Origin of the sequence: Maribacter ulvicola, assembly GCF_900155985.1 — a bacterium.
Classification (GTDB): Bacteria; Bacteroidota; Bacteroidia; order Flavobacteriales; family Flavobacteriaceae; genus Maribacter; species Maribacter ulvicola.
In genome coordinates, this window is sequence record NZ_FTMA01000005.1 from 230,686 (window position 1) to 273,758 (window position 43,073).

The 43,073-nt window shown below is 35.4% G+C and carries 44 protein-coding genes (1 of these 44 running past the window's edge); 17 read left to right on the plus strand and 27 right to left on the minus strand.

Features of this window, described 5'->3' with window-relative positions; translation table 11 throughout:
* Positions 1 to 567 carry the 5' end (the start) of a 30S ribosomal protein S12 methylthiotransferase RimO gene (rimO, locus tag BW936_RS14245; RefSeq protein ID WP_076549259.1) on the minus strand. Its footprint begins 735 nt before the window's first position, so 567 of the gene's 1,302 nt are visible here — the first part of the coding sequence; the start codon lies at positions 565 to 567; its stop codon lies beyond the left edge, outside the window.
* A gap of 116 nt (positions 568 to 683) precedes the next feature.
* On the opposite strand from rimO, the gene BW936_RS14250 reads away from it, so the two are divergent.
* Together BW936_RS14250 and BW936_RS14255 are read left to right on the plus strand one after the other, a co-directional pair.
* On the plus strand, positions 684 to 1,808 hold the full coding sequence (locus tag BW936_RS14250; protein WP_076549261.1) for a serine hydrolase domain-containing protein: 1,125 nt from the start codon (positions 684 to 686) through the stop codon (positions 1,806 to 1,808).
* An 82-nt stretch (positions 1,809 to 1,890) separates the two neighbouring features.
* A complete protein-coding gene (locus BW936_RS14255; RefSeq protein ID WP_076549263.1) occupies positions 1,891 to 2,493 on the plus strand; it encodes a nitroreductase family protein in 603 nt (200 codons plus the stop codon).
* 12 nt (positions 2,494 to 2,505) lie between these two features.
* Here the strand turns inward: BW936_RS14255 and BW936_RS14260 are convergent, their stop codons facing one another.
* From BW936_RS14260 to recR, 13 genes are all read right to left on the minus strand, one after another.
* Entirely contained in the window at positions 2,506 to 3,351 is an 846-nt protein-coding gene (locus BW936_RS14260) for a metallophosphoesterase (RefSeq protein WP_076549265.1), read from the minus strand.
* Positions 3,352 to 3,366: 15 nt separating this feature from the next.
* Positions 3,367 to 5,046, minus strand: a complete 1,680-nt coding sequence (locus BW936_RS14265) for an amidase family protein (protein ID WP_076549385.1) — start codon at positions 5,044 to 5,046, stop codon at positions 3,367 to 3,369.
* Between the two features lie 4 nt (positions 5,047 to 5,050).
* Positions 5,051 to 5,932: a DUF2911 domain-containing protein gene (locus BW936_RS14270; RefSeq protein ID WP_244156236.1), complete on the minus strand. Its 882-nt coding sequence runs from the start codon at positions 5,930 to 5,932 to the stop codon at positions 5,051 to 5,053.
* Between the two features lie 2 nt (positions 5,933 to 5,934).
* Positions 5,935 to 6,891: a signal recognition particle-docking protein FtsY gene (gene ftsY / locus BW936_RS14275; protein WP_076549267.1), complete on the minus strand. Its 957-nt coding sequence runs from the start codon at positions 6,889 to 6,891 to the stop codon at positions 5,935 to 5,937.
* Between the two features lie 87 nt (positions 6,892 to 6,978).
* Positions 6,979 to 7,131 (minus strand): DUF4295 domain-containing protein, encoded by a 153-nt coding sequence (locus BW936_RS14280; protein WP_071340023.1) that lies wholly within the window; start codon positions 7,129 to 7,131, stop codon positions 6,979 to 6,981.
* 35 nt (positions 7,132 to 7,166) lie between these two features.
* Positions 7,167 to 7,349 (minus strand): 50S ribosomal protein L33, encoded by a 183-nt coding sequence (gene rpmG, locus BW936_RS14285; protein WP_058105695.1) that lies wholly within the window; start codon positions 7,347 to 7,349, stop codon positions 7,167 to 7,169.
* Positions 7,350 to 7,370: 21 nt separating this feature from the next.
* Positions 7,371 to 7,610: a 50S ribosomal protein L28 gene (gene rpmB, locus BW936_RS14290; RefSeq protein ID WP_076549269.1), complete on the minus strand. Its 240-nt coding sequence runs from the start codon at positions 7,608 to 7,610 to the stop codon at positions 7,371 to 7,373.
* A gap of 69 nt (positions 7,611 to 7,679) precedes the next feature.
* The gene (locus tag BW936_RS14295; RefSeq protein ID WP_076549271.1) at positions 7,680 to 8,930 is read right to left on the minus strand and encodes a competence/damage-inducible protein A; all 1,251 of its coding nucleotides are present in this window, start codon (positions 8,928 to 8,930) and stop codon (positions 7,680 to 7,682) included.
* Complete coding sequence (locus BW936_RS14300; RefSeq protein ID WP_076549273.1) at positions 8,930 to 9,259, minus strand: Hpt domain-containing protein; 330 nt, start codon at positions 9,257 to 9,259, stop codon at positions 8,930 to 8,932. The genes BW936_RS14295 and BW936_RS14300 overlap by 1 nt, the downstream gene beginning before the upstream one ends.
* Positions 9,259 to 9,870 (minus strand): fumarylacetoacetate hydrolase family protein, encoded by a 612-nt coding sequence (locus BW936_RS14305; protein ID WP_076549275.1) that lies wholly within the window; start codon positions 9,868 to 9,870, stop codon positions 9,259 to 9,261. The genes BW936_RS14300 and BW936_RS14305 overlap by 1 nt, the downstream gene beginning before the upstream one ends.
* Positions 9,871 to 9,984: 114 nt before the next feature.
* Positions 9,985 to 10,761 (minus strand): 3'-5' exonuclease, encoded by a 777-nt coding sequence (locus tag BW936_RS14310; protein ID WP_076549277.1) that lies wholly within the window; start codon positions 10,759 to 10,761, stop codon positions 9,985 to 9,987.
* A gap of 237 nt (positions 10,762 to 10,998) precedes the next feature.
* On the minus strand, positions 10,999 to 12,402 hold the full coding sequence (locus BW936_RS14315; RefSeq protein WP_076549279.1) for a dihydrolipoamide acetyltransferase family protein: 1,404 nt from the start codon (positions 12,400 to 12,402) through the stop codon (positions 10,999 to 11,001).
* Positions 12,403 to 12,492: 90 nt separating this feature from the next.
* Positions 12,493 to 13,113: a recombination mediator RecR gene (recR, locus tag BW936_RS14320; protein WP_076549281.1), complete on the minus strand. Its 621-nt coding sequence runs from the start codon at positions 13,111 to 13,113 to the stop codon at positions 12,493 to 12,495.
* A gap of 200 nt (positions 13,114 to 13,313) precedes the next feature.
* Here recR and BW936_RS14325 point away from each other — a divergent pair, with 200 nt between their 5' ends.
* Entirely contained in the window at positions 13,314 to 14,801 is a 1,488-nt protein-coding gene (locus BW936_RS14325) for a sodium:solute symporter (RefSeq protein WP_076549282.1), read from the plus strand.
* Here BW936_RS14325 and BW936_RS14330 read toward each other — a convergent pair.
* The 4 genes from BW936_RS14330 to BW936_RS14345 form a co-directional block, all read right to left on the minus strand.
* Positions 14,798 to 15,157, minus strand: coding sequence for a CoA-binding protein (locus tag BW936_RS14330; RefSeq protein ID WP_076549284.1), 360 nt, complete (start codon positions 15,155 to 15,157; stop codon positions 14,798 to 14,800). The genes BW936_RS14325 and BW936_RS14330 overlap by 4 nt on opposite strands.
* A gap of 395 nt (positions 15,158 to 15,552) precedes the next feature.
* On the minus strand, positions 15,553 to 16,563 hold the full coding sequence (locus tag BW936_RS14335) for a 3-oxoacyl-ACP synthase III family protein (protein WP_076549286.1): 1,011 nt from the start codon (positions 16,561 to 16,563) through the stop codon (positions 15,553 to 15,555).
* 117 nt (positions 16,564 to 16,680) lie between these two features.
* Complete coding sequence (locus BW936_RS14340) at positions 16,681 to 17,991, minus strand: ABC1 kinase family protein (RefSeq protein WP_076549288.1); 1,311 nt, start codon at positions 17,989 to 17,991, stop codon at positions 16,681 to 16,683.
* Positions 17,992 to 18,006: 15 nt separating this feature from the next.
* Entirely contained in the window at positions 18,007 to 18,660 is a 654-nt protein-coding gene (locus tag BW936_RS14345) for a TetR family transcriptional regulator C-terminal domain-containing protein (protein WP_076549289.1), read from the minus strand.
* A 369-nt stretch (positions 18,661 to 19,029) separates the two neighbouring features.
* On the opposite strand from BW936_RS14345, the gene htpG reads away from it, so the two are divergent.
* From htpG to BW936_RS14365, 4 genes are all read left to right on the plus strand, one after another.
* On the plus strand, positions 19,030 to 20,919 hold the full coding sequence (gene htpG / locus BW936_RS14350; RefSeq protein ID WP_076549291.1) for a molecular chaperone HtpG: 1,890 nt from the start codon (positions 19,030 to 19,032) through the stop codon (positions 20,917 to 20,919).
* A 170-nt stretch (positions 20,920 to 21,089) separates the two neighbouring features.
* Positions 21,090 to 21,725: an MOSC domain-containing protein gene (locus BW936_RS14355; protein WP_076549293.1), complete on the plus strand. Its 636-nt coding sequence runs from the start codon at positions 21,090 to 21,092 to the stop codon at positions 21,723 to 21,725.
* 15 nt (positions 21,726 to 21,740) lie between these two features.
* The gene (locus BW936_RS14360) at positions 21,741 to 23,534 is read left to right on the plus strand and encodes a DUF885 domain-containing protein (RefSeq protein ID WP_076549296.1); all 1,794 of its coding nucleotides are present in this window, start codon (positions 21,741 to 21,743) and stop codon (positions 23,532 to 23,534) included.
* A gap of 22 nt (positions 23,535 to 23,556) precedes the next feature.
* Positions 23,557 to 23,916 carry a DoxX family protein gene (locus tag BW936_RS14365; protein WP_076549298.1) on the plus strand — a complete coding sequence of 120 codons (360 nt, stop codon included), beginning with the start codon at positions 23,557 to 23,559 and terminating at the stop codon, positions 23,914 to 23,916.
* A gap of 51 nt (positions 23,917 to 23,967) precedes the next feature.
* Here BW936_RS14365 and BW936_RS14370 read toward each other — a convergent pair whose 3' ends face one another.
* Positions 23,968 to 24,552 carry a T9SS type A sorting domain-containing protein gene (locus BW936_RS14370; RefSeq protein ID WP_076549300.1) on the minus strand — a complete coding sequence of 195 codons (585 nt, stop codon included), beginning with the start codon at positions 24,550 to 24,552 and terminating at the stop codon, positions 23,968 to 23,970.
* Positions 24,553 to 24,765: 213 nt separating this feature from the next.
* Between BW936_RS14370 and BW936_RS14375 the strand changes: the two genes are divergently transcribed.
* Both BW936_RS14375 and BW936_RS14380 read left to right on the plus strand, forming a co-directional pair.
* Positions 24,766 to 25,641 (plus strand): AraC family transcriptional regulator, encoded by an 876-nt coding sequence (locus tag BW936_RS14375; protein WP_076549301.1) that lies wholly within the window; start codon positions 24,766 to 24,768, stop codon positions 25,639 to 25,641.
* Between the two features lie 161 nt (positions 25,642 to 25,802).
* The gene (locus BW936_RS14380) at positions 25,803 to 26,081 is read left to right on the plus strand and encodes a TIGR03643 family protein (RefSeq protein ID WP_076549303.1); all 279 of its coding nucleotides are present in this window, start codon (positions 25,803 to 25,805) and stop codon (positions 26,079 to 26,081) included.
* A 12-nt stretch (positions 26,082 to 26,093) separates the two neighbouring features.
* On the opposite strand, the gene BW936_RS14385 is transcribed toward BW936_RS14380, so the two are convergent.
* Positions 26,094 to 26,867: a S1/P1 nuclease gene (locus BW936_RS14385; RefSeq protein WP_076549390.1), complete on the minus strand. Its 774-nt coding sequence runs from the start codon at positions 26,865 to 26,867 to the stop codon at positions 26,094 to 26,096.
* Between the two features lie 88 nt (positions 26,868 to 26,955).
* Between BW936_RS14385 and BW936_RS14390 the strand changes: the two genes are divergently transcribed.
* The 8 genes from BW936_RS14390 (at position 26,956) to BW936_RS14425 (ending at position 35,973) form a co-directional block, all read left to right on the plus strand.
* Positions 26,956 to 29,217 carry a transglycosylase domain-containing protein gene (locus BW936_RS14390; protein ID WP_076549392.1) on the plus strand — a complete coding sequence of 754 codons (2,262 nt, stop codon included), beginning with the start codon at positions 26,956 to 26,958 and terminating at the stop codon, positions 29,215 to 29,217.
* An 86-nt stretch (positions 29,218 to 29,303) separates the two neighbouring features.
* The gene (locus tag BW936_RS14395; RefSeq protein ID WP_076549305.1) at positions 29,304 to 30,155 is read left to right on the plus strand and encodes an SPFH domain-containing protein; all 852 of its coding nucleotides are present in this window, start codon (positions 29,304 to 29,306) and stop codon (positions 30,153 to 30,155) included.
* A gap of 1 nt (position 30,156) precedes the next feature.
* The gene (locus BW936_RS14400; RefSeq protein WP_076549308.1) at positions 30,157 to 30,663 is read left to right on the plus strand and encodes a hypothetical protein; all 507 of its coding nucleotides are present in this window, start codon (positions 30,157 to 30,159) and stop codon (positions 30,661 to 30,663) included.
* On the plus strand, positions 30,656 to 30,820 hold the full coding sequence (locus BW936_RS14405; protein WP_076549311.1) for a type II toxin-antitoxin system antitoxin: 165 nt from the start codon (positions 30,656 to 30,658) through the stop codon (positions 30,818 to 30,820). Before BW936_RS14400 ends, BW936_RS14405 begins: the two co-directional genes overlap by 8 nt.
* A 57-nt stretch (positions 30,821 to 30,877) precedes the next feature.
* Entirely contained in the window at positions 30,878 to 33,085 is a 2,208-nt protein-coding gene (locus tag BW936_RS14410; protein ID WP_244156237.1) for a DUF5916 domain-containing protein, read from the plus strand.
* A 1-nt stretch (position 33,086) separates the two neighbouring features.
* Positions 33,087 to 33,890, plus strand: a complete 804-nt coding sequence (locus BW936_RS14415) for a Cof-type HAD-IIB family hydrolase (RefSeq protein WP_076549314.1) — start codon at positions 33,087 to 33,089, stop codon at positions 33,888 to 33,890.
* Between the two features lie 34 nt (positions 33,891 to 33,924).
* Complete coding sequence (locus BW936_RS14420; RefSeq protein WP_076549316.1) at positions 33,925 to 35,199, plus strand: DUF819 family protein; 1,275 nt, start codon at positions 33,925 to 33,927, stop codon at positions 35,197 to 35,199.
* An 81-nt stretch (positions 35,200 to 35,280) separates the two neighbouring features.
* Positions 35,281 to 35,973, plus strand: a complete 693-nt coding sequence (locus BW936_RS14425; protein WP_076549319.1) for a DUF4369 domain-containing protein — start codon at positions 35,281 to 35,283, stop codon at positions 35,971 to 35,973.
* 80 nt (positions 35,974 to 36,053) lie between these two features.
* Here the strand turns inward: BW936_RS14425 and BW936_RS14430 are convergent, their stop codons facing one another.
* From BW936_RS14430 to BW936_RS19665, 7 genes are all read right to left on the minus strand, one after another.
* Positions 36,054 to 36,323 (minus strand): hypothetical protein, encoded by a 270-nt coding sequence (locus tag BW936_RS14430; protein ID WP_076549322.1) that lies wholly within the window; start codon positions 36,321 to 36,323, stop codon positions 36,054 to 36,056.
* Positions 36,324 to 36,380: 57 nt separating this feature from the next.
* Positions 36,381 to 37,343 carry a type I phosphomannose isomerase catalytic subunit gene (locus BW936_RS14435; RefSeq protein ID WP_076549396.1) on the minus strand — a complete coding sequence of 321 codons (963 nt, stop codon included), beginning with the start codon at positions 37,341 to 37,343 and terminating at the stop codon, positions 36,381 to 36,383.
* 82 nt (positions 37,344 to 37,425) lie between these two features.
* The gene (locus BW936_RS14440; protein ID WP_076549324.1) at positions 37,426 to 37,833 is read right to left on the minus strand and encodes a 6-pyruvoyl trahydropterin synthase family protein; all 408 of its coding nucleotides are present in this window, start codon (positions 37,831 to 37,833) and stop codon (positions 37,426 to 37,428) included.
* Positions 37,833 to 38,363: an isopentenyl-diphosphate Delta-isomerase gene (gene idi, locus BW936_RS14445; RefSeq protein WP_076549327.1), complete on the minus strand. Its 531-nt coding sequence runs from the start codon at positions 38,361 to 38,363 to the stop codon at positions 37,833 to 37,835. The genes BW936_RS14440 and idi overlap by 1 nt, the downstream gene beginning before the upstream one ends.
* Before the next feature lie 60 nt (positions 38,364 to 38,423).
* Positions 38,424 to 39,317 carry a PorP/SprF family type IX secretion system membrane protein gene (locus BW936_RS14450; protein ID WP_076549399.1) on the minus strand — a complete coding sequence of 298 codons (894 nt, stop codon included), beginning with the start codon at positions 39,315 to 39,317 and terminating at the stop codon, positions 38,424 to 38,426.
* 65 nt (positions 39,318 to 39,382) lie between these two features.
* Positions 39,383 to 41,353 (minus strand): T9SS type B sorting domain-containing protein, encoded by a 1,971-nt coding sequence (locus BW936_RS14455; protein ID WP_076549330.1) that lies wholly within the window; start codon positions 41,351 to 41,353, stop codon positions 39,383 to 39,385.
* Positions 41,354 to 41,432: 79 nt separating this feature from the next.
* A partial coding sequence (locus tag BW936_RS19665; protein WP_076549333.1) for a beta strand repeat-containing protein occupies positions 41,433 to 43,073 on the minus strand: 1,641 nt, incomplete at its 5' end.

Sequence of the window (43,073 nt, forward strand, 5' to 3'; positions counted from 1 at the left end):
TAAAATAAGCTCTTTTACACCTTTAGCCGCAAGTTTTTCCGCTTCGGTTACCATTTCTTCAATTGGCTTACTCTTGTGCTTTCCACGCATAATCGGAATTGCACAAAATGAGCAAGGTCTATCACACCCTTCAGCAATTTTTAAATAGGCATAATTCTTTGGAGTCGTCGTTAAACGCTCCCCTATTAACTCATGCTTATAATCTGCACCCAATGCTTTCAACAAACCTGGTAACTCACTGGTTCCAAAGTAATCATCTACATTAGGAATCTCTTTTTGTAAATCTGGCTTATAACGCTCACTTAAACAGCCGGTAACAAAGACTTTATCTACCGCACCATCTTCTTTCTTTTGAACATATTCTAAAATGGTATTAACACTTTCTTCTTTTGCGTTAGCAATAAAACCACAGGTGTTAATGACAACTATGTTTCCTTCTTCTTCATGTACAACTTCCTTATCATTGGCCTGCAGCTGACCCATAAGTACTTCAGAATCATAAACATTCTTTGAACAACCTAGCGTTACTACGTTGATTTTGTTCTTTTTAAGAGTTTTTGTCCTCATAATTTAAATTGGGGTGCAAAAATACGATTTGGGTATTTAAAAACGTTAGATATGTGCAAAATTACACGTAATCTTTAGTTGATCAACGTTAATCTATCCCTAAATTGAAGTAAACCATGAAATTCTCTCAATTTTTCAGTCTACTTGCCTTACTTTTCTTTCTTATTTCTTGTTCTAGTGATTCTGAAACTGATTTAAAACCTGAACAAAACGGTACGCCACCAGTGAGTACACAGATACCAACCGATACTTACTTTCCTCCAAACGCCAGAACTAATGAATGGGAGTCTATTTCATTAAAAACACTTGGTTGGAATGAAGGTAAATTAAATAATCTTTATACCTTTCTTGATACTAATAACACCGATGCCTTTATAGTATTAAAGGACGGCCGTATAGTTATTGAAAAATATTTTGGCAATTTTAAGTCAGGGGATAACCATACATGGAACTCAGCCGGAAAGAACATAACGGCTATGCTAGCAGGTATTGCCCAAGAAGAAGAACACCTTAATATTACAGATGCTACTTCTACCTATTTAGGAGAAGGCTGGTCCAATATGTCTTTAGAACAAGAATTAAACATCACCATAAAAGATCAATTGACCATGACTACGGGTCTAGATTATACTGTGGATGACACTTTCTGCACAGACCTGGAGTGTTTGTCATATTTAAATAATCCCAGCACTTTTTGGTATTATCATAATGCACCATACACCTTACTTGATGATGTCATTGCAAATGCTACCGAAACCGATTTTAATTCCTATTTTTCCAAAAAAATCAAAGAACCAATTGGCATGCAAGGCATGTTCATTAAAGTAGGCTATAATAATGTTTTCTTTAGCTCTGCCAGGAGTATGGCACGTTTTGGAATATTAAACCTAAATCAAGGTAATTGGAACGGAATTTCTATTCTTTCTGACCAGACTTACTTTAATGCCATGACAAACACATCCCAAAATATAAATCTATCCTATGGATACCTTTATTGGCTAAATGGAAAGAATAGCTTTAGATTACCTAACTCGGTTAATGAGTACAAGGGTAGTTTAATACCAAACGTCCCTGATGATTTATATGCCGGATTAGGATTAAACGACCAAAAATTATATATGGTTCCAAGTTTAGATTTAGTCGTTGTTCGCATGGGCGATGCCAGTAATGAAGAACTTTTAGGTCCTTCTAGTTTTGATAATGAAATTTGGGAGCTGCTAAATGCTATTATGAAAGAATAGATTTTCCTATTTTAAATAACATCTTGCGCACCTATTTGACACTTAGCAAATAAGTATTCTTATTTTTGTATAAAATTGTAAGATGGATTTTAAAAGCATTGCTGAGAAAAGATATACTACTAAAAAATTTGATGCGACAAAGAAAATTACAGATGCGCAGATTGAGGATTTAAAACATATTTTAAAACTAAGTCCGTCTTCCATTAACAGCCAACCTTGGTTATTCACCTTCGTTTCTAATGAACAAGTGAAAAATGACTTAGCCCATGCCTCATATTCCAACGCCTCTAAAATTAAAGATGCCAGCCATTTGGTAGTATTCAGTGTAATGGATAATCTTGAAGTATTTGAAAAGCGTGTTGAAGAAAACCTACTTGAAAACTCTATAAAATTTTACAAGCAATTTGTAAAAACTCAAACAGAAGAGAAAACTATAAATTGGTTGTCACAACAAGTCTATATTACTTTAGGGTTCTTTTTAGCCGCCTGCGCAACAATGGATATAGACTCCACGCCCATGGAAGGTATTGATCCTAAAAAGTATAAGGAAATATTACATATTAAGGACCATAAAGTGCTCTTTTCTGTTGCTCTAGGTCATAGACATTTAGATGATGACACACAACCAAATAAAATAGGAAAATCTAGATTGACTGCAGATACCGTGATTCAATCTATTGATTAGCACTAAGTTTATTTAAACTTCTTTGGTTAGTTCAAATACGGTAATTTCTGGCCTTACATTAAAGCGTACTTGTCGCAGACAACCCAAAGCACTATTGATATAGAGCGTTCTACCATCTTTTAAATCTTTGATACCGGCGTCGTAATTTTTATTTTTAACCGGTAAAATAAGTGGTGGTAAAAAAGGTGGTTTTACTTGTCCGCCATGGGTATGACCAGAAAGTATCCAACCTTTAAAATTATTCCAAACAGGCAGATCACATACATCCGGATTGTGACAAAGGGTAATATTTGCTATATCAGGATTATATTTTTCAGTAGTTTTTTCAGGATAAAAATTACTTCCCCAATAATCATCCATCCCCAAAAAATTGAGTCCGTTTATTTCTACAGCATCATTACGTAACATGGTTACCCCTACCGCCTCTAAACTCTTCGTAATTCTCTTAGCTACAGGTTCTTCAATAAAATCTATTCCGTAATCATGATTCCCTAAAACACCAATAGTACCCAAGGAACCTTTGACCACATGTTGCATCACTTCTTGTAATTGGGCTATTTGCCCATCATCTTCATAGCTTACATAATCTCCCGTATATACCACAAAATCTGGATGTAACTCTTGGGCTTCTTTAAACGAATCTATGATGTACTGATAATCAAAAGCATTGCCCACGTGAATATCACTGATTTGCATGATGGTTTTACCAACTAGCGCATCAGGTAAATTTTTTAAAGGCATTTTAACATATACAAATTGTAGCCAAAATGGTTCTATTTGCCAACTATATAATCCCGTCAACAAACCCAAACCAGTTACCCACTGAAAGGTCTTTTTCACAAAGCTTCTCCTTTTCATATTAAGTAATCAAATTTAGTTTTGGTAGCCTTTGGGCAGCGCTCGATTATGAAATTTATCTTCATATGATTTACCAATTCTCAACAAATTTGCCTCTGAGAACTGTTTTCCTATAAAAGTTAAACTTATTGGCTCACCTGATAATTTATAACCCATAGGAATAGTCAAGGCAGGATATTTAGCCACCGCAGCATAACCGGCATGATAATTATTAATAGAGAGTACAGCATCTAACTCGTATGTATCCATCGCCGAGTCGAAAAAAATACGTCCGTTAGTCTGAAGGTTCAATTTTATCTCTTCCAATTCAGCAGTAGTGGTAGAATCTGAAAGAATGCCCTGAAACAACGCTTGCCCGTACGGTATTCTAACCAGCGAATCTGCATTATTAAAAGAAATCGCATCTGCAATTGAATTGATTTTCACCAATTCAGGATCGGTCTCATTTTTTAGATATGATTTTAAATCATTTCGCATATCAATATTTAGAATGCTTAAAAAACCATTCATGGCCACTTCCAGTGGTGTAAACTCTATTATGGTTGCCCCTGCCTCTTTTAAATCTTGAATAGTTTGCTGGTAAATACTATCAGTTTCCATTAGCTCTTTAATAGCACCTAATCTCATTTCAGAAAACGGTATTGGATGTAAACCTGCAGATAATATGCCTGGAAAATTATCATCCACAGATGCAGTATCTAACGCATCAAAGCCTAACATGGCAGATAACAAAATAGCATTATCCTTAATATTCTTGGTCATTGGACCCGGAGTATCCAATGTACTTGAAATTGGAACAATACCTGATCTACTCAACAAGCCTATGGTAGGTTTTAAACCTACTACAGAATTCTGGCTACTTGGTGACAAAATGGAACCTGAGGTTTCCGTACCTACTGCCGCAACTGCATAATTAGCCGCAACTGCAGTGCCACTACCGGAACTTGACCCACCTGTCTCAAATATACTACGCCCATACGGATTAAGGGTTTGACCACCATAGGCACTATACCCAACCGGACAACCTGAGCATAAAAAATACGCCCATTCACTTAAATTAACCTTACCTAAAATTAAGGCTCCGTTCTTTTTTAATTGCCGAACTATAAATGAATCCTCTACTTCATTATCCATTAAGGCAATAGAACCGGCAGTGGTTTTCATTCCCTTTGTATTAATATTGTCTTTCAACAAAATTGGCATACCGTAAATTGGGTGCTGAATTTGGGTTGCTACATCCTTTCCACTTAAACGATCTAACTCCCTTGCTTGTTCTACTACATCTTTATTTAAAGCTATTACCGTATTTAAGGTAGTAGTATTGTCCAGTTCATACTTATAGATGCGATACAAATAAAACAACACCAGGTTTTCATAGGTAAGCCTACCTTCTTTAATGTGATTGCGAATTACAAAAATATCCTGCTCCAAAATCATTGGAAGCAACTTCTGATACTCCGCTTCCGTCAACTTAGAAACTTCTTTGTAAAGCGGTAGAAATACTTCATTTTTATCTAAAACCTTAGATTGTATCAATTTGTACTGCATGCGTCCATTTTCATGATCGGCATTTGCAGAAACTTCAATAGAATCATTATAAGGTGACCAAAGTACTACTTCTTCTTTTTTAGTTTCTTGCTCGCTTTTACAAGCACTTAACAAAATGATAATCAATAATAAAACATGGTTTTTCATATCCTTATTTATTGGTTGGTTGTAGTGCTTCCCATCGGCTAATATCATTTTTGTTCAAGCGAACAAATTCATCTTTCCCTTCCTTATTAGCTAACCTTATAGAAATTTTTGACGCTTTTATTGCAGCGTCATAACTTTTTAAATCTGCCAATACTAAAGATCTCACTCTGTGAAAATAATAGGTATCTCCACCCATTTCTATTGCCTTATTCACAAAACCAAGTGCTGCTTTAGACTTTATTCCCTGTTCTTGATAATACCTTGCAATTTCGTAATAGGTTTGCGCGTTAGGTGCTGCTGACAGATTTTTATCTATCTGTTCCTGCATTATAGATTTTGTATCAAAAGCAATAGGAATAGCTACTTGTATAGTGCCCCAATTTAAATGCATGGATGCTCCGTTATGATCAATATCATCTAATGAAATTAGAAAAGTCTCTTGAAAGTCTTGTTTGTGCACGGGAACTACATTAATACGTAATGCATCTTCTTCTTCATTGTATTTTGCCCTACCATCTCCCCAATGGGTAGTATTTTTATGAAAAACTATTTGCCATTTTTCTATTTCCGGAAAAGCATACAAGGCGTAAGTACCTTTTTTAAGTTCTTGACCGTTGATGGATACATCTGAAGTAAAAGTGATTTTGGTAGATTCATTGGCACCAACCCTCCAAATACGACCGTTAGGTACTAAACCAGGTTCACCGTTAGGTTGATTACCAAATAAAGTACGACCCCTGGCAGAAGGCCTGGAATATTCTATAGTGATTTTTGAAAGTCCGACTTCTTGTTCGATTTTAGCCAACGGACTAGCTTTTGGGTGGTTCATTTGCCCCCAGCTCAGATTACCTAATAAAAAAGGAAGTATGAACCAGCCGTATTTCAATTTTAAATTTTAAAGAATGAATCTACAAACTCGTGCTTATTAAATACCTGTAAATCTTCAATACCTTCACCTACCCCAATATATTTAACTGGAATTTTAAACTGATCGGAAATTCCGATGACCACACCACCTTTTGCCGTACCATCCAATTTGGTGATAGCTAAAGCTGTTACCTCTGTAGCCTTTGTAAATTGTTTTGCTTGCTCAAATGCATTTTGCCCCGTAGAACCGTCTAGCACTAACAATACTTCATGTGGTGTATCTTCAACTACTTTTTGCATTACACGCTTAACTTTAGTCAACTCATTCATTAAGTTCACCTTATTATGTAAACGCCCAGCTGTATCTATGATAACCACATCTGCATCTTGGGTAACGGCAGAACTTAAGGTATCAAAGGCAACAGATGCAGGGTCACTGCCCATTTGTTGTTTTACAATGGGCACATCTACACGATCAGCCCAAACTTGTAACTGATCAATTGCAGCTGCTCTAAATGTATCTGCAGCACCTAACACAACTTTTAAACCTTGACTTTTAAATCTATGCGCTAACTTACCAATAGTGGTTGTTTTACCTACACCATTTACACCAACAACCATAATTACATATGGTTTTTTGTCTTTTGGAATTTGTATTTCAGAAACATCTTTGTCATTGGTTTCAGATAAAAGTCCGGCAATTTCAGCTCTTAGAATGGTATTTAACTCATCTGTACCAACATACTTATCACGAGCAACCCTTGCTTCTATTCTTTCTATAATTTTTAAAGTAGTATCTACACCAACATCTGAAGAAACTAGCACTTCTTCTAGATTATCCAGAACATCGTCATCAACTTTAGATTTACCCGCAACCGCTTTTCCCAACTTAGAAAAGAAGCTGGTTTTCGTTTTTTCCAAACCTTTATCCAAGGTTTCCTTTTTCTGAGAAGAAAATATTTTTTTAAATAAGCTCATTGTTTATCCTATGGTTATTCAAATATAAAAAATTAAAAAGCCCCTTTCGTAGGAAAGGGGCTCAATAACTACTAAAAGTTATATTTCTTATTTCTTGGCAATCCAAGCATCTACCAATTCTGGTGGCATTACTTGTTCTACAAAAACATAAGCACCTGATTTAGGTGACTTAACCATTTTTATAGCTTTTGTCAATCTTTTAGAACTTGTCTGTAAACTTGCAACGGTCTTCTTAGCCATGACTAATATTTTTTATGATTCCCTAAAATGAAAATCTATTTAATTTCTTTATGAACGGTCATTCTCTTAAGAATAGGATTGAATTTTTTAATTTCCAATCTCTCAGGAGTGTTCTTCTTATTTTTGGTAGTAATATATCTTGAAGTACCTGGTTGACCAGATTCTTTATGCTCAGTGCATTCTAATATAACTTGTATTCTATTACCTTTCTTTGCCATCTTATCGCTCTATTTTCCAGATTACTTAATAACTAATCCTTTTGCTTTTGCTTCCTTTAAAACAGCAGATATACCTTTTTTATTGATACTTTTTAAAGCTCTTGCAGAAACTTTAAGTGTTATCCAACGGTCTTCTTCTGGAATGTAAAAACGTTTTTTAGATAGATTTACATCAAATCTTCTTCTAGTTTTATTAATGGAAAACGAAACATTGTTTCCAAACATCGCCTTCTTACCCGTAATTTCACAAACTTTTGACATCGTGCTGACTTTTTCTTTTAAACAGGGTGCAAATTTATATCTTTTTTATCGTTTCAACAACAATAAAGATCACATTTTTAAAATTTCTTTTTGAAGAAGCTCAAACGCCTTATTTACAGACTTTTCCACAACTCTCTCACGAGTGCTTCCCATTTGAAATTCTTCAACATATTTTAACTTTGGACCATGGATTGCAATAAACACCGTTCCCACCTCTGCATTTGAATCTCCTTTTGTAGGTCCTGCATTACCCGTAGTTGCAATTGCAAAGTCGGTTTTCATCAATTCCTTAGCTCCTTTTGCCATTGCCATAGCAACTTCTGCACTCACAACAGAATGTTTATCGACAATATCCTTAGGCACTTTTAATACATTAATTTTTGCCTCTGTAGCATAACTGACGACACTTCCTTTAAAATAATTGGAAGCACCCGGTATTGATGTAATCTTCTCTGCAATTTTACCACCGGTAAAACTTTCAGCGGTAGACAAGGTTAATTTTTTACGGGTCAATAATTTAGCAACGATCTCTTCTATACTTTCATCATCTTCTAGACTGAAAACAATATCGTTGATCAAGGGATGTAATTTATCGATTTCAGCGTTCATTGCAGATTCCAGCTCATGAAGGTCAGGGCCTTTACCAGACAATCGTAACCTCACCTTACCTAGATTAGGCAAATAAGCCAATTTTATATTAGCCGGCAAAGCATCTTCCCAAGCCTCTATGCGTTTGGCTATTGAGCTTTCCCCCATACCATAGGTAACTACTGTTCTATGGATAATATGTGGTCTTTTATAGTAAGCCATCAATTTTGGAATCACAGATTCCGTCAAAAGGTGCTTCATTTCAAAAGGCACACCGGGCATTGAAATAAATGTGACCTCATTCTCCCTAATCAACATACCAGGGGCTGTACCATTGGCATTATGCAAAACTTCAGCTTTACTAGGCACCAATGCCTGCATTCTATTAATATCAGATATTGAAGTGTTACTTATATGTTTCGCAAACAACTCTTCTACATGTGCCAATACCTCTGCATTCTCCACAAGTGTATCACCAAAAAACTCACATAAGGTATGTTTTGTGATATCATCTTTGGTAGGTCCTAGCCCACCAGTTATAATGACCATATCTACACGTTCCGATGCTTCTTTAAAGGCATTTAACAAATGTATTCGTTCATCCTGTACAGAAGTGATCTGATAAACTGAAACACCTATTTTATTTAGTTCTTTACCAATAAATGCGGAGTTGGTATCAATAACTTGGCCAATGAGAATTTCATCGCCAATGGTAATTATTTCAGCAAGCATTATAAATGGAAATCATTTTTTAATTCTGCCACCACCTGATTAATATCGGTCTTTAGCATTGGAAATCTTTTCTCAATCTCTGCCATATTGGCCTCTTGCTTACCCAAAGTTTCTAATTCTAAGGCAATGGCACGTGTTTGCTCCATTCCCAGCAAATCTACATTAGGCTTAATTTTATGTGCTAGCTTGTACACTTGGTCATGGTCTTTTTCCTGCAGGGCTTTTTCTAAATCTTCAGGCACTTCTTCCAAAAAAACAGCTATAACAGAATCTATAAAATCCTGATCTCCTTCCGCCATCTCGTTAATCTTATCCAGGTTATAAATCATTACTTAATTTTTAAGGTAAAAAGCTCCTTGTTCTCCAAACTACCCGTAAGATAGTCATTTGGACTTATTCTCCCAACACCCGCAGGTGTTCCGGTAAAAATAACATCTCCTTTTTTCAACATAAAGAACGTTGAAACATAAGCAATTATTTCATCTACTTTCCAAAGCATAAAACTCGTATTACCTTCTTGCACAACCTTGTCATTCTTAAACAACTTAAAATTAAGATTATTAATATCCTCAAAGTCAGTTTTGGGAAGCCATTTTCCAATTACCGCAGCACCATCAAATCCTTTCGCTTTTTCCCAAGGTAATCCTTTTTCCTTTAATTTAGACTGTAAATCTCTTGCCGTAAAATCAATTCCAAGTCCAACTTCATCATAATAAGTAGGTGCAAATTCTTTACTGATATGCTTACCAACTTTTTTAATTTTTACCAAAACCTCCACTTCATAATGCACATCTTTTGAAAATTCAGGAATGTAAAAATCTTGTTGTTTTGGCAAGACCGATGAATCTGGTTTTATAAAAACAACCGGTTCTTCCGGCCTTTCATTCTTAAGCTCATTAATATGTGCACTATAATTTCTGCCTATGCATATAATTTTCATACGACCGTAATTTTCATTGATAATCAAAAACTTACTCTACTCCTCTTCCTTTTATCCGCACTTTCATATCACAGCACAATTCAAAAAACTATGAAAAACAAAGAAATAATTTGATCAGCTTAATTTATTATTGAGCTTGCTCAACTTTATTTGAGTTAGAATTTTTTTAGTGTACAAAGGAAAATCAGCATTAAGCATCCAACCAAAATAACCTGGCTCCTTTTCTAAAACTGCATGTACTTTTTTTCCTTTATGCTTACCAAACGAGAAAACTTCCTCCCCTTCTTCGTCCATAGCTATAAATCCTGCAAAGTCTACAGATTGCTTTCTTCTTGAGAATTCTGATAGTTTTTTAATGTTGTTTTCTAAATCAGGATACCTATCTAATTGAGAAAGCAACACTTCATAGGTAGCATTCGTATCTGCCGCCGCACTATGGGCATCTGTAAGATCCTTATCACAATAAAATTTATACGCAGCCTCTAGCGTACGCTTTTCCATTTTATGAAAAATTGTCTGTACATCTACCGATACCGTATTTTTCATATCAAAGTCAATATCCGCCCGCAATAATTCTTCTGCCAATAAAGGGATATCAAATCGGTCAGAATTGAATCCGCCTAAATCACTATCTTTTATAATCTTATAAATTTCTTTTGAAAGTTCTTTGAAAGTTGGCTCGTTGGCAACCTTTTCATTGGTAATGCCATGAACGGCAATCACTTCTTCTGGTATTACCATCTCAGGATTGACCAACCATGTTTTGCTTTCTTTATTTCCGTTAGGATATACCTTTAAAATTGCTATTTCTACAATACGATCCTTTGCTACATTGATTCCTGTTGTCTCTAAATCAAAGAAGCAAATAGGCCTGGTAAGCTTTAATTCCATACAAGTTTTCCTTTTAACAAAAATACACTTTCGTTTATTAGGCACATAAAGTTACTTGTGATTAATTTTATTTCAAAATTAAAAATCTAAGGAAAACTTTGGTTAATCCTAAAAGTACTTCCTTTTTATTAAACTCACAGTGAACTACATAAGGACCTAAAAACCATTTTATTACAAAAAATACCCTGTTATACATGATGTATAACAGGGTACTATAATTATAATTTCTCTTTAGGTTTATACCTCTCTATTAACGTCCCAATCTTCTAAATAATCTGCTACAGCCTTTGCGAACATACTACCCAAAGCACCATTGACCACCCTATGGTCATAGCTATGAGATAAATACATTTTGCTACGTATTGCAATTGCATCACCTTCTGAAGTTTCAATCACCGAAGGGATTTTTCTAATAGCTCCCAATGCCATAATACCTACTTGAGGCTGATTAATTATTGGAGTTCCAAACACACTGCCAAACGTACCAACATTGGTTACCGTATAGGTACCGCCCTGAACTTCATCTGGCTTCAGTGCATTGTTTCTAGAACGATTTGCAAGGTCATTTACTACTTTAGCTATACCCAATAAATTTAACTGATCGGCATTTTTAATTACCGGAACTATTAAATTACCATCTGGCAGCGCTGCGGCCATCCCTATATTTATATGCTTCTTTTTTATGACAGTATCACCATCAACAGAAATATTCATCATAGGATATTTCTTTAACGCCATGGCAATGGCCTCCATAAAAATTGGAGTAAACGTGAACTTCTCACCTTCTCTTTTAAAGAAAGCGTCTTTAATTTTGTTACGCCATGTAACGATATTGGTTACATCTACTTCTATAAAACTCTGAACATGTGCAGATGTTGCTACACTATCTGCCATATGCTTGGCAATTAACTTGCCCATTCTCGTCATAGGTATCACCTCATCGCCATGCGGAACCTGTATTTTTGAATTATCCGAAGCAGAAGTACTTTCCGGAACGGTAGATTTCACTTTATCAGTAGCGACAGGGGCTGCATCTTTATCCGATGCGGGCGCATCTACATTTTCTTGAACGTCGACTCTTTCTTCTGGCGCAGCCTTTTCAACCGACTTATTTTTACCGTTTTTAACGTAATTTAAAATATCATCCTTAGTTACCCTTCCGTCCTTTCCTGTGCCTGAAATGGTCTCTAGCACATCAAAAGAAATACCTTCTTCTTTTGCTATGTTTTTAACCAATGGAGAGTAAAATCGCTCAGAGCTACTATTAAATTGAGTTGTCGATGTCTCTGCCCTAGCATGCATAACTGCAGATTCAGCAGATGCAACCATTTCTTGAAGAACTGGCTCCGGCTCTTCCATATCTTGCACAACCTCCGTAGCTTCATTTACATCAACATCGTCGCCTATTTGAATTATAGCTACGGTTTGTCCAACCTCTACCACATCATCAACATTAAAGCACTTCTCTATTAAAACACCATCAACTTCACTTGGCACTTCACTATCAACCTTATCTGTAGCAATTTCAAAAATGGCCTCGTCCATTTCAATCGTATCACCTACCTCTTTCAACCATGACGTCAATGTTGCTTCTGCAACACTCTCTCCCATACGTGGTAGTTTCAATTCAAATTTTGACATATCGATAATTTAAAGCTTGTTTTGTTTATATTTTTTGCAAAAATAATAAAATAAATACCTTTTTATTGATATTTAAACGAAAAATGAGTACTAATCTTGCCTAAGCGACCCTTCAAATGGCACTCTATTTAAGATACTTCTCCCTAAAGTGACCTCATCTGCATATTCTAATTCATCACCAACTGCTATTCCTCTTGCTATTGTAGATGTTTTAATATCTACCCCTTCTATTTGCCTAAAAATATAAAAATTGGTGGTATCACCCTCCATGGTAGAACTCAACGCAAAAATCAACTCCTTTATTACGCCCTTTTTCACTTTATCTACTAAGGAACCTATTTTTAAATTTTGAGGCCCTACACCTTCCATTGGCGAAATTTTACCACCTAATACATGATATTTCCCCCTGAATTGACCGGTATTCTCAATTGCCATTACGTCTCTAATATCTTCAACAACACATACCAATGCATTATCTCTTTTAGGGTTTGCACAAATTTCACACATGGTAGTGTCTGAGATATTATGGCAATTTTCACAAAACTGAATTTTACCCCTTAAAGCTACCAAGGACGTGGAAAGATTTTCTGTACGTTGCTCTGGTTGTTTTAATAAGTGTAATACCAAACGTAGTGCGGTTCGTTTACCAATACCCGGAAGCTGAGAAACTTCATACACTGCGTTTTCCAATAATTTCGACGAAAAATCCATAGGCTAATATGGCCATAAATTTACAATTAAACTTGAAAAACCTATCGTATAGTTTTCTTAAAATTTAACAAAAAGACCAACATCATTAACCCTAATATATTTTGCCTTACCTGAAAAATCTATTTTTCCTTTATTCAATAGCCATGATATCTTTAACAATCGTCATTTAACTTTTTGTACTTTGCCGCAAATTTTAAACCATGAACGCCTCGCATATCTTATTATTGATTACCGGTTACTTTGTACTGCTATTGATTATTTCATACTTCACCGGCAAAAATGATTCTAATGAAGATTTTTTTAAGGCAGGCAAACAATCACCCTGGTTTTTAGTAGCTTTTGGCATGGTAGGAGCGTCACTATCTGGAGTAACATTTATTTCTGTACCGGGTTGGGTAAATGCTTCTCAGTTTAGCTACATGCAAGTTGTCTTTGGTTACTTCCTAGGCTATATAGTAACAGCCTTTGTATTATTACCAATTTATTACAAGCAAAATGTAACCTCTATTTATGAGTATTTAGATGATAGGTTTGGTTTTGTCAGCTATAAAGTTGGTGCTATTTCATTCTTTATCTCTCGTGTTCTTGGCGCGGCGTTTCGTTTGTTCCTAGTCGCTATTGTTTTACAACAGTTTGTTTTCGATGCTTGGAACGTTCCGTTTGAAATTACCGTTATTCTTTCTATTCTACTTATTTGGATATATACTTTTAAAGGCGGAATAAAAACAATTGTCTGGACCGATACCCTACAAACTTTATTCATGTTAATTTCCGTAGGATTATCTATCTACTTTATTCTAGATAAAATGGACTGGACATTCATTGAATTTTTAAACTCGCCAGAATTAGGACAGTACAGCAAGACATTTTTTACCGACGATCTTTCCTCTAAAAATCATTTGGTAAAATCATTTTTAGGTGGAATGTTCATAACAATTTGCATGACGGGACTTGATCAAGATATGATGCAAAAAAACCTGACCTGTAGAAATTTGGGGGAAGCACAAAAAAACATGCTCAGTTTCAGCATAGTATTGGTTGTCGTTACTTTTATTTTTATGTTATTGGGCGCACTACTTTTCATCTATGCAGATGCACACCATATTGCAATACCAACGATGGATGGCTCACCCAAATCAGATCTATTATTTCCAGAAATTGCCCTGAACAGTGGATTAGGCATAACCGTAGCTGTAACTTTTATGCTAGGTTTAATTGCTGCAGCATACAGCAGTGCGGATAGTGCCCTTACCTCATTAACTACCTCCTTTTGCGTAGACTTTCTTGGCACAGAAAAAAAATCTAAACAGTTAGCTAAAAAGACCCGAAGAATTACGCATATTGGTATGAGCGTTTTGCTAATTCTAGTCGTTATTTCTTTTAAATATATTTTAGACAGAAATGTTATTGATGGCCTTCTTACCGTTGCCTCTTATACCTATGGTCCTTTGTTAGGATTATTCTCTTTTGGCATATTTACCAAACACCAAGTAAAAGACAAATATGTTTGGGTTGTAGCCCTTATTTGCGTGTCAATAATTTTAATATTAGCAAAGTTACCTAGTGACTATTTTGGCGGCTATGTCTTTGGTTATGAACTTTTACCCTTAAACGGTCTGCTAACATTTGTGGGATTATGGCTTATTCGTAAAAAAAACACATCTTATAAGTTCAACGATATCACTTAATATTGACCCGTACTTAAAAGCACCAAGGTACATGCCACATCTACCTCTATATTATTATTTTCCAATACTTTATAAAAATTTAAGTTTTCAGTCCCAGGATTAAAAATAACCCGTTTTGGCGCTAAAGAAACAATACTATCATAATATTCTTCTTGCCTTTTTGGATTTAAATACAGGGTTATTGTATGAATATCACTAATTTTGTCTAAATTATTATAGATATTGACACCGGAAACCTCACCTTCCCTTAATCCATAAGCTAAGGTTTCTACCCCCGAATCTACCAGTCTATGTATCGCTAAATTGCTATATCGATTTGGTTTTAAGGAGGCTCCGAATACTAGGGTCTTTTTCATGATAAAAAAATGTTAAAAGTTCACTATTATGTAACTAATAAGACAATATTTCGTCTCTTAGTAAATTAGATACTCTTATGAGTTAAAAAAATTGTTGGTAACGCTATATGTTTATAGTTAATGGTTAGTGTTTAGCATAGCCTATCAGCATTTGAAACCCGGCTTCCAATTTATTTTGGAATGTCCGGGTTTCTTCTTTTCGTACTTGGCAAAAAAACTTTCCACAATAACTGCATTCCATTTTTTAATTAAAAAACGAAGAATGAAGTAAAATTTAGAACATAATTACGTCTATTACTTTGTATAGGGATGGTTGATAAAGAAGATTGGTTGGTTTTTTTCTTATTAAGTAAAACTATATAACACCCATAGCCACAACTATGGGTGATTTTTTTTTACCACTTTATTATTACACTGCCCCAGGTAAAACCACTACCAAATGCAGCCAAAACTACTACGTCTCCGCTTTTCACCTTACCTTCTTCCCATGCTTCTGTAAGTGCAATAGGAATAGATGCAGCTGTAGTATTACCATATTTCATGATATTATTAAAAACTTGGTCATCACTTAACTGAAATTTCTTTTGAATGAATTGAGATATTCTCAAATTGGCTTGATGCGGTACCAACAAATCAATATCAGTTGCCTTCAATTTGTTTTTCTCCAAACCTTCTACAATAACTTCACTGAAACGAACAACTGCGTTTTTAAATACGAATTGACCGTTCATATGGGGAAAGTAAGATTCATCATTAGGATCATTATCTTCCATGATATCCGTAACCCATCTATTACCCATACCTGGTGCAATTAAGGAAAGTTCTTCTGCATGTTGCCCTTCTGAATGTAGATGTGTAGATAAAATACCTTTGGTGGTATCTTCCTCCCTGGTCAAAATTGCCGCACCGGCACCATCTCCAAAAATTACCGATACGCCCCTACCCCTGGTGGTCATGTCCAATCCGTGAGAATGTAGTTCTGAACCTATAACCAGTACATTCTTGTACATACCCGTTTTAATATACTGATCTGCAATAGATACTGCATACACAAACCCAGAACATTGATTACGTACATCTAACGCCCCTACAGATTTAATACCTAAATCTCGTTGTACCAATACACCTGGACCAGGGAAATAATAATCTGGACTCAAAGTAGCAAATACAATAAAATCAATATCATCTTTATCTATACCCGCTCTTTCTATAGCAATTTTAGCAGCTTTAACACCCATAGTTGTGGTAGTGTCACCATCACCTCTAACTACATGTCTTCTTTCCTTAATACCGGTTCTTTCTTGGATCCAAGCATCGTTGGTATCCATCACTTTTGACAAATCATCATTTGTCACTACGTTTTCAGGTACATAATGACCTAAGCCGATTATTTTTGAATTATACATAGTAATATTTTAATCCTGATCAAACTCAGGTAGAATTAGTATTGCAATATAAACAACTATTAACAAATCTTTTTGAAAATATAACAATCATCTACGGTAAGAAATACAAGATATTTATTAATTCAAATATTTCTTATAATCGTTTACTCTAATATTTGCCTTTAAGTCATGTAACAGATTATATAAGCCAAAAAATGTACGGTTCATATACAAGAAGTGTTTTGAACCTCTGTTACCATTCATTTTACGTAGTTGTTTATCTGAAGAAAACTGCTCTCCCAAGTCTGCTATTTTACCCCAAAATACTTCATCGCCAAAGTTAAAATCTTCATTATGAAAAGGTGATGTAAATAAGCTTAACAGTTGATGAAAAATAGATTTAAAAAATATTATTTCTTCTGCCGTATCTGTTGGCATCAAGATTTCAAGCTCATATAGTTTCTCGGTAAATTGTTTATCATCAGTTATAACTTCTGGCCTAGCAAGTTCAAAATAAGGAACATAGAACGAGTCCGGGACTTCTTTAATACAGCCAAAATCTATAGCAACGAGCTCATCTTTATCATTGACCAAAAAATTACCCGGGTGTGGATCTGCATGTACTTTTCTTAAGCCATGAATTTGAAACATATAAAAATCCCACAACGCCTGACCCAGGTTATCTCCCGTAGCTTGAGAAAAACCTGCTTTTGTAAATTCACTCAGATGCTTGCCTGTCATCCAGTCCATAGTAATGATACGCTGACTTGAAAGATCCGTGTAATATTCTGGAAAATTAATATTAGGTATTACGCTACACGCCTCTGTAATTTCTTTACTCTGGGCTACTTCTAATATATAATCTGTTTCTTCTACCAGCTTATTTTCTACTTCTTTGAAATATTTATCAGAATCCTTCCCTTGTAAATTAAACATGCGAATTGCAATAGGTTTCACTATAGCCAAATCGCTGCTTATACTTTGTGCTACACCGGGATATTGAATTTTAACAGCTAGATTTTTACCATTTTTGGTTGCCTTGTGCACCTGCCCAATACTGGCGGCATTTATAGAATTTTTATCAAAAGTGTCAAAAACCTCTTCAGGATATTTATCCAAATACTTTTTAAAGGTCTTACGAACCAAAGGGGCAGATAAAGGGGGAACTGAAAATTGTGATAGTGAAAACTTCTCTACATAGGCATTTGGCAGTAAGTTCTTTTCCATGCTCAGCATTTGGGCAACTTTAAGTGCACTACCCTTTAAGGATTTTAATCCGTCATATATATCTGTGGCATTATCTTGGTTCAACTCATCTTTTGTAGTATCTGGATTAATTATTTTCTTGCCCAAATACTTGGCATAATTACCACCAATTTTGGCTCCGGTTTTTACCAGCTTACTTGCACGTTCTATTTTTCCGGTAGGTATTTTATCTAAGGTTTTCATACGGTACGTGTTAGCTTAAGCAAAGGTTTCTTTATAAAGGAATTTCCCGAAATCTAGAATATTCTCTAAAGGTGTATTGTCAAATACATCAAAAATGGTGTTGACAGATTTTTCTATGGCAGCATCTGTTTTTTCAAATGAAGCGGAGTCATCAGATTTCCAAAAATTTAATAAGAACATCGTCTGTAACCATGCACCTTCTGAAAATAATTGCGGATTGTGTTTGGTAATTTTTAAATTCTTACCCGCGTTACCATCAGCAATTAAGCCTTTGGCAAATTCCTTTATACTTTTTCTTACACCTTTTAATTGTTCTAGATTCTTAACGGGACTAGCGGCACTATCCATAACAAACAAGACATAGCTTCTATTCAGAGTAAGCACCTCGAAAAAAGTATAAAAGAAAGTGAGCATTTTATCCCTATTGGTAAAATCTTTATACTCGGCATTTTTATGAATCACAGTAATTGTATTTTCAAAGAAGGTATTCCAAATACCCTTTTTAAGCGCATCAATTGAACCGTAGTACAAATAAAAATTAGATTCTTCTATGGCGTTTACTTTACAAAACTTATAGACTGTCTTTGGCAATTGCTCGTGCTCAAGCACGTAGTCCATAAACATTGTAATGATTGAATCTCTTGTTATCTTTTTAGCTTTAGCAGACATATCTAATTATTTGAATATAAGGTACAATGCAGATTTCACAGTTAGAAGTTTTATGAAACATTAGCTTATATTTAATAAAAACGTGCTATCAGGTGATAGCACGTTCCTAAACAACCTAACCAATAAATAATCAACATATGGTTATGATTAAAATTCTTTTTCATAGCACTTTTTCATAACCACATCACAAATATACATTATGTTTAACTTTTTTAAGTATAAATTAAACAAAAATATTTGTTAAACTTTCACATGCAACAAACTGTCAGTTTGTCACAATAACCTATTGTGGTATTTTTTTTGACCAATAGCAACGAACAATCATTATTAACAATGGCCGCACTGACTGTGGTATAAAAAATATAAGAAATGGCAACAGGTAAAATTAATGTGTCCGTAGACAACATTTTTCCACTGATCAAGAAGTTCTTGTACAGTGATCATGAAATTTTTCTAAGAGAATTAATTTCAAACGCAACAGATGCAACCTTAAAAATGAAGCACTTGACCACTATTGGCGAGGCAAAGGTTGAATATGGCAACCCTATTATTGAGGTTAAAGCAGACAAGGAAGGAAAGAAACTACATATCATTGACCAAGGTCTTGGTATGACAGAGGAAGAAGTTAAGAAATATATTAATGAAGTAGCTTTTTCTGGTGCTGAGGAGTTTTTAAACAAGTATGAAGATACAGCTAAAGATTCAGGAATTATTGGTCATTTTGGACTTGGGTTCTATTCTGCCTTTATGGTTGCCCATAAAGTAGAGATTATTACCAAGAGTTTTAAAGACGAACCGGCAGTACATTGGTCTTGTGACGGTTCTCCAGAATTTATAATGGAGCCAGCTGAAAAAGAAACTCGTGGTACAGAAATCATACTTCATATTGCAGATGATTCTACCGAATTTTTAGAAGATGGTAAAATCAACAGCCTACTAAGTAAGTATAACAAGTTTATGCCTATTCCGATCAAGTTTGGAATGAAGACAGAAACCTTACCAAAACCTGAAGGGGCAAAAGAAGAAGACCCTGCGCCAACACAAGAGGTTGACAATATTATTAACAACCCTAACCCGGCGTGGACAAAGCAACCAGCAGAATTAAAGCCAGAAGACTATAAGAGTTTTTACAGAGAGCTTTACCCAATGCAGTTTGAGGAGCCTTTGTTTCATATTCATTTAAATGTAGATTATCCTTTTAACCTTACCGGTATTCTATATTTCCCAAAACTTTCTAATGATTTAAATCAGCAGAAAGATAGAATTCAACTGTACCAAAATCAGGTATTTGTAACCGACAATGTAGAAGGTATTGTACCAGAATTCTTGACCATGTTACGAGGGGTTATTGATTCTCCAGATATTCCGTTAAACGTTTCTCGTTCCTATTTGCAAGCAGATGGTGCCGTAAAGAAAATCTCTTCTTACATCACCAGAAAGGTTGCCGATAAAATGAACTCGTTGTTCAAAAATGACCGTGCCGAGTTTGAAGCAAAGTGGAACGATATTAAAATCGTTATTGAATATGGAATGCTTTCTGAAGATAAATTCTTTGATAAGGCAGATAAGTTTGCACTTTACCCAACAGTAGATGGTTCTTACTTTACGTTTGAAGAGTTACAAGAGAAAATAAAAGACACGCAAACAGATAAAGACGGAAAAACAGTTATCCTTTACGCATCTGACAAAGAAGCGCAACACAGTTACATTGAAACTGCGAAGGCTAAAGGTTACGAAGTATTGTTGTTAGATTCGCCAATTATCGGTCACTTAATGCAAAAGCTAGAAGGTTCTAAAGAGAATATTTCTTTTGCTCGTGTAGATGCTGATCATATTGACAAATTGATTCAGAAAGAAGAAACTCAAATCTCTAAATTATCTGACGATGAAAAAGAGACTCTTAAGAAAGAATTGGAAGAAGCAATTACAGATAAGAGCTTTACGGTTCAATTAGAAGCTATGGATAGTGATTCTTCTCCGTTCACAATTACGGAGCCTGAGTTTATGCGTCGAATGAAAGAAATGCAACAGACCGGCGGTGGCGGTGGTATGTTTGGTATGGGTGCCATGCCAGAGATGTACAACCTAATCGTTAATACGAATCACCCATTGGTTAGCGAGTTTTTAAATACAAAGACAGCGAAGAAAAAAGAGCGATTAATCAATCAGTCACTAGACTTGGCGAAGTTATCTAAAGGCTTACTTAAAGGTAAAGCTTTAACAGATTTCATTAAGCGTAGCTATGAAATGGTGAAGTAATTTCCATTTCCTTTAATTTTTAGAAAAGCCACTACAAAAAATGTAGTGGCTTTTTAATTGAAAAACAACCTATTTATCATACCAGCTATTTCCATTCATAAATGCTAGAATACTAGTAAAGAAATTTGATGTTTTAGCAAATTCTGAAACGCTTTTTCTATCTTCACCATATGAAGGTGATTTCTACGAACTTAGGGAGCCCAGTTACTATTGAATGGAATGGTGCCACAGAGCAAACGGGCATATACAAATATCCTATTTCTAAAGGTTTATTTTTAGCCAAAAATGATGTTAAAGATGATACCGTAATAGACCGTGTACATCATGGAGGTATACATAAAGCCTGTTATATTTTTTCTGCAGATTACTATGAGTATTGGAAACAGCTGTACCCAAAATTAGCATGGGACTGGGGCATGTTTGGTGAAAACTTAACCGTTGAAGATCTTGATGAATCTAAAATTCGTATTGGTGATATTTACAAAATTGGCGATGCCCTGGTACAAGTTTCCCAGCCACGAGAGCCTTGTTATAAACTTGGAATTCGCTTTGGCACACAAAAAATACTAAAAGAATTTATTACCCATAATCACCCTGGCACGTATTTAAAAATACTAGAAGAAGGTCATGTATCGGCTGGTGACGACTTTAAACTAGTGGAACAATCTAAAAACACACTTACTTCTCAACAATTCTATGAATTGATATTTGCGAAAGAAAAATCTCAAGATTTGCTTGCACTGTTTATGACCAACCAAGCCGTTCCACAATACAAAAAGGACAAATTCAAGAAATACCTTTCTTAATTTTAATACACATTAATGAAGAATATAATTATAGCATTTGTCCTAACCATTGGGCTTTATACCCAAGCGCAACTAAGAACCAACGGGGAAGTTTCTTCTAACCCTACCATACATAATATTGGTTTTATGACCCTATTGGCTCATTATTATGATGACGGATTAAAATTGAATCCGTTAAACGCTACTTTTCAAGGTAACAATAGCTATAATGACACGTTACCAAATTTTCTTTCTGAAAGCTATAAGGAAAAACTGGTGAATTACTACCAAACCTATTTAGAAAACGCAAAGAAATTTGACAATGCCCAACTTTCTGAGAGCGAGTTAATGTCCAAATCAATTTTAAAATGGGAATGTGAAGTAAATTTAGAAGGATTGGCTTTTGAGCAATATACTCCCATTGATCAAATGTGGTCCATGAATTTAATGATGGGGCAATTAGCTGGTGGTACAAGTGCACAACCTTTTAAAACTACAGATGATTACGTAAATTGGAGCAAGCGTTTAGAAGACTATGAATTATGGCTGCATTCTGCCAAATCTAAGATGCAAGCAGGCATAACCGCTAAAAACGTATTACCTAAGTCTTTGATCATAAAAGTTTTACCGCAACTTGCTAGCGTGGCAAATACTGAATTTGAAGATAACTTATTCTATACTCCTGTTAAAAACTTTCCAGCTGATTTTTCAGATTCCGATAAAGAAAGGTTAACCGAAATTTACAGGACTGTTATCACCAAAAAAATAATTCCGGCCTACAAAGAATTGCATGATTTTATGGCTACGGAATATTTAAATGCCGGTAGAGAAACTAGTGGTATACAAGGAATACCAGGTGGCGATGCCTATTACGCACATCAAATCAAACTATACACAACAACTAATATGACAGCTTCAGAGATTCATGAAATTGGATTAAAAGAAGTAGCTAGAATTAGTGCTGAAATGAAAGCTGTAAAAAAGCAAGTTGGTTTTAAAGGAAACCTAAAAGCGTTCTTCAAAGAAGTACGTAATAAAAAAGAATTGATGCCTTTTAAAGATCCCCAAGAGGTTATTGACAATTTTAACGCCATTCATAAGAAAATGATGCCAAAGGTAAATGCTTTGTTCAGCAAACAGCCTAAAACCCCGTTCGAGGTAAGACGTACCGAGGCTTTTAGAGAAGCTTCTGCCAGCGCGGAATACAACCCTGGTTCTTTAGATGGTACCAGACCAGGTATTTTTTATGTACCTATTCCTGAGATTACTTCATACAACAGCTATTCTGATGAAGATTTATTCTTGCATGAAGCTATACCGGGCCACCACTTTCAAATTTCACTGACACAAGAAAATGAAAATTTACCTGAATTTAGAAAGACACTTTGGTATAGTGCCTATGGTGAAGGCTGGGCCTTGTATACAGAATCTTTAGGTAAAGAACTAGGGCTATACACAGATCCATATCAGTATTTTGGTATGCTTGGAGCTGAAATGCACCGTGCCATTCGTTTGGTCATAGACACTGGTCTACATTCTAAAGGGTGGTCTAGAGAAAAGGCTATTCAATATTCTTTAGATAACGAGGCAGAATCTGAAGCTAGCATTACTTCTGAAATAGAACGCTATATGGCGAATCCTGGTCAGGCTTTATCCTATAAAATAGGTCAGTTAAAAATCATGGAACTACGAGCTAAAGCCGAAACTAAACTAGGGAACGATTTTGATATCAAGGTATTTCACGAAAAAGTGCTAGAAGTAGGCTGTGTACCGCTGGCGTTACTTGAAGAAAAAATATTGAATTGGATTACGGCAAACACCAAAGCCTAATTCTTAAACTTTAAAATTCCGTATGACTTATCCGTGGCATTTATATGTAATGGGCGCAATCTATATTATTGCGGGTATTATGCATTTTATAAAACCTAAGGTATATCTTAGAATTATGCCTAGATACCTTCCTTTTCACAAACCTTTGGTGTTTCTAAGTGGTGTGGCCGAAATTTTATTAGGTATCGGTCTGTTTTTTAAAGAGACGAAAAACCTATCCATTTATGGCATTATAGCAATGCTTGCCGTATTCTTATTAGTGCATTTTTATATGTTATCAAGTGACAAGGCAAGTGCCGGTTTTCCTAAATGGTTACTTTTATTAAGATTGCCATTACAAATTGCTTTAATGTATTGGGCATTTAGGTACCTAAAATTATAGCAAAAAAAAAGGGGACGCTCCCGTCCCCATCTTAAATCAACTTAAATCAACTTAATTAACAACAAACTCTTCAGTATACGTTTTACCAGCCGACTTCACTGTAACCGTATAGGTACCCGGGAAAGCATCTGTGAAATTGAATGCTTTCTCAACAATCAACTCATCTGCTACTTCTTGTGTAAATACTGTTCTACTGTCTATATCGTAAATTTTAATAGATAATTCTGATCTATCTAAATTTAAATAGTTCATGAAAATCATGTTATTGGTCTTTCTAAAGAAAGGCTTAATTTCCTCATCAGATTCTACAACTTTTACATCATCGTTATCTAAAACGATTGTATATGAATATTCTTTCATATGATCATCGGCAGATAAGAAATATACTCCATCTGTCAAATCTTTAAGATTCAATTTCTTGCTAAACTGACCTTCCGTCATTTTTTCAGAATAAATAACGTTTAAATCAGAATCCATTAACTTAACCTGAACACCATTGGTAGATGCATTCATAGTTAAAACCACACTCTTGGATTTACCTGTAGATAATAGGTTTAATTTTGGCTCTCTTGCTATACCTATGACAGTAGCAAACATAAAAGCAACAATTGATGTGAATTTTACTAGGTTTTTCATAATAAATTATTTTAAAGGTTAATGATAATTTACACTGCAAACATACGGTCGTTATAAAATCCTCACTACATCATATTTTCCCCATTTATATGCTATTTTAACCACTTAACATAATGTTAAGTACCCTTTGGTTAATATTACACATGTTTTGGTTAATTTTGCAAAGAACACAAAACATAGAAGGTTTAATTATATCGTATAGCCCCTAGTATCATGGTAAAGCAAAAACCTACATTTGAAGCTATTAAGCCAGATTTCGGTAAATCATTCACTTATCAGAAATTTGATGAGCATAGACTGAATAAAAATAACCTTTGGCACTACCACCCAGAGCTTGAGTTGGTATATGTAAACGGTGGGTCTGGTAAAAGACAAATTGGTAGCCACGTATCTTACTACACCAACGGCGACCTTATATTAATAGGTAGTAATCTTCCCCATTGTGGATTTACAGACGCACTTACAGGTAACACAAGTGAAACGGTTGTACAAATGAAGTTAGATTTTCTAGGAGCAGATTTCTTTAAGCTACCTGAAATGAAGAAAATAGAAAGCCTGTTCAATAGTGCCAGTGGCGGAATTGCCTTTTCCGGGAAAACGAAACTAAAAATAGGAGATAAAATGGAGGTCTTAGAATATCAAACAGATTTTCAAAGATTACTTTCTATCCTAAATATTTTAAATGAGCTCAGCAATTCTAATGACATGCGAATGTTAAATGCGGAAGGATTTTCATTTACCACGGATGTAAAGGACAATGACCGTATTAATATTGTATTCAACCATGTTAAAAATAATTTTAAAGAAGAACTGACTTTAGAGGAGATATCTTCTATGGTGAGCATGACCATACCATCTTTTTGTAGGTACTTTAAAAAAATTACAAATAAAACATATGTGCAATTCGTTAACGAATACAGATTAGTGCATGCTTCTAAGCTACTTGCAGAAAAGCCAATGAGTATTACAGAAGTTTGTTTTGAATGTGGATTTAATAATTTTTCTCACTTCAATAAATCTTTTAAAGCATTTACAGGTCAAAATCCTTCAGAGTACAGGAATGAACTAAAGAATGTTGTTGTGCAATAGTTAGTTATACCTTATATATAGTACCCATGACTTAAAGCTTCCGAATGGTGTGTAAATGCATTAACCGAATTGCTTTTTTTTATTCCCTATTTTTATTGAACTACAAAAAAATGGTAATCTGTTCTATACAATTTATGATGATGTAGTACCTTTATAATGCTATGATAAAAGAATTTACAGAAATAGAATTAGACCGTATTATTGAAATGGCCTGGGAAGACCGTACGCCATTTGAAGCCATTACCTTTCAATTTGGCATTAGCGAACAAGAAACTATAGAAGTTATGCGTCGCGAAATGAAACCAAGTAGTTTTAGAATGTGGCGTAAACGCGTACAAGGTCGTGCTACTAAACATGCCAAATTACGCTCCTATGAAATGGGCAGATTTAGGTGTTCCCGACAAAGACATATTACGGGCAATAAAATAACTAAACGGTAACCGGCTGTCTTTTTATTTAAAAGTCTCGTTTAAAACAGCAGCTAACCTAACTCCTCCTTTTTGCAATTGATCTTCTACGGTATGCCACCAATCATAACTATACCGATAGCTCAATTTTTCACCTGTCTCAACAGAGGCATAAACCTGCTCTGCCAATAAATGAGATTCTTCTACCCAATCAAGCAAGCTTCCGCTCTGTAAAAATTTTATTTGTTGCTTTGACATTTCAGGGTATTCTGTTGCAAGCTCTGTAAAGCTCATTCCGTTTTCATCGATCATATTAGAATCCCATACCCTATGCAAGTTGGTTCCTTTACCAAACCATTGTAATTGTACATCATTACCGCCTTTGTCCTCTGCCCTGCCTACGTGCATGGGTTGGTGTAGATCACCAATTAAATGAACCAAGAATTTTAAATAAAAGGCTTTATCTTCTTTACTACTATTCTCGTCCTTTATCACTTCAATACAAGTATTAACCCCTTGAACTAAATCTCCATATTCGTTCTTCTCTATTTCTGCATAGATTTTACCAAAAGGAATATTTACGTAATGCCACGCACTGAATTTACGATAAGCTCTGTCAGATTTTATTTCATCGGCAAAATTTGCAACTGCAGCCAAACTCTCCCCTTCTAATAAATCTTCAATGGCGCGTTTTGCCTTTTTGGTTAAATGCTGTTCTGCTACTTCACCAACAACCCTATGTCCAGTTTTAGACCAATATATATCATTGGCAAAGGTGAAATTAGAAACCAAAAAAAGTAAAATAAAATAATTCTTCATCACTATAATTTTACCCAAAAATAGTACAACCAATTTTAAGACATTGTTAAAACTTGGTAAGATTAAATTTATAGCTGAACTTGCGGTCATGAAGAAGAAGAGGAGAAAATCATCTAAACGAAAATTGAATATTCGTAAAACCATAGGCTTAGGTATACTTAGCCTTTTTGCCCTATTTATCTTATTCATTGCTAGTATTAATATTGGCTTGTGGGGAAAAATACCTTCTAAAAAAGAACTTTCTAATTTTCAATATCACATGGCATCAGAGGTTTTTACTGCAGATAGCGTATTGATCGGTAAGTATTATTTATACGACAGACAACCTGTTGCCTTCCAAGATTTTCCTGAGCATTTGATAAAGGCATTAGTTGCCATTGAAGATGAGCGTTTTTATGAGCACTCTGGTATTGACATCAGAAGTCTACTTAGGGTAGGTTTTAAAACCGTGCTTTTAGGCGATAATTCTTCTGGTGGTGGTAGCACCCTTACCCAACAATTGGCTAAAAATTTGTATCCCAGAAAAGAACGAAAAAAAACGAATATTGTCGTCAACAAGGTCAAAGAAATGATCATTGCCAAAAGGCTGGAGAACATATTTACGAAAGATGAAATTCTAACTAATTACCTAAACACGGTTTCATTTGGTGACAATACCTTTGGTATAGAGAGTGCCGCGCTTAAATTTTTTAATACTAGAACCAAAGATATCAGTGCCGCGCAAGCTGCTACTTTAGTGGGCATGTTGAAAGCTACTTATGGTTACAACCCAAGGATATTTCCGGAAAAAAGCCTTGGCAGACGAAATTTAGTGTTGCGTGCCATGTACAATAACGACTTTATTTCCGAAGTACAGGTTACCAAATTTTCACAAGAAGGTCTTGACCTTGATTATAGGGAGTTTGATTATAATGCGGGAATTGCACCTTATTTTAGAGAAGAGGTCCGCAAAGAAATGCTCAACTGGATTTCTGAACAAAACGAAGCCAATACTGATTACAATATCTACACCTCTGGATTGAAAATTTACACCACCCTGAACTATAAAATGCAAAAATTGGCTGAAGAGGCTATGATTGACCATATGACCAAATTGCAGCTTAGTTTTGAAAAAAGTTACGGTACCAGTGCGCCCTGGTTAAAGGATAAAAATTTGATGGAGAAAATAGCGACGCGAACTCCTACGTATAAAAGATTACAAAAATTAGGATTATCGCATAAGCAAATTATTGATAGTTTATCTAAAGACAAACAGATAAGGAATTTCAAATCTTGGCAAAAAGACGAAGAGCTTACCGCCAGTACCATGGACAGCATTCAACATTACACCAAATTCTTGAATACTGGTTCTCTGGCCGTAGATCCTACTAACGGAGATATTCTCGTCTGGATCGGTGGTATTAATTTTGAACAGTACAAGTATGACCATATTTCTCAAAGTAAACGTCAAGTGGGCTCTACCTTTAAACCTATTGTATATACTACTGCAGTTGAGAAAGGCATATCGCCCTGCATATACTTCTCTGCCGAAGAAATAGAATATGACAATCTTAAAGGTTGGTCGCCTTCTAATTCTGGAAAAAAAGATGAAGCGTACCTCAACTACTCAATGGAAGAAGGTCTTAGTAATTCTATAAATACCATTGCTGTAAAAGTCCTGGAGCAAGCCGGCATTGACAATGTACTTACCATGGCCAAAAACATGGGTATGGAAGACAAATTACCCAAAGAAGCTTCTATTGCGTTAGGAACAGGAGAAATTAAAATTATCAATTTAGCTCAAGCTTATACCAGTTACGCCAATACCGGAAAACATATAAAGCCAAATTTGATAAAAAGTATCTCTAATCATAAAGATTCCCTTTTGGTTAAATTTAAATCGGAATTGAACGAAAAAGCCGCTTTTTCGAAAGAAACCAGCCAAATTATGATTGAAATGATGAAATCTACGGTTAATTCTGGTACGGCCGCTAGATTAAGAAATACATATGGACTCAAAAATGATATTGCAGGTAAAACTGGTACTACCCAAAATAATAAAGATGCTTGGTTTGTTGCCCTAACCCCTAAACTGGTTCATATTTCTTGGGTAGGTCTGGATCAACATGAGATAGGTTTCAGTAACACCAGTATTGGACAAGGCGCAAATGCTGCTCTCCCCCTTTTTGGTCTATGGATGCAAGAATTGAACAAAGACCAGGATTTTGATGAATACACCAAACCTAACTTCCCAAAACCATCAGCTGCAGTACAAGAAGCATTGAACTGTGATCCCGTAAAACGTGACGGATTCTTTAAGCGGCTCTTTAAAAATCCTAATAAAAAGAAGAGCAAGAAGTTTGATGGGTAATTAATATTTCAGTCAAATATAACTTCAATTGTAATTGGTGTTATTTAATTTGATATATTTATAATATCATTTTAATATCATTAATTATGAAAGTAGAAAAAATTCACAAAGCACAGAACGGTTATGTAATGCTTTTTATAGTCTTACTCCTCTTCATTGCAGGCGTTGCTCTTCTAAGAATCTACATTGGCGCATTTATGATTTTTGCCGCATTGTTTATGTGTGCAGGGTTTGTATTAGTTAATCCGAATAGTTCAAGAGTTTTGCTCTTATTTGGTAAATACATGGGTACAATAAAAGAGAACGGACTTTTTTGGACGAATCCCTTTTATACCAAAAAAAGAATTTCATTACGAGCTAGTAATTTTGATAGCGAACGATTAAAGGTTAACGACAAACTTGGCAACCCAATAATGATAAGCACCATATTGGTTTGGCGTGTAACCAATACCTACAAGGCTGCTTTTGATGTTGATGATTATCAAAATTTTGTACGAGTACAGACCGATGCCGCCGTGCGTAAACTGGCAAGTATGTACCCATATGATAATTTTGCAGATGAAGGATTAGATGAAGATATCACCTTAAGATCTAGTGTTAATGAAGTAAGCGAGGCACTTGAACAAGAATTGCAAGAACGCCTATCAATGGCTGGTATTGAAGTATTAGAAGCCCGTATTGGGTATTTAGCCTATGCCCAAGAAATAGCTAATGCCATGCTTAAAAGACAACAGGCAACTGCCATTGTTGCGGCAAGACATAAAATTGTAGAAGGTGCCGTGAGTATGGTAGAAATGGCTTTAGAAGAGTTGAGTAAAAAGAATTTGGTAGCTTTGGACGATGAAAGAAAATCTGCCATGGTAAGCAATTTAATGGTTGTTCTGTGCTCAGATAAAGATGTATCACCTATAGTAAACGCAGGCACTTTAAATCACTAATATGCGAATCTTCAACGAAACTCAGCGTTTTACACAATGGTGGCTTCTACTATTAAACGTAGCTTTACTATTTTTAATAGCATATAGTTGTTATACCTGGTTTATATTGGGTGATGCCGTAGGTAATATAGCGTCAAATGACCTAATTGGTCAAACAACCTTTTTACTAATATTCATACTTATAATTCCATTAATATATGTGTTTAATCTAAAAACTACTATTGACGAAATTGGTATACATTATCAATTTATACCTATACATTTTTCCAAAAAAATAATAAGGTGGCATGAAATTGAAAAATGCTTTGTTCGTACTTACAGTCCTATTAGAGCATATGGCGGATGGGGTTACCGCGGTATATCAGGTAAAAATAAAGCTCTAAATGTAAAAGGTAACAAAGGCATTCAACTGATATTAAAAAACGGTAAAAAATTACTTATTGGCACTCAAAAAGAAAGAGAGGCAAAAATAGTAATTGAACGATATTTCAAAATTACAAATGAGTAAGAAAAAACCTTTTGCACTACGTGTCAATGAAGAAATGCTGCAGGCTATTGAAAAATGGGCTGCTGATGAATTTCGTAGTACGAACGGACAAATAGAATGGATTCTAATGAAGGCCTTAAAAGAAGCGAAAAGAGAACCTAAATCACGTAAACCTTAATGAGTTAGACATTTTTTTTAACGAAACAAAACCTTAAATTTGGTCAACTACCAAGCTATGACCAAAATAACCAAACACTTAAGTGCATTTGTACTTATCCTTTTTTGCCATTCTACACATGGGCAAATTTCAGAAAAATCATTCATTGTAAACGAAACTAACGCAAAAATCACTCCAGACGGAATTCTTAATGAACCAGTTTGGACAACTGCGGATCAGGCTGATGAATTTTGGCAATACTTCCCACTAGATACCGTACAGTCCAAAAAACAGACAGAAATTAAAATGTTATATGATGAATCTAACTTATATGTTGGAATTACCGTATACACTGCTGGTTCAGATTATTCCATTCAATCTTTAAAACGAGACTTCAGGGCAGGAAACAGTGATAATATCACCTTACTTTTTGATACGTTCAATGATGGAAACAATGCTTTCTTGTTTGGCATTAATCCATATGGTGTACGTCGTGAAGGATTGGTTTCTGGTGGCGGATTAAACCTCAACGGATTTACCATTTCATGGGATGTAAAATGGCGTGGAGATTCTAAAATTTATGATGGCTATTATACGGCTGAAATGACCATACCATTAACCGCTTTTAAATTTAAAGAAGGTGAAACCAAATGGCGATTTAATAGTTACCGCTTTGACACCCAATCTAACGAGAATAGTACGTGGACTAATATTCCCCAAAACCAGAATATATATGGTCTCACCTTTATGGGCGATATGGTTTTTGAGAAACCGTTAGGCAAATACCGTACTCCGCTTACTATTATCCCATATGTAAATTTTGGTTCACGAAAAGACTTTGAACTTAATGAATCTGAAACTAAAATTAATGTAGGTGGCGATGCCAAAATAGCTATTGGTAATAGCATGAATTTAGATGTTACCATAAATCCAGATTTTTCTCAAGTAGAAGTTGACGACCAAGTAACCAACCTAACCCGTTTTGAAGTTTCACTTCCCGAAAAGAGACAGTTTTTTATAGATAACAGCGACTTATTTGGCAGTTTCGGTGGCGGTAGAGATGCTAATCCGTTTTTTTCTAGACGTATAGGTATTGCAAAAGACACTGCTGACAATGCCATAGAGAATAAAATTATTGGTGGTGTTCGTTTAAGCGGAAAGTTAAACCAAGGATTAAGATTAGGGTTTCTAAATTTACAGACCGCTAAAGATTTAGAGAAGCAAATTCCTTCTAATAACAATACCATGTTAGCCCTGCAGCAAAATGTTTTTGGGCGATCAAACATAGGTATGTTCTTTATAAATAGACAATCATTTGAGGATTATGAATTTCAAGCCCCTGAAGACCGCTATAATAGAGTTGCAGGTATAGATTATAATTTAATTTCAGATAATAACATCTGGAACGGCAAATTTTATCTACATAAATCTTATGCCCATAATGCCGGTAAAGCAAACCTTTCTTCAGGGGCGTTCATGCAGTATAACTCTAGAAACTGGAACTTTTTTGAAGATGTAGTCTACATAGGCGAAGATTTTAGATCTGATCTTGGATTTATCCGTAGAACGGATATTTTTAAGACGGCTACCATGATAGAGCGCGTTTTTTGGCCGGAAGATAGTGCTTTGCAAAGTCATAGCTTTCAGTTTTTTCCAGTCTTGACATGGAGCCCAGACAATGATTTTCTTCACACAGATTATGATTTAATGAGCGCATGGGAGTCGAAATTTAATGATCAATCAGAAATCAATGTATCATACACACATTCGTACACTTATCTTTTTGACGAGTTTGACCCAACTGATATAGCCGATGCCATACCCTTACCCAATGAGGTAGGTTATCACTATAATTATGTTTCGTTGGAATATCAATCTGACAGCAGAAAGAGGTTCGCCTACAGTATTGAACCCACTGTAGGAAGTTTTTTTAATGGTGACAGATTTTCCTTCAGTGCAGAAATGTATTTGAGATTTCAACCAAAAATATTTATATCCTTAGCTATGAATTACGACAAAATAGCACTACCAGAACCTTATTCCAGTACAGATATTTGGCTGATTAGTCCAAAAATAGATGTTACCTTTAGCAAATCTATATTTTGGTCAACACTTGTACAATACAGTAATCAGCGAGATAATTTAGGTTTTAACTCCAGATTACAATGGCGTTTTGCTCCATTATCAGATTTATTTATCGTTTATAACGACAATTACTTTGTCAATTCTTTTGAACCAAAATATCGTTCTATAAATCTAAAACTTACCTACTGGTTAAATATTTAAAATGAAGTATAAAATTTTATGTTCAGATTTAGACGGTACATTACTTTCTTCTAAAAGTGATGTTTCTAAATTTGCTATTGAACAGATGAACAAAATAAAAGACAATACCAAAATCATTCTAGTCTCCGCAAGAATGCCCAGTGGTATGTACTATATTCAAGAGAGTTTAGGCATTACCGATCAACCAATTATTTGCTACAATGGCGCTCTGGTATTGGCAGGTAATACGGAAATTACATCCGTATTTATCCCTATTAATATCTTAATAGAAATTCATAAGCTCTGTGAAGGATTAGAGGCTGATATGGGCTTATATTATAAAAATGAATGGTACGTACCAAAAACCTCTTTACGTGTAGAAAAAGAGATCAAATACACGAAATCTGTTCCGGTATTTCAAGATACCCAAAACACATTGAATGATTGGAACCAACGAAGTATTGGAGCTCACAAAATTATGCTCATGTGCATAAAGAACAGTGCAGATATAGTAATGCCGGTTCTGCAAGAGAAGTTAGGCCATGCACTTAACTTGTATCGATCTAATGATACACTTATTGAGATTGCCCCCAAAACGGTATCAAAACTTTCTGCAATAAAATTACTTTTAGAAGCGCATGAATTATTGACAGATATCATTGCCTTTGGTGACAATTATAATGATCTAGAAATGCTGGAAAATGTGGGCTGCGGTATTGCAGTTGCCAATGCAAGAGAAGAAGTAAAAGCAATTTCAAATGGTATTACATTAGAAAATACAGCAGATGGTGTAGCACATTACATTGCCAAAAAATTGGTTAATTAACTATATTTGAAACTATCAACTTACCTATATATTTATGTTATACCTTTTGGCTCAACCTATAATTACAAATGATACCGTTGTCTTTGGACTTTTGGCTCTTTGCCTAGGTTTTATCTTTTACACCTCTAGTTTAAAAACCGGATTTTGGAGTAAATTCTACTCCGTTGTTCCCGCTGTACTAATGTGCTATTTATTACCAGCTATATTGACCAGTACAGGAATCATTTCTGATGAAATTTCAAATTTATATTTCATGGCAAGCAGATATTTACTACCTGCAGCACTTGTTCTTATGACCCTGAGCATTGACATGAAAGCAATTTCTAATTTAGGCTCTAAAGCCCTCATCATGTTTTTAACAGGTAGCGCAGGTATTATTATTGGCGGACCTATTGCTATTCTTATGGTCTCTATTTTCTCTCCAGATACTGTTGGTGGCAATGACTTTGATGCCATATGGAGGGGATTATCAACTATCGCAGGTAGTTGGATCGGCGGTGGTGCCAACCAAGCTGCTATGTTAGAAATTTTTCAATACAATCCTGAAAAATACGGTGGTATGGTTTTGATCGATATCGTGGTGGCCAATGTTTGGATGGCCATTGTACTTCTTGGGGTTGGCAAAACTAAAAAAATTGACGCATGGTTAAAAGCGGATACTTCTGCCATTGAAACCTTAAAAGTAAAGGTAACGGAGTTTACTGAAAAAATTACACGTGTGCCTACCTTGAACGATTACATGGTTATGCTAGCCTTGGCCTTTACCGCTGTTGGCATAGCTCATTTCTTTGGTGATCACATTAGCACTTTTTTAGAAAGTAATGTTGATGCCGTAAGCGATAAAAAAAGTTTCCTTTCCTTTTTAGGATCTGCATTCTTTTGGATGGTAGTTATTGCCACAACTTTAGGGATCGCATTATCTTTCACCAAAGCAAAAAATTATGAAGGTGCAGGTGCCAGTAAAATTGGTGGTATGTTCATTTATATTTTGGTAGCCACCATTGGTATGAAAATGGACTTGAATAAAGTACTTGAAAATCCCGGATTGATTGCTGTTGGCTTTATTTGGATTGCCATTCATGCAGGGTTAATGATATTGGTAGCCAAACTCATAAGAGCTCCTTATTTCTTTTTAGCCGTAGGTAGTCAAGCGAATGTTGGTGGTGCCGCATCTGCTCCTGTAGTAGCTGCAGAATTTCACCCGTCTTTAACTTCTGTTGGCGTGCTATTAGCAGTCTTAGGTTATGTTGTAGGTACTGGCGGAGCTTTACTTTGTGCTTATTTAATGGAAGTTGCATCAAGTTTATAAAAATCATAATTACTAACAAAATAAAAGGTCGGCGTTCTTTATTATCAAATTTTATAGATATTTGCGCCCTAAATAATAAGAATGAAAAAAATACTATTCGTTATTACCGCACTATTGGCATTGAGCTCATGTGGCGATAACCCAGAAGAAACAATGATTGTTAACGGTAGAATAAAAGGACTTAAAAAAGGTACCCTTTATTTACAACATATACCTGACTCGGTTCTAATTACTGTTGATTCTATTGCTATAAACGGAGATGGAAATTTTTCTTTTAAAACCAAATTAATGAGTCCAGAAATTTTCTATTTATATCTAGATAAAAAAGATAACAATGATGCTAACGACCGTATTACTTTCTTTGCTGAACCAGGTACTATTACTATAAATACAGATTGGAATACATTTGACACAACTGCAAAAATAACCGGCTCTGAAACACAAAAAAAATTAGAAGAATATAAGAAAACCATGACCGGTATTAATAAAAGGAATGTTGAAATAATGATGAAGGCCGTGCAGCCAGAAAATCAACTTAGTCCAATAAATATAGACTCATTGGAGAATATCAGTAATAGAAATTTACAACGTGGTTATGCTTTTTCCATCAATTTTGCCCTTAACAATAAATCATCATTTATTGCACCGTATGTTGCATTAAAGGAAATACCTGATGCAAATGTTAAATACCTAGATTCTATCTATCAAGTGCTGTCACCAAAGGTTGCTGAATCTAAATATGGTAAAGAGCTAGCCGCTCTTTTAAAGAAATAGTCAGTACAATTCAATTTATACCAACTAAAAAAGCATCCTAAAATATTAGGATGCTTTTTTAATTTTAAAGTAGTCTTGAATTAAGCTAGCTTATTCAAGTCTTCAACTAATTTAGTTGCCTTAGTTTCCAAATCTTTTCTAACTTCTTTGAAATGTGCTTTCTTGTTCTCAACATCATTTTTGTTGATTTTAGCAACCAACTCGTCAAAAGTTACAATTGCTTCATCTATAATGGCAGAACCTTCTTTTGAATGAGTTGTACCATTAGTAGCCTCAACTATATAAACACCTTCTATAATGTCACCAAGAACATTATTAATATCTTTCTTTAAATTTTTAATACTTGCCATCTCTAATTATTTTTTGCAAAAATACAATATTTGAACTCCTATATAGTTAATTAGTACTTAAATAGTAACCTCTAACAGTTTAGCACCAATAGATTGTAAAGAAATCTTCTGAGTTGAAGCTGGTAACAACGCTGTTTCTCCACTTTTAATTGAAACTTCACCTTCGGCAGTATTAATTTTAGCTTCACCACCAACGCACATGAAAATGGTAAATGAATCGCGTTGTGCAGTATCTACATCTAAATTTTCCGTAAGTTCAATGAAATTGGTTTTAAAATAAGGACAATCTACCATGGTATTTACTTTATTCTTATCATGACCATAAGCAACTTTGAAATCATCTTTCTTTTCATAATCTACAGCATCTAAAGCTAAATCTGTATGTAGTTCACGAAGGTTACCGTCTTTGTCTTTTCTATTGAAATCGAAAACACGATACGTTACATCAGAAGTTTGTTGTATTTCTGCCAACATTACTCCTGCTCCTATTGCATGAATTTTACCTGTATTTATAAAAAACGTATCTCCTTCTTTAACTTCTTCATAATTTAAAAGATCAAGTAAGGTGTCATTAGCGACACTTTCAGCATATTCTTCTTTGGTAACATCTTTATTAAAACCAACGATCAACTCTGCCTTAGGGTCAGCATCCATAATATACCACATTTCTGTTTTCCCAAAAGAATTGTGACGCTCTTTTGCTAAAGCATCATTAGGGTGTAGTTGAATAGATAAATCTTGTTTGGCATCGATAAACTTTATAAGAATAGGAAATTCTTTTCCAAAACGTTCTACAACACTTTTACCCAAAAGTTCTTCTGCATTAGAATCAATAAGATCTTGTAGGGACCTACCTTCTAAACTACCATTTGCTACAATAGAAATATCACCTTTAACGGTTGATAGCTCCCAGCTCTCACCAGTAATATCACTTTCTATAGGTTTACCAAAAACCTCTTTAAGCTTAGTACCGCCCCAAAGTCTTTCTTTTAAAATTGGTTTAAATTTCAAAGGGTGTATCATTGTATTTATTGTTTATTGGCGTCTATTAATCAACTACATAACGCACAATTAAGGTTTTTCTTACAAATTTAATCTAGTATCATCCAGAAAATGTTACAAAATTTCTTGGGGTTTCGTACAGTATTACTTCTAAATTGTGTGATTCTAGTATATGTGGTCTTAACTTTTTCCAGATTATTACTGCAATATTTTCTGCAGTTGGGTTTAATTTTTTAAATTCTTCAACTTCAACATTTAAATTCTTATGATCTAAATAGTCTTCAATCTCAACTTTTATCAAGTGTTTCAACACCTTCATGTCCATAACAAAACCAGTCTCAACATCTATCTCTCCGGTAACGCTTACAATTAACTCATAATTATGTCCATGAAAATTAGGGTTGTTACATTTACCAAAAATTTCAGTGTTTTTAGTTTCGTCCCAATCTTTTCTATACAACCGGTGAGCAGCATTAAAATGCGCCTTTCTACTTACTTTTACTTTCATTATTTCGTTGGCATTTTAAATAAATGTTCATAAAATTTATCAAAAATGATTTTAAACCAAGCTGTGTATTCTTTAGGGTTTTGAGAAATATCCTCTTTTACAGCTTCTGGAGACATCCATTTCCAAGCCTCTACCTCATCTGGGTTTATAGTTGGTTCTGAATTAAAGCTACCTAACATTACATGATCATATTCATGTTCGGTCAGTCCATTATCGAACGGGGCTTTATAAATGAAGGAAAACAATTCTTTTAGCTCCGCCTGAAATCCCATTTCTTCTTGGAGTCTACGTTTACCTGCTTCAATATTTGACTCCCCTACTCGTTGATGACTACAACATGTATTCGTCCATAATAATGGAGAGTGATATTTAGATGCCGCACGTTGTTGCAACATTATATCACCACTGTCATTCGTTATAAAAACAGAAAATGCTCTATGTAAAACTGCCTTTTCATGGGCTTCCATTTTAGCCATAGTACCAATTTGTTCATTGCTTTCGTTTACGAGAATTACCTGTTCTTCCTTCATAAGGTAAAAATAAGGCGTTTTCCGTATTTTACGTAATGAAGAATCTATAAAAAGAAAAATCTAGAAGAAACGTGGCGATTTTAAATTGTTTTTGGATGTTATAAAATCATACCTGAATATAACTTCAAATGATCCATCATTAAAAGCGGTATTACCAAGGTCTGTAGTTTCTTTATCATACGCTATACCAATCAAGAATTTATTAGAAACATTAAACCCTGCCATTCCGCTAAATGCAGCATCCCACCTGTAAGCGGCCCCTAAAATAAATTTATCATTAAACATAAAATTTACCGATACATCTACTTGTAATGGTGCTCCTTCTACAACTTTAGTCAGTAATGCTGGTTTAAATTTCACAGAATCATTTAAATCCCAGACATAGCCTGTTATTAAATAAAGATTCATTTGTTCTTTAGCAGTTGATAAATTCGTTTCTTGAAAATGTGTTGTTTCCAAAAACCTTGGTACGGATAACCCTACATAAAATTTATTGGTACGGTAATACACTCCTGCCCCTATGTTAGGTGATAATCTATTGTCAATATCTTGCTGTAATGTGGGGTCAGTAGTATATTGGTTAAGTTCTGAAAACCTAATATCTAAAAGATTGGCACTAGCCTTTAATCCAAAACTTAAACGCCCTTCTTTAGAAGTCCAAACGGTATAGGAGAAGTCAACATCAAAATTAGTTTCTGCAGTAGGTCCTATTTTGTCATTTACTATTGATAATCCCAAACCAACACCTCTATAACCAATTGGAGAATGAGCATTGAAAGTTTGCGTAGTTGGTGCACCATCTAAGCCTACCCATTGAGAACGATGTAAAGCTCCAATACTAATATGTCCTCTAGAACCTGCATAAGCAGGGTTTACACTAATGGTATTATACATGTACTGTGTATACTGTGCGTCTTGTTGTCCATAAGAAAATACCCCGAGACAAAGTGCCATGGTAGCGACAACTTGTTTTAGAATTTTCCAATTAACAGTAGTACTATAAGTGTTCAACATACCTATTATCTATTTATGTATATGTAACCCGAAAGTGTTTTGGGTTCTCCGTTCGGCAATTCATAATCTAAAATATAGAAGTAAGTACCTACAGGCAATTTACTATCTACATCAACGGTTACCCTACCTTCAGATGTACCATCAAAGACATTACCTTCTGTATTATATGCTTTCGTCATATATACCGCTACACCCCACCGGTTATAAATTTTCAATGTATTGTTAGGGTAATTTTGTAAACCGTCTATTCTAAGAATATCATGGACTCCATCACCATTAGGTGTAATAACGTTGAAAACTTCGATTTCTTCTTCTAGCTGACCTAAATCTGAATCTAAGTAATTAGGTGTACCATCATCGTCAGAATCATCATCAACATAATTTCCATTAAGGTTGATATCTTCATCACGAGTTTCTATACCATCATCATCATCATCGGTATCTCTGTAATCAGACTCTTCATCACTATCTGTATTTGGCAGTTGTGCGTAAGGATCATCAATTTCATCGTTGACATCTGTATCAACTGAGATTGCACCTTCATAGCCATCATCTAAACCGTCATTATCTTTATCAGAACCAATACTAACCGTATCTGCTATACCATCATGGTTGTGGTCATGGGCTTCAATGGCATCAACTACATTATCGTCATCACTATCCTCATCTAAATAATCCGGTAGGTTATCTCCGTCAGTATCAACCGGAAAAATTCCAGTCAAACCATTTGCTTCATAAGCATCATCTAAACCGTTGGTATTGGCGTCGATCCCTGAAGGCATTATATAGTCTGCCGTCGTCTGAGCCTCAACATTATCTGGTATACCATCACCATCAGCATCTATATCCAAATAATCTGGGAAGCCGTCACCATCAGTATCTATTGGATCGGTAGATGGATCATTATCACCATCTAAATTCAAATCTTCAAAACTATCAACGATACCATCATCATCACTATCCAAATCAACACCTAAAGGATTAATAAGAATTGTTATGGTCGATGTACTACAGTTACCAACAGTATCACACACCGTATATTCAAAAGCATCTGTACCCAAATAATTATTATTAGGGAAGTAGGTAGGAATATCATCGGATGGGTCATTGGGTGTTCCGTTATCATCTACAGTTACAGAACCGCTAGTAGGTTGTGTTACGCTAAATGTTCCAACGGATGGTAAATCATTATCATTTACTTGCCATGTATCTATTGCGGTAATTGCATTAATATCTATAGCGACCGAATCATCATTAGTATCTAAAACTGGTAATACCTCTATGGTTACCGTAGCAGTACTACAATCACCGTAAGCATTACAAATTGTGTAATCAAAACTATCGGTACCGTTAAAATCTTCATCTGGAGAATAAGTGACAATATCGTCTAATGGATTATTAGGTGTACCAACATCATCGATAGTAACCGAGCCATTTACCGGATCAGTTGTTGTTAAAGTACCAACATCTGGTAAATCGGCATCATTGCCATAAATATCAACAATCACCGAAACTTCTTCATCTGTAGTTACCAAATCATCTTCTAAATCTGCAGCTTCAGGCAGACAAACTACTGTAAAATTAGGTAGACTAAATGTGTTACCTGCTTTTGTAACCATTGCAGTATATTTTACCACTGCATCTGTTGCTATGACCATTGGTCTTAGTTGATCTCCCGTTAATGGCGGACTCCAACTTACCGAGGCTGTACTGGGCACGTTAGAGGTAATATCCATTATTACTTCATTATTTGGATTATTACAATCGGTTACAATAAAATACCCTGTTGCATTAGAGCCGCATAAAGTACCATCATAAGTAGCAAAGTAAATACCTGGTTGGGTGACCTCATAAAAGGATTCAGTACCAAGTTCCGTTGTCGGATCTGAAGCTTCATACCAGCGAAAGTTATTTTGATCGCTATCTGTTGGCGCCTGTAATAAAAACTGCGCATTGGACACAAAAATCCCTAGCATTGCAAATACAATGCTAAGGAATATGGTTTTATATGTATAGTTATTTTTCAAATCGATTTGGAATCAGATGAAGTCTTAATTATTTAGCTACAAATACTACGTTTATCAACGTGTTATAATCTGTTGGTGACGCAATGACATCATACTGCATAATACCACTTGCATTAACTGTAACATTGGCAAATACTGTAGGATCATAATACGTAACATAGTAGTATAGTTCAGTATTCGCATACGTTGGTATCGCTGCTGGCGCACCTGCACTACGTACTTCAGGAGTACCGTATTGTGCTAAATACTCCGCATGTAAATTAATTGTTCTATTATTCCCTGTACTTGATACATCTACTGCTATTGAAGGTGGATAGAAAATATCTGGCCTTGTGTTCGCTATTACATATGGATTAGCCGATGTACCAGTACCACTTACACTTATATCTGAATTTGGCGCAGCTTCTACAATTGTTTCGGCACCATTTGGGCTAGGAATAGTGACACTATTACCTTCCGATATACTTAATTGATCTCCTGAAATACTCAAGGTCTGGTCATCGGTATCCGTGTCGATTCCACTAATGTCAATCGTGTTTCCACCATCGATCGTTAAATCGGTTCCTGTTAAACTTAAAGTTTGATCATCTGTGTTTTCATATCCACTTAAATTAACCGAGTTTCCATTTGCAATCTCCAATGTATTCCCTGTTAAACTTAAAGTCTGGTCATCTGTGTTTTCATATCCACTTAAATTAACTGAGTTCCCTTCAGAAATCGCTAATATATTTCCTGTCAAGCTTAAAGTTTGATCATCGGTATCGACAGTAGCATCTGGTACATCGATAGTAAAGTTCGGATATGTTCCGCCTATGGTTACATTACCGTTTCCACCATCCGTTAGGGCCACCGTTTGGTCAGGGGCCGTATTGGTCACCGCAAAGTCGTCTCCGCTTTGGCTAACCGAAATCCCAGTCCCCGCACTTACGGTCTGGTTCTCATTATTTGGATCGTTATCCGCATCACGGATATCTATCAAAGCTGCAGCACCGTCCGTAATGGTTAATTCCACGCTCTGATTCGCTACTCCATTAGTACCTAAACCTAAATCCTGTTCATCGGTATCGACAGTAGCATTAGGTACATCGATAGTAAAGTTCGGATATGTTCCGCCTATGGTTACATTACCGTTTCCGCCATCCGTTAGGGCCACCGTTTGGTCAGGGGCCGTATTGGTCACCGCAAAATCGTCTCCACTTTGGCTAACCGAAATTCCAGTACCCGCACTTACGGTCTGATTCTCATTATTTGGATCACTATCCGCATCGTCCACATTATCCACATTGGAAACATAAAGTCCGTTCGCATCTATACTCAACGCATTACCTGCCGTATTGCTAACATCCGCACTGAACACCGTACCTGCTAAATTGAGACCACTTCCCGCCGTATATTCCGTATTTGTATCTACCGTGGCATCTGGTACATCGATAGTAAAGTTCGGATATGTTCCGCCTATGGTTACATTACCGTTTCCGCCATCCGTTAGGGCCACCGTTTGGTCAGGAGCCGTATTGGTCACCGCAAAGTCGTCTCCGCTTTGGCTAACCGAAATCCCCGTTCCCGCACTTACGGTCTGGTTCTCATTATTTGGATCGTTATCCGCATCACGGATATCTATTGTTGTACTCGCACCGTCGGTAATATCTATTCGTACACTTTCATTTGC

Excerpts from the sequence above, each read along its gene's own strand:
- BW936_RS14250 (WP_076549261.1), top strand. The coding sequence starts at position 684 with ATGAAATTCTCTCAATTTTTCAGTCTACTTGCCTTACTTTTCTTTCTT.
- BW936_RS14255 (WP_076549263.1), top strand. The coding sequence starts at position 1,891 with ATGGATTTTAAAAGCATTGCTGAGAAAAGATATACTACTAAAAAATTT.
- BW936_RS14260 (WP_076549265.1), bottom strand. The coding sequence starts at position 3,351 with ATGAAAAGGAGAAGCTTTGTGAAAAAGACCTTTCAGTGGGTAACTGGT.
- BW936_RS14265 (WP_076549385.1), bottom strand. The coding sequence starts at position 5,046 with ATGAAAAACCATGTTTTATTATTGATTATCATTTTGTTAAGTGCTTGT.
- ftsY (WP_076549267.1), bottom strand. The coding sequence starts at position 6,891 with ATGAGCTTATTTAAAAAAATATTTTCTTCTCAGAAAAAGGAAACCTTG.
- BW936_RS14280 (WP_071340023.1), bottom strand. The coding sequence starts at position 7,131 with ATGGCTAAGAAGACCGTTGCAAGTTTACAGACAAGTTCTAAAAGATTG.
- rpmG (WP_058105695.1), bottom strand. The coding sequence starts at position 7,349 with ATGGCAAAGAAAGGTAATAGAATACAAGTTATATTAGAATGCACTGAG.
- rpmB (WP_076549269.1), bottom strand. The coding sequence starts at position 7,610 with ATGTCAAAAGTTTGTGAAATTACGGGTAAGAAGGCGATGTTTGGAAAC.
- BW936_RS14295 (WP_076549271.1), bottom strand. The coding sequence starts at position 8,930 with ATGCTTGCTGAAATAATTACCATTGGCGATGAAATTCTCATTGGCCAA.
- BW936_RS14300 (WP_076549273.1), bottom strand. The coding sequence starts at position 9,259 with ATGATTTATAACCTGGATAAGATTAACGAGATGGCGGAAGGAGATCAG.
- BW936_RS14305 (WP_076549275.1), bottom strand. The coding sequence starts at position 9,870 with ATGAAAATTATATGCATAGGCAGAAATTATAGTGCACATATTAATGAG.
- BW936_RS14310 (WP_076549277.1), bottom strand. The coding sequence starts at position 10,761 with ATGGAATTAAAGCTTACCAGGCCTATTTGCTTCTTTGATTTAGAGACA.
- BW936_RS14315 (WP_076549279.1), bottom strand. The coding sequence starts at position 12,402 with ATGTCAAAATTTGAATTGAAACTACCACGTATGGGAGAGAGTGTTGCA.
- recR (WP_076549281.1), bottom strand. The coding sequence starts at position 13,113 with ATGGATTTTTCGTCGAAATTATTGGAAAACGCAGTGTATGAAGTTTCT.
- BW936_RS14325 (WP_076549282.1), top strand. The coding sequence starts at position 13,314 with ATGAACGCCTCGCATATCTTATTATTGATTACCGGTTACTTTGTACTG.
- BW936_RS14330 (WP_076549284.1), bottom strand. The coding sequence starts at position 15,157 with ATGAAAAAGACCCTAGTATTCGGAGCCTCCTTAAAACCAAATCGATAT.
- BW936_RS14335 (WP_076549286.1), bottom strand. The coding sequence starts at position 16,563 with ATGTATAATTCAAAAATAATCGGCTTAGGTCATTATGTACCTGAAAAC.
- BW936_RS14340 (WP_076549288.1), bottom strand. The coding sequence starts at position 17,991 with ATGAAAACCTTAGATAAAATACCTACCGGAAAAATAGAACGTGCAAGT.
- BW936_RS14345 (WP_076549289.1), bottom strand. The coding sequence starts at position 18,660 with ATGTCTGCTAAAGCTAAAAAGATAACAAGAGATTCAATCATTACAATG.
- htpG (WP_076549291.1), top strand. The coding sequence starts at position 19,030 with ATGGCAACAGGTAAAATTAATGTGTCCGTAGACAACATTTTTCCACTG.
- BW936_RS14355 (WP_076549293.1), top strand. The coding sequence starts at position 21,090 with ATGAAGGTGATTTCTACGAACTTAGGGAGCCCAGTTACTATTGAATGG.
- BW936_RS14360 (WP_076549296.1), top strand. The coding sequence starts at position 21,741 with ATGAAGAATATAATTATAGCATTTGTCCTAACCATTGGGCTTTATACC.
- BW936_RS14365 (WP_076549298.1), top strand. The coding sequence starts at position 23,557 with ATGACTTATCCGTGGCATTTATATGTAATGGGCGCAATCTATATTATT.
- BW936_RS14370 (WP_076549300.1), bottom strand. The coding sequence starts at position 24,552 with ATGAAAAACCTAGTAAAATTCACATCAATTGTTGCTTTTATGTTTGCT.
- BW936_RS14375 (WP_076549301.1), top strand. The coding sequence starts at position 24,766 with ATGGTAAAGCAAAAACCTACATTTGAAGCTATTAAGCCAGATTTCGGT.
- BW936_RS14380 (WP_076549303.1), top strand. The coding sequence starts at position 25,803 with ATGATAAAAGAATTTACAGAAATAGAATTAGACCGTATTATTGAAATG.
- BW936_RS14385 (WP_076549390.1), bottom strand. The coding sequence starts at position 26,867 with ATGAAGAATTATTTTATTTTACTTTTTTTGGTTTCTAATTTCACCTTT.
- BW936_RS14390 (WP_076549392.1), top strand. The coding sequence starts at position 26,956 with ATGAAGAAGAAGAGGAGAAAATCATCTAAACGAAAATTGAATATTCGT.
- BW936_RS14395 (WP_076549305.1), top strand. The coding sequence starts at position 29,304 with ATGAAAGTAGAAAAAATTCACAAAGCACAGAACGGTTATGTAATGCTT.
- BW936_RS14400 (WP_076549308.1), top strand. The coding sequence starts at position 30,157 with ATGCGAATCTTCAACGAAACTCAGCGTTTTACACAATGGTGGCTTCTA.
- BW936_RS14405 (WP_076549311.1), top strand. The coding sequence starts at position 30,656 with ATGAGTAAGAAAAAACCTTTTGCACTACGTGTCAATGAAGAAATGCTG.
- BW936_RS14410 (WP_244156237.1), top strand. The coding sequence starts at position 30,878 with ATGACCAAAATAACCAAACACTTAAGTGCATTTGTACTTATCCTTTTT.
- BW936_RS14415 (WP_076549314.1), top strand. The coding sequence starts at position 33,087 with ATGAAGTATAAAATTTTATGTTCAGATTTAGACGGTACATTACTTTCT.
- BW936_RS14420 (WP_076549316.1), top strand. The coding sequence starts at position 33,925 with ATGTTATACCTTTTGGCTCAACCTATAATTACAAATGATACCGTTGTC.
- BW936_RS14425 (WP_076549319.1), top strand. The coding sequence starts at position 35,281 with ATGAAAAAAATACTATTCGTTATTACCGCACTATTGGCATTGAGCTCA.
- BW936_RS14430 (WP_076549322.1), bottom strand. The coding sequence starts at position 36,323 with ATGGCAAGTATTAAAAATTTAAAGAAAGATATTAATAATGTTCTTGGT.
- BW936_RS14440 (WP_076549324.1), bottom strand. The coding sequence starts at position 37,833 with ATGAAAGTAAAAGTAAGTAGAAAGGCGCATTTTAATGCTGCTCACCGG.
- idi (WP_076549327.1), bottom strand. The coding sequence starts at position 38,363 with ATGAAGGAAGAACAGGTAATTCTCGTAAACGAAAGCAATGAACAAATT.
- BW936_RS14450 (WP_076549399.1), bottom strand. The coding sequence starts at position 39,317 with ATGGCACTTTGTCTCGGGGTATTTTCTTATGGACAACAAGACGCACAG.
- BW936_RS14455 (WP_076549330.1), bottom strand. The coding sequence starts at position 41,353 with ATGCTAGGGATTTTTGTGTCCAATGCGCAGTTTTTATTACAGGCGCCA.